The sequence below is a fragment of the Stenotrophomonas sp. NPDC077421 genome (assembly GCF_049545505.1).
GTDB lineage: Bacteria > Pseudomonadota > Gammaproteobacteria > Xanthomonadales > Xanthomonadaceae > Stenotrophomonas > Stenotrophomonas nematodicola.
This window is the reverse complement of the sequence record NZ_JBMWDP010000012.1, coordinates 1-55,591: the sequence shown is the minus strand read 5'-3', so window position 1 is coordinate 55,591 and position 55,591 is coordinate 1. Positions and strand designations below refer to the sequence as shown.

56 protein-coding genes (1 of these 56 cut by a window edge) are annotated in these 55,591 nt (G+C 68.6%); 28 read left to right on the top strand and 28 right to left on the bottom strand.

All coding sequences use genetic code 11. The features are described 5' to 3' along the window. Positions 1–1,197, bottom strand: the 5' portion of a protein-coding gene (locus tag ACPEH1_RS08675) for an MFS transporter (RefSeq protein ID WP_423715639.1). It extends 9 nt beyond the left edge of the window; only the first 1,197 of its 1,206 coding nucleotides appear in the window; its start codon is at positions 1,195–1,197; its stop codon lies beyond the left edge, outside the window. Between the two features lie 133 nt (positions 1,198–1,330). Here ACPEH1_RS08675 and ACPEH1_RS08670 point away from each other — a divergent pair, with 133 nt between their 5' ends. Further along, positions 1,331–1,942 carry a TetR/AcrR family transcriptional regulator gene (locus ACPEH1_RS08670; protein WP_136004809.1) on the top strand — a complete coding sequence of 204 codons (612 nt, stop codon included), beginning with the start codon at positions 1,331–1,333 and terminating at the stop codon, positions 1,940–1,942. Positions 1,943–2,196: 254 nt separating this feature from the next. Then, the gene (pip, locus tag ACPEH1_RS08665; protein WP_313273643.1) at positions 2,197–3,168 is read left to right on the top strand and encodes a prolyl aminopeptidase; all 972 of its coding nucleotides are present in this window, start codon (positions 2,197–2,199) and stop codon (positions 3,166–3,168) included. Here the strand turns inward: pip and ACPEH1_RS08660 are convergent. The 10 genes from ACPEH1_RS08660 to ACPEH1_RS08615 all read right to left on the bottom strand — a co-directional run bounded on the left by ACPEH1_RS08660 (position 3,152) and on the right by ACPEH1_RS08615 (position 14,167). After that, positions 3,152–3,688 carry a hypothetical protein gene (locus tag ACPEH1_RS08660; protein WP_423715638.1) on the bottom strand — a complete coding sequence of 179 codons (537 nt, stop codon included), beginning with the start codon at positions 3,686–3,688 and terminating at the stop codon, positions 3,152–3,154. The two genes, pip and ACPEH1_RS08660, sit on opposite strands and share 17 nt — an antisense overlap. Before the next feature lie 68 nt (positions 3,689–3,756). Next, a complete protein-coding gene (locus ACPEH1_RS08655) occupies positions 3,757–5,121 on the bottom strand; it encodes an XAC2610-related protein (protein WP_423715637.1) in 1,365 nt (454 codons plus the stop codon). A gap of 63 nt (positions 5,122–5,184) precedes the next feature. After that, positions 5,185–7,494 carry a CocE/NonD family hydrolase gene (locus tag ACPEH1_RS08650; RefSeq protein WP_423715636.1) on the bottom strand — a complete coding sequence of 770 codons (2,310 nt, stop codon included), beginning with the start codon at positions 7,492–7,494 and terminating at the stop codon, positions 5,185–5,187. 69 nt (positions 7,495–7,563) lie between these two features. Beyond that, positions 7,564–9,918, bottom strand: a complete 2,355-nt coding sequence (locus tag ACPEH1_RS08645; RefSeq protein ID WP_423715635.1) for a GH92 family glycosyl hydrolase — start codon at positions 9,916–9,918, stop codon at positions 7,564–7,566. A gap of 219 nt (positions 9,919–10,137) precedes the next feature. Further along, entirely contained in the window at positions 10,138–10,767 is a 630-nt protein-coding gene (locus ACPEH1_RS08640; RefSeq protein ID WP_017357369.1) for a hypothetical protein, read from the bottom strand. 3 nt (positions 10,768–10,770) lie between these two features. Beyond that, complete coding sequence (locus tag ACPEH1_RS08635) at positions 10,771–11,112, bottom strand: type II toxin-antitoxin system prevent-host-death family antitoxin (protein ID WP_017357370.1); 342 nt, start codon at positions 11,110–11,112, stop codon at positions 10,771–10,773. Between the two features lie 69 nt (positions 11,113–11,181). Then, positions 11,182–11,502 carry a thioredoxin family protein gene (locus ACPEH1_RS08630; RefSeq protein ID WP_423715634.1) on the bottom strand — a complete coding sequence of 107 codons (321 nt, stop codon included), beginning with the start codon at positions 11,500–11,502 and terminating at the stop codon, positions 11,182–11,184. Between the two features lie 6 nt (positions 11,503–11,508). Beyond that, on the bottom strand, positions 11,509–11,922 hold the full coding sequence (locus ACPEH1_RS08625; protein ID WP_017357372.1) for a host attachment family protein: 414 nt from the start codon (positions 11,920–11,922) through the stop codon (positions 11,509–11,511). A 123-nt stretch (positions 11,923–12,045) separates the two neighbouring features. After that, positions 12,046–13,158 (bottom strand): alpha/beta hydrolase fold domain-containing protein, encoded by a 1,113-nt coding sequence (locus tag ACPEH1_RS08620; protein WP_017357373.1) that lies wholly within the window; start codon positions 13,156–13,158, stop codon positions 12,046–12,048. A 46-nt stretch (positions 13,159–13,204) separates the two neighbouring features. Further along, on the bottom strand, positions 13,205–14,167 hold the full coding sequence (locus ACPEH1_RS08615) for a hypothetical protein (protein WP_423715633.1): 963 nt from the start codon (positions 14,165–14,167) through the stop codon (positions 13,205–13,207). A 332-nt stretch (positions 14,168–14,499) separates the two neighbouring features. Between ACPEH1_RS08615 and ACPEH1_RS08610 the strand changes: the two genes are divergently transcribed. The 10 genes from ACPEH1_RS08610 (at position 14,500) to ACPEH1_RS08565 (ending at position 20,283) form a co-directional block, all read left to right on the top strand. Further along, complete coding sequence (locus ACPEH1_RS08610; RefSeq protein WP_026070992.1) at positions 14,500–14,787, top strand: RebB family R body protein; 288 nt, start codon at positions 14,500–14,502, stop codon at positions 14,785–14,787. A gap of 38 nt (positions 14,788–14,825) precedes the next feature. Continuing rightward, a complete protein-coding gene (locus tag ACPEH1_RS08605) occupies positions 14,826–15,095 on the top strand; it encodes a RebB family R body protein (protein ID WP_017357376.1) in 270 nt (89 codons plus the stop codon). 28 nt (positions 15,096–15,123) lie between these two features. After that, positions 15,124–15,390: a RebB family R body protein gene (locus tag ACPEH1_RS08600; protein ID WP_017357377.1), complete on the top strand. Its 267-nt coding sequence runs from the start codon at positions 15,124–15,126 to the stop codon at positions 15,388–15,390. 56 nt (positions 15,391–15,446) lie between these two features. Then, on the top strand, positions 15,447–15,719 hold the full coding sequence (locus tag ACPEH1_RS08595; protein WP_017357378.1) for a RebB family R body protein: 273 nt from the start codon (positions 15,447–15,449) through the stop codon (positions 15,717–15,719). Positions 15,720–15,784: 65 nt separating this feature from the next. Then, positions 15,785–16,021, top strand: coding sequence for a RebB family R body protein (locus ACPEH1_RS08590; protein WP_017357379.1), 237 nt, complete (start codon positions 15,785–15,787; stop codon positions 16,019–16,021). Further along, positions 16,018–16,554: a RebB family R body protein gene (locus tag ACPEH1_RS08585; protein WP_423715632.1), complete on the top strand. Its 537-nt coding sequence runs from the start codon at positions 16,018–16,020 to the stop codon at positions 16,552–16,554. The genes ACPEH1_RS08590 and ACPEH1_RS08585 overlap by 4 nt, the downstream gene beginning before the upstream one ends. An 18-nt stretch (positions 16,555–16,572) precedes the next feature. After that, positions 16,573–16,920: a hypothetical protein gene (locus ACPEH1_RS08580; RefSeq protein ID WP_166473041.1), complete on the top strand. Its 348-nt coding sequence runs from the start codon at positions 16,573–16,575 to the stop codon at positions 16,918–16,920. Positions 16,921–16,937: 17 nt separating this feature from the next. After that, complete coding sequence (locus ACPEH1_RS08575) at positions 16,938–17,990, top strand: hypothetical protein (protein ID WP_423715631.1); 1,053 nt, start codon at positions 16,938–16,940, stop codon at positions 17,988–17,990. After that, complete coding sequence (locus ACPEH1_RS08570) at positions 17,987–18,529, top strand: hypothetical protein (RefSeq protein ID WP_262071463.1); 543 nt, start codon at positions 17,987–17,989, stop codon at positions 18,527–18,529. Before ACPEH1_RS08575 ends, ACPEH1_RS08570 begins: the two co-directional genes overlap by 4 nt. Continuing rightward, on the top strand, positions 18,526–20,283 hold the full coding sequence (locus ACPEH1_RS08565; protein ID WP_017356495.1) for a hypothetical protein: 1,758 nt from the start codon (positions 18,526–18,528) through the stop codon (positions 20,281–20,283). Before ACPEH1_RS08570 ends, ACPEH1_RS08565 begins: the two co-directional genes overlap by 4 nt. Positions 20,284–20,290: 7 nt before the next feature. Here the strand turns inward: ACPEH1_RS08565 and ACPEH1_RS08560 are convergent, their stop codons facing one another. Continuing rightward, complete coding sequence (locus ACPEH1_RS08560) at positions 20,291–21,757, bottom strand: helix-turn-helix domain-containing protein (protein WP_313242882.1); 1,467 nt, start codon at positions 21,755–21,757, stop codon at positions 20,291–20,293. A 281-nt stretch (positions 21,758–22,038) separates the two neighbouring features. On the opposite strand from ACPEH1_RS08560, the gene ACPEH1_RS08555 reads away from it, so the two are divergent. Together ACPEH1_RS08555 and ACPEH1_RS08550 are read left to right on the top strand one after the other, a co-directional pair. Beyond that, positions 22,039–22,467, top strand: a complete 429-nt coding sequence (locus tag ACPEH1_RS08555; protein WP_136004830.1) for a PAS domain-containing protein — start codon at positions 22,039–22,041, stop codon at positions 22,465–22,467. A gap of 5 nt (positions 22,468–22,472) precedes the next feature. After that, on the top strand, positions 22,473–24,002 hold the full coding sequence (locus ACPEH1_RS08550; protein ID WP_423715630.1) for a flavodoxin domain-containing protein: 1,530 nt from the start codon (positions 22,473–22,475) through the stop codon (positions 24,000–24,002). A 19-nt stretch (positions 24,003–24,021) separates the two neighbouring features. On the opposite strand, the gene ACPEH1_RS08545 is transcribed toward ACPEH1_RS08550, so the two are convergent. Next, entirely contained in the window at positions 24,022–24,768 is a 747-nt protein-coding gene (locus tag ACPEH1_RS08545) for a helix-turn-helix domain-containing protein (RefSeq protein WP_136004834.1), read from the bottom strand. A gap of 164 nt (positions 24,769–24,932) precedes the next feature. On the opposite strand from ACPEH1_RS08545, the gene ACPEH1_RS08540 reads away from it, so the two are divergent. Genes ACPEH1_RS08540 through ACPEH1_RS08525 form a run of 4 tightly spaced genes read left to right on the top strand, consistent with a single transcriptional unit; the run spans position 24,933 to position 29,352 of the window. After that, positions 24,933–25,625, top strand: a complete 693-nt coding sequence (locus ACPEH1_RS08540) for a DUF3348 domain-containing protein (protein WP_423715629.1) — start codon at positions 24,933–24,935, stop codon at positions 25,623–25,625. Between the two features lie 10 nt (positions 25,626–25,635). After that, a complete protein-coding gene (locus ACPEH1_RS08535) occupies positions 25,636–28,071 on the top strand; it encodes a DUF802 domain-containing protein (RefSeq protein ID WP_423715628.1) in 2,436 nt (811 codons plus the stop codon). Next, the gene (locus ACPEH1_RS08530; protein ID WP_136004838.1) at positions 28,068–28,709 is read left to right on the top strand and encodes an OmpA family protein; all 642 of its coding nucleotides are present in this window, start codon (positions 28,068–28,070) and stop codon (positions 28,707–28,709) included. The genes ACPEH1_RS08535 and ACPEH1_RS08530 overlap by 4 nt, the downstream gene beginning before the upstream one ends. Further along, positions 28,699–29,352: a DUF2894 domain-containing protein gene (locus ACPEH1_RS08525; RefSeq protein WP_423715627.1), complete on the top strand. Its 654-nt coding sequence runs from the start codon at positions 28,699–28,701 to the stop codon at positions 29,350–29,352. Before ACPEH1_RS08530 ends, ACPEH1_RS08525 begins: the two co-directional genes overlap by 11 nt. Before the next feature lie 747 nt (positions 29,353–30,099). Here ACPEH1_RS08525 and ACPEH1_RS08520 read toward each other — a convergent pair. Genes ACPEH1_RS08520 through ACPEH1_RS08490 form a run of 7 tightly spaced genes read right to left on the bottom strand, consistent with a single transcriptional unit; the run spans position 30,100 to position 39,696 of the window. After that, complete coding sequence (locus ACPEH1_RS08520; RefSeq protein ID WP_423715626.1) at positions 30,100–30,864, bottom strand: 2,3-dihydro-2,3-dihydroxybenzoate dehydrogenase; 765 nt, start codon at positions 30,862–30,864, stop codon at positions 30,100–30,102. Beyond that, positions 30,861–34,772: an amino acid adenylation domain-containing protein gene (locus ACPEH1_RS08515; RefSeq protein WP_423715625.1), complete on the bottom strand. Its 3,912-nt coding sequence runs from the start codon at positions 34,770–34,772 to the stop codon at positions 30,861–30,863. The genes ACPEH1_RS08520 and ACPEH1_RS08515 overlap by 4 nt, the downstream gene beginning before the upstream one ends. Then, positions 34,769–35,023: a phosphopantetheine-binding protein gene (locus ACPEH1_RS08510; protein ID WP_017357301.1), complete on the bottom strand. Its 255-nt coding sequence runs from the start codon at positions 35,021–35,023 to the stop codon at positions 34,769–34,771. Before ACPEH1_RS08510 ends, ACPEH1_RS08515 begins: the two co-directional genes overlap by 4 nt. After that, on the bottom strand, positions 35,020–35,655 hold the full coding sequence (locus ACPEH1_RS08505; protein ID WP_423715624.1) for an isochorismatase family protein: 636 nt from the start codon (positions 35,653–35,655) through the stop codon (positions 35,020–35,022). The genes ACPEH1_RS08510 and ACPEH1_RS08505 overlap by 4 nt, the downstream gene beginning before the upstream one ends. Beyond that, positions 35,655–37,307 carry a (2,3-dihydroxybenzoyl)adenylate synthase gene (locus tag ACPEH1_RS08500; RefSeq protein ID WP_136004845.1) on the bottom strand — a complete coding sequence of 551 codons (1,653 nt, stop codon included), beginning with the start codon at positions 37,305–37,307 and terminating at the stop codon, positions 35,655–35,657. The genes ACPEH1_RS08505 and ACPEH1_RS08500 overlap by 1 nt, the downstream gene beginning before the upstream one ends. A gap of 17 nt (positions 37,308–37,324) precedes the next feature. Continuing rightward, positions 37,325–38,500, bottom strand: coding sequence for an isochorismate synthase (locus ACPEH1_RS08495; protein WP_423715623.1), 1,176 nt, complete (start codon positions 38,498–38,500; stop codon positions 37,325–37,327). After that, on the bottom strand, positions 38,497–39,696 hold the full coding sequence (locus tag ACPEH1_RS08490; RefSeq protein ID WP_423715622.1) for an MFS transporter: 1,200 nt from the start codon (positions 39,694–39,696) through the stop codon (positions 38,497–38,499). Before ACPEH1_RS08490 ends, ACPEH1_RS08495 begins: the two co-directional genes overlap by 4 nt. A 214-nt stretch (positions 39,697–39,910) precedes the next feature. On the opposite strand from ACPEH1_RS08490, the gene atpC reads away from it, so the two are divergent. From atpC to ACPEH1_RS08465, 5 genes are all read left to right on the top strand, one after another. Continuing rightward, the gene (atpC, locus tag ACPEH1_RS08485) at positions 39,911–40,372 is read left to right on the top strand and encodes an ATP synthase F1 subunit epsilon (RefSeq protein ID WP_017356464.1); all 462 of its coding nucleotides are present in this window, start codon (positions 39,911–39,913) and stop codon (positions 40,370–40,372) included. Positions 40,373–40,689: 317 nt separating this feature from the next. After that, the gene (locus tag ACPEH1_RS08480; protein ID WP_051008630.1) at positions 40,690–43,068 is read left to right on the top strand and encodes a ribonucleoside-diphosphate reductase subunit alpha; all 2,379 of its coding nucleotides are present in this window, start codon (positions 40,690–40,692) and stop codon (positions 43,066–43,068) included. 91 nt (positions 43,069–43,159) lie between these two features. Continuing rightward, a complete protein-coding gene (locus ACPEH1_RS08475) occupies positions 43,160–44,200 on the top strand; it encodes a ribonucleotide-diphosphate reductase subunit beta (RefSeq protein WP_017356462.1) in 1,041 nt (346 codons plus the stop codon). A gap of 9 nt (positions 44,201–44,209) precedes the next feature. Continuing rightward, entirely contained in the window at positions 44,210–44,692 is a 483-nt protein-coding gene (locus ACPEH1_RS08470; RefSeq protein ID WP_017356461.1) for a flavodoxin, read from the top strand. Continuing rightward, a complete protein-coding gene (locus tag ACPEH1_RS08465) occupies positions 44,661–44,996 on the top strand; it encodes a thioredoxin family protein (RefSeq protein WP_017356460.1) in 336 nt (111 codons plus the stop codon). Before ACPEH1_RS08470 ends, ACPEH1_RS08465 begins: the two co-directional genes overlap by 32 nt. A 38-nt stretch (positions 44,997–45,034) precedes the next feature. Here the strand turns inward: ACPEH1_RS08465 and ACPEH1_RS08460 are convergent, their stop codons facing one another. After that, positions 45,035–45,346: a DUF3817 domain-containing protein gene (locus tag ACPEH1_RS08460; RefSeq protein WP_026070831.1), complete on the bottom strand. Its 312-nt coding sequence runs from the start codon at positions 45,344–45,346 to the stop codon at positions 45,035–45,037. A gap of 121 nt (positions 45,347–45,467) precedes the next feature. After that, positions 45,468–46,229 (bottom strand): SDR family NAD(P)-dependent oxidoreductase, encoded by a 762-nt coding sequence (locus ACPEH1_RS08455; RefSeq protein WP_017356458.1) that lies wholly within the window; start codon positions 46,227–46,229, stop codon positions 45,468–45,470. Positions 46,230–46,328: 99 nt separating this feature from the next. Between ACPEH1_RS08455 and ACPEH1_RS08450 the strand changes: the two genes are divergently transcribed. Then, entirely contained in the window at positions 46,329–47,255 is a 927-nt protein-coding gene (locus ACPEH1_RS08450; RefSeq protein WP_423715621.1) for a LysR family transcriptional regulator, read from the top strand. A 136-nt stretch (positions 47,256–47,391) separates the two neighbouring features. After that, entirely contained in the window at positions 47,392–48,216 is an 825-nt protein-coding gene (locus ACPEH1_RS08445) for an isocitrate lyase/PEP mutase family protein (protein WP_153164044.1), read from the top strand. 6 nt (positions 48,217–48,222) lie between these two features. Here ACPEH1_RS08445 and ACPEH1_RS08440 read toward each other — a convergent pair whose 3' ends face one another. Together ACPEH1_RS08440 and ACPEH1_RS08435 are read right to left on the bottom strand one after the other, a co-directional pair. Continuing rightward, the gene (locus ACPEH1_RS08440; protein ID WP_423715620.1) at positions 48,223–48,543 is read right to left on the bottom strand and encodes a DMT family transporter; all 321 of its coding nucleotides are present in this window, start codon (positions 48,541–48,543) and stop codon (positions 48,223–48,225) included. Next, positions 48,540–48,911, bottom strand: coding sequence for a DMT family transporter (locus ACPEH1_RS08435; RefSeq protein WP_017356454.1), 372 nt, complete (start codon positions 48,909–48,911; stop codon positions 48,540–48,542). The genes ACPEH1_RS08440 and ACPEH1_RS08435 overlap by 4 nt, the downstream gene beginning before the upstream one ends. A gap of 171 nt (positions 48,912–49,082) precedes the next feature. Between ACPEH1_RS08435 and ACPEH1_RS08430 the strand changes: the two genes are divergently transcribed. After that, positions 49,083–49,949, top strand: coding sequence for a LysR family transcriptional regulator (locus tag ACPEH1_RS08430; RefSeq protein ID WP_423715668.1), 867 nt, complete (start codon positions 49,083–49,085; stop codon positions 49,947–49,949). Between the two features lie 50 nt (positions 49,950–49,999). Here ACPEH1_RS08430 and ACPEH1_RS08425 read toward each other — a convergent pair whose 3' ends face one another. The 3 genes from ACPEH1_RS08425 to ACPEH1_RS08415 all read right to left on the bottom strand — a co-directional run bounded on the left by ACPEH1_RS08425 (position 50,000) and on the right by ACPEH1_RS08415 (position 52,920). Further along, positions 50,000–50,917 (bottom strand): M14 family metallopeptidase, encoded by a 918-nt coding sequence (locus ACPEH1_RS08425; protein ID WP_017356452.1) that lies wholly within the window; start codon positions 50,915–50,917, stop codon positions 50,000–50,002. A gap of 143 nt (positions 50,918–51,060) precedes the next feature. Further along, positions 51,061–52,038, bottom strand: a complete 978-nt coding sequence (locus tag ACPEH1_RS08420) for a zinc-binding dehydrogenase (protein ID WP_423715619.1) — start codon at positions 52,036–52,038, stop codon at positions 51,061–51,063. 108 nt (positions 52,039–52,146) lie between these two features. After that, positions 52,147–52,920: a hypothetical protein gene (locus ACPEH1_RS08415; RefSeq protein ID WP_026070828.1), complete on the bottom strand. Its 774-nt coding sequence runs from the start codon at positions 52,918–52,920 to the stop codon at positions 52,147–52,149. A gap of 162 nt (positions 52,921–53,082) precedes the next feature. On the opposite strand from ACPEH1_RS08415, the gene ACPEH1_RS08410 reads away from it, so the two are divergent. Continuing rightward, positions 53,083–54,432: an Nramp family divalent metal transporter gene (locus ACPEH1_RS08410; RefSeq protein ID WP_017356449.1), complete on the top strand. Its 1,350-nt coding sequence runs from the start codon at positions 53,083–53,085 to the stop codon at positions 54,430–54,432. Between the two features lie 82 nt (positions 54,433–54,514). Here the strand turns inward: ACPEH1_RS08410 and ACPEH1_RS08405 are convergent, their stop codons facing one another. After that, the gene (locus tag ACPEH1_RS08405) at positions 54,515–54,910 is read right to left on the bottom strand and encodes a MerR family transcriptional regulator (protein ID WP_017356448.1); all 396 of its coding nucleotides are present in this window, start codon (positions 54,908–54,910) and stop codon (positions 54,515–54,517) included. Positions 54,911–54,986: 76 nt separating this feature from the next. Between ACPEH1_RS08405 and ACPEH1_RS08400 the strand changes: the two genes are divergently transcribed. After that, complete coding sequence (locus tag ACPEH1_RS08400; protein WP_423715618.1) at positions 54,987–55,550, top strand: class I SAM-dependent methyltransferase; 564 nt, start codon at positions 54,987–54,989, stop codon at positions 55,548–55,550. Positions 55,551–55,591: the final 41 nt, after the last annotated feature.

The window sequence follows — 55,591 nt, the reverse complement described above, 5'->3', positions numbered from 1 at the left end:
CGCGTCGGTGTTGACTGAACTGGCGCGCAGGCGGTGATGCGCGATACCGGCCAGCAGCAACACGGCCGCACCGCCGGCGAGCGCCACCGCGAATCCCGCCCGCGCGCCCTGCCCGTCCACCACCTGCCCGGCGATCGCCGCGCCCATCGCCACACCGATGTTCAGCCCTGCCAGCAGCCAGGTCATGCCTTCGGTCAGGCGCGCCGCCGGGACGAGGCGCTCGACCAGCGACATCGCCACGATCATGGTCGGCGCGAAGAACGCACCAGCCAGCAGGAGAGCGGCAGACAACGCCGGGATGCTCCCCGCCAGCAGCAGCGGCGAGGTGGTGGCCGCAGTTGCGATGCCGCCGAACAGCAGCAGACGGTGCAGCGGGATGCGCCACGCAACCGCCCCGAACAGCAGGCCGGCCGCACACGAACCGGCCGCGTAGGCCGACAGCGCCAGGCTGGCCGCTGCCGGCCTGCCCAGGTGCGCAGCGAGGGCCACGCTGGCGATGTCCACCGTGCCGACGATGACGCCCATCGCCACCATCAGGCCGGTAAGCAGCCGCACGCGGGAGGAACGCAGCACACTGCCGTTGCCGTGGGAACCTGCATCCGATGACGCCGGAGGCTCGGTAGACCGCTGCACCACCAGGGCGAACACGCCCAGTATCAGCAGCAGCGCCGCCAGCAGCAGCCCTGCCTGGGGAAACGCCACCACCGACAGCCCTACCGACACGGGCGGACCGCCAATGAAGGTCACTTCATCCAGTACGGTTTCCAGCGAGTACGCGGTCTGCAGGTGCGGCTGCCCACGGAACATCGCCGTCCAGCGCGCCCGCACCATCGCCGACATGCTCGGCATGGTGCCCGCCAGCGCGGCCCAGACGAACAGACTCCAGTCCGGCGCGTGCCAGTGGGTGCTCGCAACCAGCGCCAGCATGCCGAGTGCACTCAACGCGGTCGCCGCAGGCAGCACCCGTGCCTGGCCATACCGATCCACCCGCGCGGAGATAGGCGGGGACAGCAGCGCGTAGGCCAGCACGAAGGTGGCGGAGACGGCGCCGGCGAGCGCATAACTGCCGTGCGTCCGGGACAGCAGCGTGATGATGCCGATGCCGGTCATGGGGAGCGGCAGCCGCGCCAGCAGCCCCGCCAGGGCGAATGCGCGGGTGCCGCGGGCGCTGAACAGCGCCCGGTAAGAGGTGGACATGTCCGTCTCCGAGATCAGGCCGCTTGCCTCCCAGGAGACCGCGGCAGACAATACATACATTGCGTATGTATAAAAGCATAGATACATACGCGACGTATGTAAATGCCCTGCCGCTGCCACCCGAGGAACCGTGATGGCCCGTCGTACCCGCATCGAGATGGAACAGACCCGTGCCGCCCTGCTGGCTTCCGCCCGCGCGGCCTTCAGCGAGCGCGGCTACGCCGAGACCTCGATGGATGACCTGACTGCCCACGCGGGACTGACCCGCGGCGCGCTTTACCACCACTTCGGCGACAAGACAGGCCTGCTCGCCGCTGTGGTGGCGCAATTGGACGCGGAGATGGACGCACGTCTCCAGGCGATCAGTGATTCCGCAGCCGATCCGTGGGACGGGTTCCGGTCACGCTGCCGCGCCTACCTGGAGATGGCACTGGAACCCGAGATCCAACGCATCGTCCTGCGTGATGCCCGCGCGGTGCTCGGGGGCGCGTCACCGGATGCACAGCACCACTGCATCGCCTCGATGGAAGGGCTCCTGGACAGGCTGATGCGCGACGGCGTGGTTGCACACGCTGACCCGCAGGCGCTGGCCGCACTGATCTACGGCAGTCTGGAAGAGGCCGCGTTCTGGATCGCGGACGGCGAAGCGCCGGCGGCGCGGCTGCTGCAGGCCGGCACTGCGCTCGACCTGCTGCTGCGTGGGCTGCGCGCCGATACACACGCGGGTACTGCACAGCCCGCATAGAACAGCGCACGGGTTCAACCCCTGAGCCTGCATTTGAACGTAGCTGGATTGCGGCATCGAAAGAAGGGAAACCATCCTATCGGTGCGACAGATTTTCGCTCCAGTCTGTATTGCACGCATACCAACCGCACTCGTTGCAGGTCGATTTCAAGATGCGGGCGAGACCTGGCGAAATTGTGTTGGCGTCGCCTGCTTCGCTGTATGGATGAAGGGCCAAGGCGTATGCTCGCAGTCTGCTTAGACGAGACACGCCCATGCGCACGCTCTACCCGGAGATCACCCCGTACCGCACGCACCAGGTTGCAGTGGACGACCTGCATACCCTGTTCGTTGAAGAGTGCGGCGATCCCGAGGGCATTCCCGTGGTGTTCCTGCATGGCGGCCCGGGCGCGGGCGCGTCGCCGACGCATCGGCGTTTCTTCGATCCTGCGCGCTATCGCATCGTGCTGCTGGACCAGCGCGGCAGCGGACGCTCCACGCCGTTCGGTGCGCTGCAGGACAACACCACACCGCACCTGGTCGCCGACATCGAGCGTATCCGCACCCTGCTGGGGATCGACCGCTGGCTGGTGTTCGGCGGTTCGTGGGGGTCAACGCTGGCGCTCGCCTACGCGCAGGCGCATCCAGAGCGGGTCACCGGCCTCATCGTGCGCGGTGTTTACCTCGGGCGCAGAGAGGAGAACCGCTGGTTCAATGAAGCCGACGGCGGCGCACGCTGGCTGTTCCCGGAACGCTGGGCGCGCTACGAAGCGCATATTCCGCAAGCCGAGCGCGGCCATCTGATCGAGGCCTACTGGCAACGCCTGGATGCCGATGACATGGCTACCCGCATCGCCGCCGCACAGGCGTGGCTGGGCTGGGAAGACAACGCGGCCACGCTGGTGCACGACGTCGATGCCGTATCCACCGACGACCCGCTGCACACGCTGGCCAAGGCGCGCATCGAGGCGCACTACTTCCGCAACAACGCCTTCCTCGCGCACGGCCAGCTGCTGCGCGACATCGACCGCATCCGGCACCTGCCGGGCGTGATCGTACAGGGACGTTACGATGTGATCTGCCCGCCACGCAGCGCCTGGGACCTGGCCTGTGCGTGGCCCGAGGCGCGCCTGGAGATGGTGCTGTCCGGCCACAGCGCTACCGAGCCGGCCACCGCCGATGCGCTGGTGCGGGCGACCGATGCGTTTGCCGATCGCCTCGACGGCCGGGTCAGCGCTGGCGTTTGATGAGGGTGTCGAGGCAGTCGGGCTCGTCCCTGCTGCCCTCGATGAACACCGTGTAGTCGCCGACGTCCTTCTGCAGCGAGGTTGCCGGTTTCCAGCCCTTGGGCGGCCGCTTGCCACCCGCCGGCATGAAGGTCAGTGACGTGAGGGGGCCATGCGCAGCCTCCAGGCGCTGCACCGGATAGCAGCTCCCGGGCGCCATCTGCAGCACGATCAGCCGTGTGGCACCGGCCGTACTCGGGTGCATCTGGTACTCGACGAATGCAACCCGGTAGCCGTCGGCCGAGCCGAAGGCCGCACTGCGGAAGGTGCGTTGCCACGCCGGATCGGTGGCGGCGAAGGCGCCGTAGGCCGCTTCCAGTGTCGGGATGTCGGGCAACGCGTTGTCGCGCAGCAGCCCGTCGGCGATGGTTTCGACCGACGCCGGGGGTGCGGCCCCGGCGCCGAAGCTCATCGCGGCGGCAACGGCCCCGGTCAGCCATCCCCGGCGGAGATGAATCGGAAACAGATGACGACTGTCCATGACCTGCCCTGCACCTTCCTATGGTGGGCCGATGCTACCGCACAGGCCCGGCATGCGCCTGCGATTGCCTATCGCGCGCGCGCGCGATGGGTCCGGTAGACCATCTTCCCGTTTATCAACCGGCCGGTCGACGTTTCTTCATGGCGTCCATCGGCCGACAGGCTGGTGGTGGTCTGTTCGGCGAGCACCAGGTGGCCGTCGATGTAGCGGTAGGTCTCCGCCGAATGCGCGCAGCAGCCGCCGCGCTGAAATGACAGGATGGATCTGCTGGCCGGGTCGATCTCCAGCTGCGGCAGCGCGGACAATTCCGGGTCCAGTACGAATCGCTGCTGCGCCCGGTCGAACAGGATGATGTTGCTGGTGGCATTCGGGCCGGCGCCGCCGGACAGCCCAGGCAGTTGCAGGTCGGGGGCGCCATCGAAGTTCGCATCCACCACCTGCAGCAGGTCCGGCGACGCCCGGGTTGCGTCTGCGTCGAGGTCACGCAGCACCTGGCGGCGCGCGCCCGTGGTGGCGTCCAGCACCTCCAGGGCTATCGGCAGCACCGCGCCCTCCTCGTCCTCACCGGGAAGCACACCCACCCGGAAGCGCATGCCCGGCAGCGTCACCGATTGTTCGATCCACTGCAGCGGCTCGAGCACGTCGCGATCCAGCCAGCCGCCCGCGCGCGTGCCGTCCGCTGCGATGCGTTCGATGGCATACCCCTCGCCATCGCGGTCGATCACCGCGACGAAGCTGCCCGCGTCGATCTCAGCGATCGCGGTGACCGATCGCGCAGACGCGAGCATCGGCACCGGGCGCGGCACGAACAGAAGGTCACGGTAGGCGTGCGGCGCGAGGAGCACGAACCGATCATGATAGTGGGTCACCTCGTACTGGTTGATCGTGCTGCCATAGGCCTCGCGCGCGCAGACATCGGCGATGGCGCAAATGCCCGCCTCTTCCGCCGTCGGTGCGCGCACCGCGGGCACCCGGGTGGCGCCGACATGGCGCTTGACGTTCTCGTAGCTGATCGTGAACCCGTCGTCCGTCGATGCGACGCGGGCGTCGTCCGCGCCGATGGCGATGCGGCAGAATGGCCGCGCGGTGGTGTAGTCGTTCCAGTCCGGGAACGCGTAGGCCTGGCAGGTACGGCGGCCCGGCGTATCGCCGTAAGCGCCTGCCGCATCGGAGAGGAACACCAGCGTGTTCAGGCCCGCGGCATCGTCGCGCGCGACCAGCGCGTAGCGTACCCGGGCGACGTCAGGGACGGCGTGCTCGAAGCGGTCCTGATGGGACTCGCCCTGCACCGGCGGCAGCGGTTCCGCCTCGCGATGAGCGCCCTCGACGAGCCGGTACAGGCCCGGCGGGAGCAGGTCGGCGGCAGCGACGTGGTTGACCCCCAACAGTGCAATGACGGCGGCTGCAATGGCTGCTCCCTTGCCTGACTTCATCGAATGATCCGTTCCGCATCGCCTGTCCAGGCGCGGATTGTACCCGCCTGCGATGCAGCCCCGTCACGGCATTGCCGGGCCTTCACCGGTGCTGCGCACCGGTATGCGGATCAGGCTGTCCGACCGCCAGTCGATCCGCAGCGGCTCGCCGGCATCGGCCACCGACTCGTCGCTGACGTCGCGGCCGGTACCGTGGTTGACCTGGTGCATCGGGTCCTTGAGCACGTCCACGACCACGACAAGGCGGCTGCCGGGTGCGGTGCGCCGCGCGGTCATGCGGGTCCGTTCGAACGGGACCTCGGTCCAGTCGCCCGGCACCAGCAGCGTGCGGGTGGTCATGTCGCGGGCATGGCTGGCTCGGCCCACGAAGTAGGACAACTGCATCAGGCGGCCATCCGCCAACTGCTCATGCAGCACCACGCTCAGATCGACGTCGCGCTTGTTGATGCGCAGGTTCAGCACGCCGGAGAACGTGCCGACGATATCGACCGGCTGCGCGAAGGGCGCGCTGGCGAACACCAGGCCGGGCCCAGGTTCAAGCGCATCGCGCACGATCAGGCTGGGGTAGTACGCACCCTGGCGTGTGCTGCGGTCGGCAAGATCCACCTGCTGGCTGAGGAAGGTGCCGGCGGCGGGGAGCGTCTGGCTGAGCCGGTGCCGGGTGCCGTCACCGTCGGTTGATGTGGACAGGTACAGCGTCATCGGCGCGTCGGCGGCAGCGTCCAGCGACGGCGCATGCCCCCACTGGTTGGCACCCATCAACTGGTAGTTGATGCGGTCGGCCAGCAGCGCGGGCCGCGGCGCCCCGCGCAGCACGTGGTCCAGCCATTGGAAGGTGATCGCCGGGGTATCGAACTGCGCCACAGGGTCCACCGTGTACCCGCGCAGCTCCAGTGCCTTGGTCGCGGACTGCGCACCGACATGGTCGTACGGGCCGATCAACAGCGTGTGGTCCGCGTTCGGCCGGTGGCGGTAGTGCTCCTTGAGGTACTGCAGCGCGGAGATCTGCCCATCGTCGTAATAGCCGGTGATGCTCAGCACGGGGATGGCGATCTCGGCGAACTGTGCGCCGTACGGGACCATGTCCTGCCAGTAAGCGTCGTAGTCGGGGTGGCGCAGCCAGCGCTGCAGCCACGGGTTGGGCGTGCCGTCGATCTGGTCGATGTCCCGGTAGGGCCGGCCGGAGGTATACCAGGCATCGGCCAGGTGCGACCAGCGCTCGTGCTGGTCGTAAGTGGCGTCATCCAGCAGGCGTGTGTTGGCGACATAGAACGGCCAGGCGTAGTTGGCGCTGAGAAACACGTTGTTCTCCATCGGCAGGCCAAGGCCGGGGATGGCCGCCACATACGGCACGATGGTCTTCAGTGCCGGGTGCCGATGGCCTGCTGCGGCCCAGGCCGCGAAGCCGGAGTAGCTGCCGCCGTACATGCCGACCCGGCCATCGCTCCAGGGCTGCCGGCTGATCCAGTCGATCACGGCATGCGCGTCGCGGCCTTCGGTTTCGTACGGCGCCGCAGTGCCGGTACCGAGGCGCTTGCCACGGGCATCCACCACGATCCCGGCATAACCGCGCGCCGCCGCCTGCAATGCCTGGCTGCGGTTGCGCGCGGGCTGGGTGTAGATGGTGAACAGCATCGCGGTCGGCAGGCGCGGTTCGGCCCCACGGCGCCGGGCCAGATGCGCCGACAGCGTTACGCCCTCCCCGACCGGAATCAACACGGCATCGTCGATCACGAAACGCCGCCTCTCGTCCGCACGGACCAGCGCTGGGGCGTAGGCATCCGCAGCGCGGTAGGCCTGCACGAACGCGGCTTGGCGGACCAGTTCCAGCGCGTCGTCGCGGCCGATCGTGGCGGCACCCGCGTGCATCGCCCGCGCCTCGCGCAGGCGCGTATTGGCGGCCGCCAGATCGGCGCTGAGCCAGGGATGGGTCTGCACCGCAGCCAGGTCGTCCAACGTCGCCACCCGCGCCTGGAACGCCGCCGCGTACGCGGCCCCAGCCACGGCGTCGCCGCCGGCCGGCGCCTGCGCACGGGCGTGGGCATACAGCAGGAACGGCGCCCAGCGCGGGGCGCGTGCCGCACGCTCGGGGGCGTCGAGCGTGGCCAGCAACGCGTCGATTTCCGTGACCGCCTGCGCCGGCCGGCCGGCGACGATCAGCAGGTGGATCCGCTGCGCGGGCGTGAGGGTCGCTGCCGCCGCAGATGGATCGAGCAGTGCCTGCGCGAGTGGCGCCAGACCGTCCTCGGGGTTGGCCGGGGCGTCGGCCGCGGCCGGCCATGCCAGCGGATCTGCGTGAGCGGCGGCGGACAGGGCGGGCAACGCGAGCAGCAGCGCGCACAGCCAGGCGGAACTACGACGGGCGATGGCCACGGGGCGTCCTTGCTGATCGGGAGGATGGCGCTGCGCTGCCGCCATCCTCCGATCATACGGCCGCGCGGTTCACTGCGCCCGGGTGGTGGACATCGAGTACGGCTGCTCGCTGCCCTGTGCCGGCCACGCGGTGTTCGGCGCGGCCTGCAGGGTGAAGCGCAGTTCCCCGCCCGCCATGATCTCGTCGTGGCGCAGGAAGGTGCGCTGCAGCGGTGCACCGTTCAGGGTCACCGCGCCCACGTAGCCGTGCGCCGGGTCCAATCCATCGGCAATGACGGTGAAGGTACGGCCGTTGGGCAGGTGAAGTGCCGCCTTCGGCAGGAACGGGCGGCCGATGATGTACTCGCCACTGCCGGGTGCCACCGGGTAGAAGCCCAGCGCAGTGAACACGTACCACGCCGACATCTGGCCGAGATCGTCGTTGCCGGCCAGCCCATCCGGGCGGTCGGCGTACTGGGTGTCCATGATCTGCTTCAGGCGGGCCTGGGTACGCCACGGCTGGCCGGCATACGCGTAGAGATAGGCGACGTGATGGCTGGGTTCGTTGCCGTGCGCGTACCAGCCGATCAACCCGGTGATGTCTTCCATGTGCTCGAAGATGGACGGGTCCACCTTGGCGTCGAACACCTGGTCCAGCCGGGCAAGCAGCTTTTCGCTGCCGCCATGCGCAGTGGCCAGTCCGGCGACGTCCTGCGGTACGTACCAGGAATACTGCCAGGCGTTGCCTTCGGTGTAGTCGGTGCCATAGCCGCTGGCGCTGGGATCGAACGGGGTGCGGAAACTGCCGTCGCGCTTGCGGGCGCGCATGAAGCCGGTGTCCGGATCGAAGGCGTGCCGCCAGTTGCCGGCGCGTGCATCGAAGGTGGTCTGCACATCCTTGCGGCCCATTGCCTGCGCCATGCGTGCGATGGTCCAGTCGTCGAAGGCGTACTCGAGGGTCTTGCTGGCGGCCTCGCCCTCCTCGTCGATCGGCACCCAGCCCAGCTCGCGGTACTGCGCGATGCCGTCGTAGGGGCCGTAGTTGGCGGTGGCCACCATCGCGGCGAGCGCCTTGTCGGCGTCAAAGCCGCGGATGCCCTTGATGTAGGCGTCGGCGATCACCGGTACAGCGTGGTAGCCGATCATGCACCACGTTTCCTGGCCGTGGAACGCCCACACCGGCAACATGCCATACGGGCTGTGCTGCTGGTGCGCCAGCAGCGAGTTGACGACGTCGCTGTTGCGCTTCTCCGGCTGCACCAGCGTGAGCAGCGGGTGCAGCGCCCGGTAGGTATCCCACAGCGAGAAGGTCGAGTAGTTCGTATACCCTTCGGCGCGGTGCACCGCATTGTCGGCACCGCGGTACTGGCCATCCACGTCCATGAACAGGGTCGGGCCGAGCAGGCTGTGATACAGCGCGGTGTAGGCGCTGCGCCGGTCATGTTCCGGGGCGTCTATCTCGATGGCCGACAGTGCCTGGGTCCACTGCTGTTTCGCCTCGGCACGGACACGGTCGAAATTCTGGTCGCCTGCTTCGCTATCGAGATTGGCGATGGCGCCGTCCTCGCTCACCGACGAGATCGCCACGCTGACCACCAGCGGCGCATCGAGTCTGCCGAAATCGAAAGTGCCGACCAGCTGGCGGCCTTCGATCTGCGGGCGCTGGGTGGGATCGGTGTGACCCGGCGGCGGGAAGCCCTTGTAGGCGATGTCGGTCTCGGTGTTGTGCAGCGCATGGCCGGTCAGCGGCCGCGAGAAGCGCATCGCGAAGTACAGCTGCCGCCCGGGCGCCCAGCCGCGGGTTTCACGGAAGCCGGTCAGGGTGCCATCGGCGCGCAGACGCAGGCGCGACCACAGGATCTTGCCCGGGTAGTCGTAGAGGCTGGTACGCAGGTCGAGCAGCACGCGCGCCTGCGCACCGCGCGGGTAGGTGTAACGGTGCACGCCGGTGCGCGCACTGGCGGTCAGCTCGGCTCGCACCCCGTAGTCGTCCAGGGTGACCGCGTAGTAGCCGGGCTCGGCCTTTTCGTTGTCGTGATGGAAGCGCGAGGCGTAGCCGCTGCGGGGTTTGTCCGGGTCGCCGCGCTCGAGACCGGGGTCACCGGTGAACGGCATCACCAGGACATCGCCCAGGTCGGAGTGGCCGCTGCCGGAAAAGTGCGTGTGCGAGAAGCCGACGATGCTGGTGTCGTCGTAGCGGTACCCTGCGGCCCAGCCATAGGCTTTCTCACGCGGCTGGATGCGCGTATCCGGGCTGAGCTGGACCATGCCGAACGGCACCGTGGCGCCGGGATACGTGTGCCCTTCTCCGCCCGTGCCGATGAAGGGATCGACCGCCGCGTAAGCGCGTTCGCCCACTGTCGACGGTGCTGCCCCTGCCGCTCCGGCCACCAGCATCGCTCCGACCGCGAGCCCCCACCACCGCACCGTCCCCGTCTTTGTCATGGTGTTGAATTTAGATCGATTCAAGTTGATCCGATCCTAGCACCGGCTGGCGACGCCCGCATGCTGCAGTGCATGGGCGCCGCCTGTGCGGCACTCACGCCGGCCGTGTGTGCGGCCGGGAAGCATCCGAGGTCACGGCAGGAAGGGTGACCGAGTGACGGGCATGCATTACAGGAAACCGCTGGATTTTCAGCGGTTTCTCACGATTCTCTCAGCGCATCAATCGCGTGCGGCGTGCAGTTCCATTGCGCGCATCACGATCGGCTTGGCCCAGTCCGGTGTCTGCAGCAGTTCGATCACCGAGACCGGGTAGTGCAGCCCGCTGCGGTCCATCTGCAGCAACGGAAGTGGCTCCACCCTGCCCTGCGCATCGGGGGGTGCACTGTTGTCGTACACGTGCAGCGTGGCCAGGTGGGGCAGCAGGTCCAGCAGGTTCTCGCGCGCGGAATCGAACCGCGCACGGATCTTGTCGTGCGGGATATCGTGCCCCCCTGCGCTGACCCGTGCCGCCACCCGCTCGATGTGCAGCGCCACGCTGTCCAGCCCGCAGAACCAGATTTCCACCTCGTGGGTGGTGCAGGCGTCGCGCAGCAGGCGCGGAATGGTATTGCCGCCGAGGGTGGTCTCGAAGGCGAAGTCGCTGCCGTCCGCCATCGCCTCGCGCAGGCGGCGCGCGCCTTCGTTCCAGGCCGCCGCATTGGCCGCGTCGAGCGCCCAGCCCTGGTCGACCAGGCAGCGGGTAAAGGTGTCCGGGTTGAACCAGGACAACCCGTCTTCCTCAAGCCACGTGCCCAGCAGCGAGCTCTTGCCGGCGCCATTGACGCCGGCCAGCACCAGGATCCGCCCCACGGGTCAGAGAGACGGGCCGAGCGTGACCTTGCGGCCGCGGCGGATCGGCTGGCCCATCACCTTGCCCAGGCCCCCGTCGCGGCCCAGGCTGGCCAGGCGGGTGTCAAATTCGGCCCGCAACCGTTCCAGCTCTCCCGGACGTTCATCACCATCGGCACCGGCCGCCTTCGCCAGCAGCTCCTGGTATGCCTTGATGTCCACGATCACCGCTTCGGGGTGGTTGTGGTTGGTGATCACCAGCGCCTGCTTCTCGCGGACGGTGCGCATCAGGCTCGGCCAGCCACGGGTTTTGACCGACGAGGCGGTGGCCTTTTCCAGGCCAGGGACATCCAGGGGAAGGGTCATGGCAGGCTCCAGCAGGCAGGTCTTGGGGTCACTATACCCCTTTTGGCCAAATTGGGGATAAATGCCAATTCACCCCCGTGCCAGTGCCGCCAGCAGCGGGCCCAGATCGTCGCTGTCGCGGGGCCGCACGACCCGCTCCTGCCCATCGTGGAGCAGAACCACCGTGGGCCAGAGCGTTACCCGGAAGGCGCGCCCCAGCGGACGCCCCTTGCCGTCTTCGACCTTCACGTGGGCGAGCGCCTGGCCATCCACCAACACCTGCAGCGCCGGTTGCGCCGCAATGCAGTGCCCACACCACGGCGCCCCGAACTCCAGCAGCAGCCAGCCTTCGCTGGCCGCAATGGCGGCCGCCTCGGGCTCGACGGCGACGGCGTCGCGCGCGAAAGCCATCAGTGATTACCCGAGTGCGCGCTGGATGTCTTCCAGCGGCGCATTGGTGAGGTCCTTGGCGATGTCCTGAAGCAGCCGCGCCTGGGTCTCCTTGTGCAGCTGCGGGCGGATCCGGCCCAGCGTCTGCGGATCGGCGATCAGAATCAGGTGCGCGTAGCGGTTCTTCAGCGCATCCTCGTTCAACTGCGCGGCCAGCTGCTTGGCGAACGTGGCCTCGTTGAGCTGGGCAATGCTCATGTCCTGCGGCATCGAGCCGGACGGGCCCTGCCCCGATACCCCGTGTTCACTGATGTCCTGCACCTTCAGTTCGTCCTGCTGCTTGAGTACCGGCGCGTGGCGGGTGCCCACGTTGGTGAACACGCGGGCAGAGCCGCCGTCAGCGACGATGATCAGGGTGCCTTCGGGGATGTTGGGGTTCATGGTTGACTCCTTCTGCGGGAAACGGGCTGCCGTAGCGCCCGTGTCCCACCGTAGGCAATGCCATGTAAGCGCCGTGCATACGACTGTGTGCACTCCGTATGCACGGCGGTCGGTAGCGGGCGGCTACGGCTCCGGCTCCGGCAGCGTCATATCCAGGTGGCGCGCAAAAAAGCGCGCCATCACCCGATAGGCCTGCTGGCTCTCGGGCAGCCGGGCGTCCAGGTGGAAGGCGTGCCCCAGCCCGTCCCAGACATGCAGATCCGAGGTGCGCCCCAGATCGACCAGGCGCGAATGGGTGTACGCCACGTTGCTGAGCTCGGCCGCGCGCGTGGCGGTGATGAACAACGTTGGCGGGAACTGTGCGAGCACCGCATCGGAGAACACCGGCGACACCAGCGGGTCATGGAAATCCACCTCGCCGTAGTACAGGTCTTCCGCAATCGGCAAGGTGCCGTCGGCGTGCGGCAGCAGCGCATCGTTGAGCGCAGCCGCCACATAGCGGGTATCACCGCCGTAGCGCGCGTCGCCGCCGGCGCAGAACAGCCCCGCCGCCCCCGGCATCGGCAGCGTCTCCCTGGCAAACCAGGCCAGCGATTCGCCGGTCAGCACACCGCCCGCCGAGCAGCCGAACAGGCCGATATGGCGTGCCGGGAACCGTTCCAGCGCGGCGCGGTACACCGCCGCCACGTCTTCGCTGGCGGCGGGGAACCGATGTTCCGGCCCCATCCGATACTCCACCGCCACCACCGTGGCACCGGTCATCGCGGCCAGTGGGATCGCCTCCATCAGGCCCAGGCCGTTGGCGCTGCCGAACACGAATGCGCCGCCGTGCAGCTCGATCAGCAGGCGTTGCCGCGCCGGCGAGGTCGGCGCGCTGCGCGGTTGCACGCGCACCACGCGCACGCCGTTCCAGGTTTCCGGGTGCAGGGTGACCGGATACCGTTCCTGCAATGCGGCTACTTCGGCTGCCGCCCACGCTTCCGTGCCCCGCCGAAGCTCCGGCAGCGCCTTGAGCAGGGTTGGGTTGTCCATCTTCGCGGTGGGATCGCCGCGACTGATGGCGTTGATGACGCTGGCCGTGGCCTCGGCACTCAGATACGGCGACACCGGCAGATCGAACGCCTGCACGTGGCGGATGCCAGTGGTGGTGGACGTCGGCTCGGCGGCGGCCGCAAGGCCCGCGCACAGCATGCAGGCCACCAGCACGAAACCGCGCGTCAGCAGCGTGCGATGCATTTCAATCCCCTTGTCAGTATGGGGCATGGTGGCCAGACCCACTCCATCATGCTCTGCGGTTGTATCCGCGGCGCACCGCAGCGGTCGGTCGTGATGTCTTCTGCCTCGCGGCAATTTCCTCAAGAATCTCGCTCTCAACCTCTTTGCGAGCGCGCATCCTGACCTCTTCCAGCTCCTCGTCGGCAAGCTCGCGGCCAGACATGGCACTCTCTTCGTCGACCAGCTCCTCCGCTCGCACCTCGACCCGTTGATCCAGGTCGTCCATCCGCGCTTCGTGCCGGACCCTATGGTCTTCGATCGCCTGGCGCACCTCATCGACTTTGCGCTGGTGCTCGTCGTCCAGCGCAACCTCACCCGTTTGTTCCTTGCCCAGGACGTTTCGAAGTGCTGCACGAACTGCGGCTGCAGGCAACGCGGTCAATCCGCCGGCGGCCGTCTGGACGATCAGGATCGATGCCTTCAGCGCCGAAGCGCTTGATCCCAGAAGCCCCAACAGCATCAAGACTGACGCGGACGATGCAACGGAGACGTTGAGCAGCCAGTCCAGCAGATTACCGTGCGTTTCAATTGCGGGTCGCTTCGCGATGAAGTTGGCCAGCGAATCCATCAGCTCGCCTGGCGGCGAGACACGGGTTCGATTCAGCGTCGCATAAGGCCATTCGCGCCGACGCGGGAAGAGGAAGTACGGCATCTCGTCGCGGGCGGCGTAGGCATACAGGATCGGGACGCCTGACTGCTCCAGCCAGTAGTACTGAAGGAATTGTCCAAGGTTGAACTGGTGAAGCACCGGGGCGATGGGCATGAGGTAATCCAGCTCTTTGACCTCCAGCAGCAGGATCCGCGCACCGTCGAGCAGGCCAATGATGTCCCCCGGATACTTGCCGCCCGTGTAGCCCTGCTGATTGGCGTAGGGCGCAAAGACATCGGTATGCACGGCATTGCGGTCGCCGTAGACCTCCAGCGACGCAATGATGGCCGCCTGCACCAGACTCTCCTGCTTCACAGCCATCTCCGTTCCCTGGGTAGTGGCCCCAATCCTTCCATATCCGCTCCTGCCGCACCACTGTGGCGGCACGCAATCGCGTGAATACAGCGCAATCGCGCATCAGTGTCGGGATTCTCCCGACAGCACCGCCCTGCTTTGCCGTCATCGGCGCCGCATTTTCCGTCATTGGCGCGTATCGGCGTTTCGGTCGTCGGCCTACTGTGACCCCACGGTGCAACGACCTTCCGCCACGTGACGCTCCCCGGCACAGCGACAGACCGGTGGCCAATGATCGGCAGGACCCGGACGCCGTGAAGTTCCGCCGTCTTGCCTACCCACAACCGCAGGAGATTCACATGGCATTCCCGACCGCCGTCAACGACCAGATCACCGATTCCGTCACCCAGGCCAACACGAAGGTCCTCGGCGATGCGCCGGCGATCGCGATGGGCAACCTGTACCAGGCCACCGCGCAGGCGCTGGCCAACGCTGCCCACAACGCCACCAACGCCCAGCAGCAGAGCTACGTGACCGCGCAGTCGGCCACCACGATGGGGGTGGCCACGCTGTACTCCATCGATACCGCCTCCACCGCCGTGGCCACCAAGGAAATCCTCAGCACCGGCGTTCGTGGCCTGGGCTGATCGCGCATCACTGACCGCTGCATAACAAGGAGCATTACATGGCATTTCCGACCGCCGTCAACAACCAGATCACCGACTCGGTGACCCAGGTCAACACCAAGGTGCTGGGCGACGCCCCGGCCATCGCGATGGGCAATCTGTACCAGGCAACCGCCCAGGCGCTGGCCAATGCCGCGCACAACGCCACCAACGCGCAGCAGCAGAGCTATGTGACCGCCCAGGCCGCCACCACGATGGGTGTTGCCACCCTGTATGCCGTGGACACCGCCAGCACCGGCGTGGCCACCAAGCAGATCCTGGGCGCGTAATCCCGCCTGACGCCAAGGAGTCGCGCACATGGCATTCCCGACCGCCGTCAACGACCAGATCACCGATTCGGTCTCCCAGGCCAACCTGCAGGTGCTGGGCACTGCCCCGGCCACTGCGATGGGCAACCTGTACCAGGCCACCGCGCAGGCGCTGGCCAACGCCGCGCACAACGCCACGCTGGCGCAGCAGCAGATGTACGTCACCGCGCAGGCGGCGACCACGATGGGCGTGTCGCTGCTCTACTCGCTCGATACCGGCGCTACCGGCGCCGCCACCCGGAAGATCCTCGGCTGATGTGACCCGCCGCTGGACCCTTCCATTCCGCAGTCGTCCCACAAGGAGCAACCAACATGGCATTTCCCACTGCCGTCAACAACCAGATCACCGATTCGGTTTCGCAGGTGAACACCAAGGTCCTCGGCGATTCGCCGGCGATCGCGATGGGCAACCTGTTCGTCGCCACCAGCCAGGCGTTGTCCAACGCCGCGCACAACGCGACCAACAACCAGCAGCAGTCCTACGTGACCATGCAGGCGTCGACCACGCAGGGGGTGTCCACCCTGTATGCGATCGACACCGCGTCCAACGGCGTGGCCACGCGGGAAATCCTGGGCCTGGGCTGATCCGGCCCGCAGGCGCGGGGGATCGCGCCTGACGTGCCGGACCACCCCGGTCTGGAACGTACGGCATGGCCGACGTCCCCGCCATCGCCGCCCTGGTCGATATCACCGACGCAGGGTCGGCGATGGCCCTTGGCCAGGCGCCCGCCTTCGCGATGGTGGCGACCTACCTGACGATGGCCGATTCGCTCGGCCTGGCCATGCAGAACGCCATCGCCAACCAGCAACGCGGACAGGTCATGGCCGGTGCCGCACTCGCACAGACCCTTGCCATGATCATCCAGAAAGGAGCGACGTCGACATGAGCGACCCAGGAACCATGAACAGCCAGATCGTCGATACGGTCAATGGCATCGTGACGCTCGCGGCCGGCCAGGCGCCCGGCCAGGCGCATGCGATGCTCGACATCGTACTGCTGGAAACACTTGGCAGTGCGATGCACAACGCGGTCAACCGCCAGCAGAGCGCGAGCATGATCAGCGCGGCGGCGATCACCGCCGCCTGCGCCAAGATGATCTCCGCGCCGTTCCCGGTGCCGCCGCCACCGCCGCCGCCCGTACCGCCGCCGCCGCCGAATGTGGCCGCGCTGCCGGGCCCGCCGCCGATCCCGCCACCGCCGGCCGCCGTGATCGCCGCCGCCACCGCGGAAGGCAAGGCCGCCATCGGCGCACTCAAGGCGCAGGCCACCGGGAGCAGCGCCAACGCGAGCGCCGCGCAGGCAGACCTGCAGACCCTGCACGACCTCTCGGCCGCAGCCACTCCGCCTTCGCCGCCGCCGTCGCCTCCGCCGGCACCTGCCGCGCCGGCGTCCGATCCGAACGACACCCCGTCCTCCTGACGCCAGCAAGGAACTCTCATGGACCCGAACAAGGTCAATGCCCAGGTCATCGATGTCATCAACCAGGTGCAGCTCGCCACCATGAGTCCACAGGTGGTGCTCACCAGTGGCGCTGGCAAGGCGTACCAGTCGGTGGCGCAGTCGGCGGCCATCGCCGTGCAGGATGCAGCCGATGCGCTGCGCAATGTCTCCACCATCGCCACCACGGCGGCCGGCGTCGCAATGGCGCAGTACCTGGCCACCGGGGAAGACAAGTACGCCAAGGCGCTGACCCAGGCCCAGTCGCTGATGCAGGGCGCCACCGACGACTTCGCGCGCGTCGGCACCGCCGCCGCGACCGTGCTCAAAGATTTCCCGGCCGGCTGAGTCCCAGGAGAACCGCCATGACCGTGACACTGGCAGGCCGCACCATTACCGACCCCGCACAGCTCTCGCCACGCTGCCAGCAGGTGCTGCGCTTCATCGACGGCGGTCCCGAATGGCTGGCGTGGGCGCTTGCATCGACCAGCCGCCGCTATGCGTTCGCCGATGAAACGCTGTTGCTGGAGACCGTCCAGAGCGGCCTGCACGCCTCGCCGCTCACCCTGTTGCCGCGGCTGATGACCCGGATCAGCCCGGTCAAGCTGATGACCCTGGGGCCAAACGATCTGGACCTGTTGGCGCGCTATGAGGCCGGGGAGCACGACGACGTGCTGGACGCGCAGATCCACCGTATCCGCACCGATCACTACCTGGCCGACATGGCCTATCTGATGACCGGCACGCTGGGGCTGCGCGAGTTCCAGCTGGAGACATCGCCGCTGTTCCAGTGCATGGACTTCGGTGAATCGCTGGCGCTGGCGGAGACCGTCATCGCCTGCCCGACGCTGGGGATCCCGCTGGATGTGATCAAGGAGGCCGGCGCCTTTGCGGCGGCACAGGCACGCACGCCGGTGGAATTCGGCGATTACCTGCGCCTGTATGCGCGCTGCGCATCGTCGGCCTCCACGCCGGAGGGGCGCGAACAGGCCGCCACGGCGACGATGCAGGCGCTGCTGCCGGCGCTGCTCGGCGCGCTGGACTGCCCGCAGGTGGATGGCCTGCCGTCTCCGGCCGAGGTGGCGGCCAGCCTGGCCACCTGGCTGCAGGATCGCCCCGTGGGCTTCGACCGCATTTCCCTGGCCGCACAGCAGGTGGCGGCGAACACGTCCGGCGACCTTGCCGATCCCCCGGTGGCTGCGGCTGCAGCCACCGCGTACCTGGACCGCGCGCGGGCCTTCCTCACCGCGCATCGCCCCACCCAGGGCCGCCTCGCGCAGGACGGACGCCGCGGCACGTTCCAGATCGATGCCGATGGCGTGCGCGCCGTGCTGCAGGTGGACCACGGTGTGGTTTCGCTGCAGTTCTTCGGCCCCGCGCCCACCGCAGGTGTCGCGCCCGAGGCACCCACCGCATGAGCGCCGTCGCGCGCGACGCACAGGCCGAGCGGCTGGCCACCGCAACGGCCGCCGCCCAGGAGGCCGTGCAACAGGGGCGGCGCGCTGCAGTGGATGGCGCCAGCCGTGCGCTGGCCGATGCCGAACAGGCGCTGCGCGACGCGTTGGCCACCCTGCAGGCCGCCACGCCGGCATCACCTGCCCGTTCCTTTCGCTCCGCATCCCGCCGCCAAGGAGAACCGAACATGGTCGACGACACCCCTACCCCGGCGCCAGGTGCGCCAACCACGCCTGCGCCCCCCAGCGGCCCTGCGCTGATGCAGGACACCCTGCTGATGGCCCAGACCCTGGTGGACAAGGCGATGGCCGAGAGCGATGCCGCTGTGCAGAGGGCGATGCAGGGCCTGCCTGGCGCGACGGATGCAATGGCGCAGGCGATGGACGCCGCCACCCGCGCGATGCAGCAGGCCGACAGCGCCGCCGACGCCGCGATGGAGGCCGCCATCCGCGAGGCCGACCAGGCGATGGGGGCGGCGTCGGGCAAGGAGGATCCCCAATGAAAGAGACAAGCGCCCAGCGCGAGGTGCGTCGCGAGTTCAGTCGTCGCCTCACCGCACTGATCAACAACGCGGCCAACCATCCCGGCATCCGCAAAGCACTGGTGGAATCGCTCGCCGAAATCGCCGACAGGATCGATCAGCTCGACGCATCCGTGCGCGAAAAGTTCCCCCTGCGGAAAGCGCCCCGCGCCGTACGGTTCTACATCAAGGGCGGCAATGCGTTCGATGCGATCATGGCGATATCGCGCGGTGACCATGATCTTTTCGGCGTGGGAAAGTCGGACTGGGACACCCAGGCCATCATCGATCCGTGGTTGCCTGCGACAATCCAGAACAGCCTGTACGGTGACATCGAAGACATCCTGATCGATGCACTGCGGACTGCAGGGCTCAAGGTTGCAACCGCGATCAATGCGCGGCCACAGGATGTATCGCCACTGCGTCCCGTCACTGAAGCCCTGCCCGCCGACGCGACCGTCAACTACACGCTTGCCTGTGATTCACCGCAAACGTTGAGACGGGTCTTCGATCGCGATCGTCTCGGGCTGTGGACCGATGACCGGCGCCAGCTCAGCGACGAAACGATCCCTTCGCCCACGCTCCTGCCCGGCATCCTTCTCAACGACGGAATCAAACCGTTTGCGCTTCACCGCCTGGGATACACCTGGCACGGCGAGCGTCAGAACGGCGCAGGCGCAGGGCCGGACCCGAACCTGAGCTCGCGTCCCATCCTGATGGAGCTGATCGACGTCACCCTGCCCCGCCGGGACACCATCGAAGCGGTGGCCACCTGGTCCGATCTGGAGCGCAATCGACTCAGGATCGTCCCGGGCACCGATATGGGCGTCACGTTGCCCCTGCCGGACCTGGACTACCACCTGCGCGAGAACCTGACCATGATCTGTGAGGTGGCAGACAAATCCTCACACCATGCGGACAAGCTGCCAAAACGCCTCCAGCGCATCGGGCAGATATACCAGAGCTATACAACGCCTGAGCGCCAGGCTGGCTTCCGCGACACGGTGAACGCGATGGCAGGTGATACCGTTGCCGCCGAAGGCGACAGCGCTGAAGACATGTGCAAGGCGCTGATGGATTCCATCGCCCAGCGTACCGCCGCGAGCGACGGGAATTTCTGGAAGGGACATGTCAGCACGGCGTCGGCCGAGCGCATCACCCAGGGCCGGCAACGCCTGCGGAGGACGCTGGAAACGATGAGGCGCACATTTGGTGACACTGTATTGCTCTCCGTTGCATACAGTGACGACCTGGCGATGTTCAGGGCATTGGCTGAGAATCCGTATCTGGCCATCGATCGAATCGGTTTTTGCGGAATCGATGCTGCCGCCGTGATTCGGGCCAGTTACGAGGACATCATTGGATTCGATACCGCGGAGTTCGCACGGGCGTTGGGCGCATCCAAGCGCAAGTCGAGCCAGGATGACGTGCCGGGAAAGGGAATCAAGGTTGAGTGGCAATCCCACAACACGCCGCGACCGGGTGGACCCAGCTATGAGTGCACCTTCGTGGTGTTCGACGGGCACAAAGCGACCACGTTCCTTACGCTGACCAGTGCCTCCGCGTTGCAGGCGCCGTTCCAGCGGGATCCTGATCACGCTGGCATTGAATATGCCTCGTTGCTTGACATGGACGCGCAGCGCAAAGCCGCTGCAGCGCTGATCGAAGACTATCTGGTGCGAACCGCGTTGAGCCGTCAGCACGACGCGATCCGCAGTCTTCTCGTCGTCGACTGATTCACCGTCACGCCTGCCCACCGCGCCGGTACGCGCGGGGGCAGGCGCCGACCTGGCGGCGGAAGCTGCGCTCGAAGTGGCTGAGATCGCCAAAGCCCACACGCTGTGCGATCTCGGTGATGCGCAGACGCGGCTGCTCGCACAGCAGTCGCTTGGCCTGCTCGATGCGCAGGCATTGCAGCAGCGGTTTGAACGACGTGCCCAGCTCGGTGCGCAGCAGGTAGCCCAGGTGCGACGGACTGACGTGCACCTCGCGGGCGAGCAGCCCCAACGACAGCGGCTCGGCATGGTGTTCGCCGAGAAACAGCACGGCACGCCGCACGGCATCGTGCAGCGGGTACAACGCCGCCGCATCGCCCTGCAGTGCGATGCCGGCCCAATGGGCGGCCGGGCGCCCCAGGCGCGGCGTCACGAAACCGGCGACGGCATCAGCAGGGGGTGCGGGCGGCCCACTGCCGCGCAGCGGCTCCCCCTCGCCCAGCGCGGCCCGGCGAACCACCACCCGTTCCAGCTCGAAGAGGTTTTCCGGCCAGGTGTGCCCGCGCAGCGTGGCGAGCAGTGCGTCGGTGACCAGCGCCGCAGGATCGAAGCCATGCCGGGCGAGCAGCATGTGCACCAGGCCATCCAGTTCGCCCAGTCGCTCGCGCAGGGGCGGCACGTCAGCCACCAGAAAGTTCAGTTCGGCCAACAGGGTCTGCGAGAACCTTCCCTCCCGCACGCGCTGCGACAGGTCGCTGCTGCACGAGGCGATAACCCGGCACCGCCTGCCGGCAGGTCCCTGCAGGCGCTGGCTCTGCAGGCAATGGATGCGGTGCGGCAACTGCACCTGCACGGCCAGCGGCAGCGCGTCGACACCGTTGAGGAACAGGCTGCCGTCCTGTGCCTGTTCGAACCACTGCGCCGGCACGCCGGACGGATCGGCGCACTGGATCTCCACGAAAGGCGCATCGTGGCAGGGCCCGGCTGCATGGATCGCCGCGGCCAGTTCGGCAGTGTCAGTGCCGAATTCACCGTGCAGGATCACCGGCAGGCGGCTGCAGGCGGCCTTCTCCACGAAGGCATCAAGACGGGTGCGCGCCGCGCAGACGCCGACCAGCAGCAACGGTCGCGACAACCGCGACACGGCCCACGCCTGCAGCTCATGGCGTTTGACCAGCAGCGCGCAGCGATGGGCGAACAGCACGCAGAAGCGCAGGACGTCGGGGCCAGGCGCCGCGCCCGTCCAGCCCAGCCGAAACTCGCCCAGCGGGACACCCGCATAGGCGAGCGGGAAGCAGCGCTGCACGGTCGCGCCCGCCCGCAGGCGAGGCGACGCGGCACGCAGATGCACCGGGTGCGCGGCCGGAACAATCACGGTTGCCTCCACCGCCCGCACGTGCAGCGCCAGCTCGCCGACCAATGCCCGCATCTGCTCCTCGAGCGGCAGTCCGGCGCGATACGCGCGATGCACGGCCGCGGTGACCTCGTCCTCCATGTCGTCTCCTCCAGGCCGCAGGCGGCGGTGCAGACGAAGATGTACGCGAGCGGCAGACAGTGCGTACGACCGTGTGTTGCAACCTGCGGTGCAGCCATCCAGCGCGGCTGGACACTGCCGTTCCGCTGCCCTGCGACGCCATGTCGCACACCCATGCGGCAGTCGCTTGACCAATGTCAACGCGGGCGTCCTGGCGCTGCCGTATTTCTATGCAGGACACGACGTCGCCGCACCGATCGCCGGCCGCGCGGCCCCAACGACACCCGCAACAGGAACCCGTCATGCACTACCGTCCCGACTCCACCCAGCTGCTGCAGGCCCTCGACAATGTCATGGTGATCTCCACCACCGACCTGCAGGGCACCATCACCTACGCCAACGACCTGTTCTGCACGCTCACCGGCTTCCGGCGCGAAGAACTGATCGGGCAGCCGCACAGCATCGTGCGCCACCCCGACGTGCCCAAGGCCGTCTACAAGGACATGTGGGACACCATCAAGGCCGGCGGCATCTGGACCGGCATCGTGCCGAATCTGGGCAAGGGCGGCGTCCTCTATGTCGTTGATACGACCGTGCAGCCGCTGTTCGACCCGGAAGGGAACATCACCGCCTACATCAGCATCCGGCGCGTGGTGAACGATCTCATGGCTGATTTCGACGCCGTCGAGTTCAGCAAGGAGAAGTTCGACGACGCCTACGCCGCTGCATGAACGCGATGGCGCCGATCCAGCGCGTTCTGCTCGGCTACGGCTCCGAGTCGGGGACGGCGCGTGCTTTGGCCCGGCGCCTGGCGGACCACCCTGCACTGCACGGCCACTCGCCCGAGGTGCTGGCGCTGAACGATATCGACGTGGCGCAGCTTGGCCCCGGCGATGTGCTGGTGGCTGTAGCCAGTTCATTCGGCGATGGAGAGCCGCCGGCCAACGGCGAGCGCTTCGTCGCGGCACTGCGCCAGGCGCACAGCCTGCAGGGTCTGCGCTATGCCGTGTTCGGGCTGGGCGACACCGGCTACCCGCGCTTCTGCGGTTTCAGCAAGGCGCTCGATGCGTTGCTGGGCGAGCGCAACGCCCTTCCGCTGCTGCAGCGGGTGGACGCCGATGCATGCTATCCGGCGTTTTTTGACCGCTGGGCCCCGGCACTGGGAGAGGTGCTGGCCGGCAACGGCACGGCGGCGCAGGATCTCTGCCTGCAGGTGACGGCGTACGGACAGGACCATGCGTTCAACGCCCCGATCGTGGCGCGCGAACGCCTGAGCCGGTCCGATCCCGCCGCGTGGCACATCACCTTGGACCTCACCGGCAGCGGCATCGTCCATCAGGCAGGCGACACGCTGCATGTGATCCCCGACAACGACCCGGCGCTGTTGCAGGCGCTGGCGGCGTGGTACCGCGACTCCCGGGCGGCTCTCGTCCTGGCCGACCGTGAACTGCGGTTGCCCGGACGCGCCGTGCTGCGCGAGATCGCCCGGCTGGGCGGCAGCGAGCCGCTCAGGCAGCTGCTCAAGAGCAGCCAGCGTGCCGCGCTGGAGGCCTACCTGCACGGACATGACCTGCTGGATATCCTGCAGGACCACGCCCATCCGGACACCGTTCCGCTGCAGCGGCTTGCGGCCCTGCTGTCGCCCTGTCTGCCCCGCGCGTACTCCATCGCTTCGGCCGGTGGGCAGGCACAGGTCGCGCTGTGTGTACGCGAGGTCCGCTACACCCGGCGTGGCCGCGAACGGCGCGGGGCCGGCACCGGAACGCTGCTGCAGGGCACCGGGTCGGTTCGGGTCTACTGCCGCGCCAATCCCGGTTTCCGCCTGCCCGATGACCCGGAGTGCCCGCTGCTGCTGATCGGTACCGGTACGGGCATCGCGCCGTTGATGGGCCTGGTCCAGGAGATGGCGGCCGGCGACGGGCGGCGCGAGATCTGCCTGGTGTTCGGCGAGAAGCGCCGCGCGGATGATTTCCTGTACCGCGCGCAGTTGCTGGCCTGGCAGCAGGTCGGACACCTGACGGCGCTGTTGACCGCGTTCTCCCGTGACGGGCAGGCCAAGTACTACGTGCAGGATGCGATCGGCGACCACGCTGCGCCCATCGCTGCATGGCTCGACCGGGGCGCCCACCTGTATCTGTGCGGCAACCGCCGGCACCTTGAGGCAGCAGTACGCGGCGCCATCGACGGCGTCGTGGCGGCTACCGGGTCGCCGCACGGCTGGGAGGCGCTGGCCGCGCAGGGGCGGCTGCACTGCGAGCTGTACTGACCCCGGCGGTAACCCAGGCTCATCCGGCGTCGGCCGACGCCACCAGCGCGGCAAGTCGATCCGGCCGCCGCAGCAGCACGTCGCGCTGCCGGATTTCGATCAGACCATCGTCCTGCAGGCGCCGCAGCACACGTGTGGTGGTCTCCGGCGCCATGCGCAGGTAGTTGGCGATGTCGGTACGAGCCATCATCAGCGTGAAGCGGGTGGCCGAGAAACCCCGACGCGCATAGCGGCCGGACAGGTCCAGCAGGAACGCCGCCACCCGCGCGTCGGTGCGGTGATTGGCCGCCAGCATCGCCACCTTGCCGATTTCGGCGCTGAGCAGGCTGAACAGCCGCGCCTGCAGGCCGGGCATGCGGGTCGCCAGCAGGCTCATGCGCGGAAACGAGAACCGGCACAGGTAGACGGTGTCCAGTGCTACCGCATCGCAGGGATAGCGCCCGTCATGAATGGCATTGAGGCCGATCACCTCGCCCGGCAGGCTGAACCCCAGCACCTGCTCGTGGCCCTGGCTGTCAATGACGGTGGTCTTGACCATGCCGGCACGGACCGCGGCGATGGCGTCGAACGGTTCCCCTGCGCGGAACACCGGCTCGCCGGCATGGAACGGGCCCACATGGTCCACCAGCACATGCAGCTCGGAGAGCGCGCTCTTGTCGTAGCCCTGCGACGCACAGGCGTCGGAGAAGGCGCAGGTGCTGCAGAACCGCAGCGCATCGCCATCATCGGCGGCGGCCGGGTTCGGGGTGGACGGTGAAGACGACATGGCCAGGAGCGGCGACCGGAGGCACAGGAAAAACGAGGGCCGATGATACGCGATGCGCCGCCGGCCCCTGCGGCGCAAGGCCGCACCCGGCGCTGCCGGCTGAACGCCCGAAACCGGCGCCCCCTGCCGATCACGTGTAAAATTCGCCGTTTTTACGCGGGATCATGCCCATTACGCCGCACCGGACGCCTGTAGCGGGCCCGGCCTTCATCCGCCTGCTGTCCGGGCTCATGGACGGCGGGATCGCGCTGTCCAGCCCCGACCTGTCCGACCGCCTGAGCCAATGGGTGGACTGGACCCGGGCGGTGGCGTTGTCGCGCGCGCTCGACGGCCGCCTGCCCCCTGCCCCCGCGCCTGCCTCGGTGTTCGACGCCGCCGAGGACGCGGCGTGCGTCCGTGTCCGCACGACGTTGATGGCCTCGCTGCAGCAGGACGCCGAGACGGAGCGCACGGTGGCCGAAGGCGCGGACGCGGCCGTGTTCAGCCGGCGCTACCAGGCCCAGCAGCGGGCGATGATGGCCGCGACCGGGCGGCTGCGTGGCCGCCTGCGCGACATGCTTGCGGCACGGTCGCCGGCGCTGGCGCGGCTGGCGGAGATCGACGCGGTCATGGAACAGACCCTGAGCCCGCGCGAGAACGCCCTGCTGGCCGGCATCCCCGACCTGCTCGCTGCGCACTTCCAGCGTCTGCAGGACGCGGCCGAGCCTGCGCCGACGGCGGAACCGGCCACTGCCCCACCCCTCGTTTCCACCTGGCGCACCGCGTTCCGCATCGATATGCAGAACGTCGCGATGGCCGAGCTGGACGTTCGTTTCCAACCGATCGAAGGCCTGCTTGCAGCGCTTCGGCCCCGATAACTGGGACCCCATGTTCAAGAACAGCCTCTACCTTGTTGTCTTCCTCCTCGGCCTGACTGCGGTCTGCTGGATCGGCGCCGGCTATGTCGGTTCCAACCCGGTCGGTGCGGCGGTCGCCCTGTTGATCGGCGCGTGTTATCTCGCCGGCGGTGTGGAACTGTACCGCTACCGGCAGGGCACGCGGGCGCTGGAGGGGGCCGTGCGTGACGTGTCGGCGGCCAACGAGGGCCTGGCCGGCTGGCTGCAGCGCGTGCCGCCGGCCCTGCGCCATGCGGTCCGTCTGCGGGTGGAAGGCGAGCGCATCGCGCTGCCGGCACCCACGCTCACCCCGTACCTGGTCGGCCTGCTGGTGCTGCTCGGCATGCTCGGCACGCTGCTGGGCATGATGGCCACCCTGCGTGGCACCGGCCTGGCGCTGGCCCACGCCACCGACCTGCAGGCCATCCGCGGGTCGCTTGGCGCACCGGTGGAGGGGCTGGCCGTTGCATTCGGCACGTCGATCGCCGGCGTGGCCACCTCGGCCATGCTCGGCCTGCTGTCCGCGCTGTGCCGACGCGAGCGTTTGCTCGCCGTGCAGGGGCTGGATGGCCAGATCGCGACTACGCTGCACGTGCATTCGCAGGCGCACCAGCGCAGCGAAACCCTGCGCCTGCTGGAGCAGCAGGCCGGCGTGCTGCCCACCCTGGTCGAGCGCCTGCAGGCGATGACGCAGGCCATTGAACAGAGCAGTACGGCGGCGAGCGAGCGGCTGCTCGCCAGCCAGGAGGCCTTCCATGCCCGCATGGACGCCGACCACGCCCGCTTCGCCGACGCGGTACAGGCCACGCTGCAGACCGGCGTCGCCGACAGCGCCCGGGCCATCGGCGATGTGCTGCAGCCGCTGCTGGAAGGCACGCTCACCGGCATCGTCCGCGAGAACACGGCGCTGCAGACAGCGGTGCGCGACGCCGTGCAACGTCAACTGGATGGCCTCAGCGCGGGTTTCGAGGCCAGCCGCACAGAGGCGGCGGACCAGTGGCGCACTGCCCTCGGCGCGCAACGTGACGCCCAGTCGGCGTTGGCCAGCGATCTGCGTGACGCCTTGGGCGCCTTCGCCGAGCACCATGATCGCCGGATCGGCACGCTGGTGGAGTCGGTGTCCGCCCGCCTGCAGGACACGGTGCAGCAGTGGGAGCGCGGCGTAGCCGCCCAGCAGGCAGCGCAGCACGCGCTTGCCAGCGAACAGCAGGACGCCGGCGCGGCACTGGCCAGCGCCCTGCGCGCCGACCTCGCCGCAGCGGCAACGCGTGACGACGCCCGCACCGTCGCGCTGCTCGATGCGGTGTCCACGCGCCTGCAGGCCTCGGCCGACACCTGGCAGGCCGGTCTGGACGCACAGTCGCAGACCCAGGCCGCGTTGCTCTCCCAGCTCGCCACGGCACTGGCCCGGTTCGGCGAGCGCCACGATCAACGTGCGACCGACCTGCTGGATGCGCTTGCACTGCGACTGGACGCGGGTGCTGCCGGCGCCGCCACTGCCTGGCAGGACGCACTGGCGCGCCAGGACAGCGTCAACGCGGCACTGGTGGAGCGCAATCAGCAGGCGCTGGCCGCCGCTGCGGACACGCTGGCGGCGCGCAGCCTGTCGTTGATCGAGACGATGCAGCAGTCCCACGCCGGCCTGCAGGCAGCGCTGGAGTCGCGCGACGCGCTGCGCCTGACCACCTGGACTGCCGCCTTCGACACGCTGTCGGCCCGCCTGGGCGACCGCTGGGAGCGTACCGGGGATCAGATCGCGCAGCGCCAGCAGGCGATCTGCGACACCCTGGCCGTCACCGCCGAGCGCATCACCGCGCAGGCCCAGGCGCACGCCAGCGACACCATCAGCGAAATCTCGCGCCTCGTGCAGGCCGCGTCGGAAGCGCCGAAGGCGGCGGCCGACGTGGTGGCCGAACTGCGCCAGAAGCTCTCCGACAGCATGGTCCACGACACCGCGATGCTGGAGGAACGCAGCCATCTGCTGGCCACGCTGGGAACGCTGCTCGATGCCGTCAACCACGCATCCACAGAGCAGCGTGGCGCGGTCGATGCGCTGGTCAGCACCTCCGCCGAGCTGATGGAACGCGTGGGCAGCCGTTTCACCGACCACATCGCCGCCGAAACCGGCAAGCTCGACGCGGTGGCGGCACAGGTCGCCGGCAGTGCCGTGGACGTGGCCAGCCTGGCCGATGCGTTCGGTGCGGCGATGCACACCTTCGGCAGTTCCAGTCAGGGCCTGGGCGAACGCCTGGAGCAGATCGCCGGCGCGCTGGAGACCACGCTGGCGCGCAGCGACGACCAGTTGGCCTACTACGTGGCGCAGGCGCGTGAAGTGATCGATCTCAGCGTGCTTTCCCAGAAGCAGATCATCGAGGAGCTGCAGGCCCTCGCCGGTCGCGGCACCGCCGCGGAAACGGAAACCGCATGAGCGGAGAGATCGAGTCCGATGGCGAGTCCGGTGCGCCGATCTGGGCCGCCTTCGGCGACCTGATGTCGGTGCTGCTGGGCGCATTCGTGCTGATTCTGGTCGGCGTGGTGGTGCTGCAGGTGGAGCTGTCCGACCGGCTGGACCAGGAGGTCAAACAACGCCAGGCCGAGGCCCGGCGTCGCCAGAGCCTGGAACAGGCACTGGCGGTGCCGTTGGCGGCTGGCCGCGTCACGCTGGTGGATGGTCGCATCGGCATCCGCGGCAGCGTGCTGTTCGCGTTGAACTCCGACCAGTTGCAGCCTGAAGGCCGCGAACTGCTGCACAGCCTGGCGGCGCCGCTGGCCGGCTACCTCGCCTCGCGCGAGGAGATCCTGATGGTGAGCGGCTTCACCGACGACCGCCAGGTGCGCGAAGGCAACCGCCAGTTCGCCGACAACTGGGCGCTGTCGGCCGAACGTGCGTTGACCGTGACACGCGCGTTGATTGCCGAGGGCGTGCCGGCCAATGCGGTCTTCGCGGCGGCATTCGGCGCGGAGCAGCCGGTGGGCTCCAACGCCGACGAGGAAGGCCGCGCGCGCAATCGCCGGGTGGAGATCGCCCCGATGCCCCGCCCGTCGGCACCGCGCGATGCGCACTGATCGGACCGATCCACGCGCGCAACTGGCCGAGTGGCTGGCGCAGCCTGCCGCCGGCCACACGCCGTGGCGGCTGCAGGCGATGCAGTCGCTGGCAGAGCGTGCGCAGGACCATGACGGCGCGGCGCGCGCGCAGCTGGAGCAGACGCTGGCCACCCGCGTTGCCGCGTATGCGCAGGCGCTGACCATCCCAGTACCCGCCGCCCCTGCTACGCCCCCCGGCACACGGCCTGGCCAGGCAGCGCTGCACGCCCTGCGCGGGGCGCTGCGGGCGCAGACCGCCGACGCCCCGGGCGCCGATCGGCTGTCCGCAGCTCCATCATCAACACCCACGGCCTTTCCGGCGATGCCGGCCGTTGCCGAGTTCCAGGCCCTGTGGACGGCGGTGCGCACGCGCAGCCAGGTCCGGCAGTCGCTGGCGCAGGGACCGGGCGACGGCGGACCGCTGAACTCGGCCGTGCTCATTCACCGCGCCATGACCCGCATGGGCGAATTGGCCCCCGGCTATCTGCGCCACTTCATGGCCTACGTCGACGCGCTGGCCTGGATGGAACACCTGCAGCAGGGCGGCCTGCTGGGCGGAAAGGAGGGCCCCAGGCCCTCACCTGGCAAGCCGCGCCGGCCGCGTGCACGCAAGCCCGGGTGATGTTTTCCTAAGCGCGCGCCCCCACCGGCGCGCTCTACCGGCACGCCACCGTTCGACCTAGCAGTACGGCGCACTGGATCGACGTACCCGGACGTCCGGGAAGCGCATTGTTTCCAGCATGACCGAAATCTGCTCAGGCGAGGCAGGGTTCTTTGGGCCGAGAATGACGTCTCTTATCGGGTGCCCACGCTCGTCATTGCCGGGTAGCGGAAAATCAAGGAATGGCGCAGGCACCCCGTTCCGGAGCCGGAACTGAATTCTTGGCTCGGTCATCTTCTTGTTGGCAGACTCCAGGCGGAACGCCGCTCCCGATTCAACGCGATGTACGATGTGGGTAAGTCGGATTTCGCCCTCCTGCTCGAAAGCCGGATGTTTGAAGGATTCCAATGCTCGGGTCAGGCTTACGCATAGAAACATCGTGTCTCTATCGTGCCACGGCGTTGCGTAAGCTGGTGCGGTGAGTGAGGATGGAAAGGAAGGTTTCAGCACTGCAATAGTGATGAATCACGTCACCGGCCTTCGGTGAAAACTCCAACTGTTCGGTAATCCAATCCATTCCTCAGCTCGAGTCCTTCGCAATTGCGTCTGGACGCCAATTCTACGGTGTCATCCGACGTGCTTCACGACCTCTGTTACGCACTGGGAGGAGATGAAAGCTGCAGGCGGCAAGTGTCACCCGTGCAAACAGCCACGGTGTGGCACCGCGGTAGCGCGTCCGCTTCCCGATCCCTGCTCATTGTCAAACCCTCAGCCGCGCAGGGTAGCGCCGCCGTCCACGTACAGATCGCTCATGGCAATGTGGCCGGCCTGGTCGGACAACAGGAACATCACGGCCTGCGCGATGTCGTCCGGCGTGGCCAGCTTGCGCAGCGGGATGCCGGCCTTGTACGCACCGGGATTGCCATCGATCACGGCCTGGGCGCCACTTTCGTCGGCCCACATGCCGGTCTGCATCGGCGTCAGGGTCGAGCCGGGCGCGACGATGTTGCAGCGGATGCTGAGCGGCGCCAGCTCCAGACCCAGGCAGCGGGTGAACATGGTAGCGGCAGCCTTCGATGCGGCGTAGGCCGCCATACCGTGACGCGGTACGCCGGCCGCATTGGAACTGACCGTGACAATGGCGCCGCGACGACGCGGCGTCATCACCCGCGCCAACGCCCGGCCCAGATGGAATACGCCGTCGGTGTTGACCGCGAATACGTGCCGCCACTGTGCATCGTCGGTGTCGGCAACGGTTCCCACCTGGAGCACACCGGCCACGTTGACGCCGAACCCGATCGGCCCGAGCGTGGTCTCGGTCCACGCGACCAGCGCGTCGACAGCGCGGGCATCGGCCACGTCCAGCGTCCGCGTGTGCAGCGTGCGCGTCGACGCTGGCAGCATCGTCGCGTCGCGGTCGGTGGCCACCACGATGCAGCCGCTGTCCAGCAGCAGCCTCACCAGTGCTGCGCCGATGCCGCCTGCGGCGCCGGTAACCACGGCCACAGTCCCTTCAAATCCCGTCAGTTTCACCTGGATGTCTCCTGTGTGGCGTCCCACTGCTGCAGACGTGCCGACAGCGCGGGGGCCAACTGCGCCACCGCATCGCGACCGGTCAGCTCGGCATGCAGGAACGGCAGCTCGATCGTTTCGACGACGGCCGCATGCGGCGCCCACAGGCTGGACTGCAGATGCGGCCGATGGGCGTGGTCCAGCCCTGCGCGCACGTGCAGCAGCGGGCCATCATAGCGGGCATGGTGATGGGCGCGGATCAGCTGGTTGGTGCCGGTCACCGCACGCACCACGCCATCGAGCACCACGCCCGGCAGGTTGCCGAGCGCGCTGTCGCTGCGGCGCAGGAAGGCGAGAATGCGCTCGCGACTGTCCAGCTCGGGATGCGCGTCCGGGTCATGACCGGCGATGGCCAGCAGCGCACGCAGCGCTGCCACCGGGTCGGGTTCGGGCTCCGCGCGCCAGCAGTCGCTGGGATAGGCATCCAGCAGGGCCAGCATGCCCACCGCCCTGCCCTGCGCCTGCAGTGCGACGGCCATCGCCTGGGCGACGATGCCGCCCACCGACCAGCCCAGCAGGTGCACCGGGCCTTCCGGAGCCTGCGCCTGCACCCGGGCCACGTACGCGTCCGCCAGCGCCTCGATGCTGTCCGGAAGGTCCCGCGCCGGGTCCAGCGCCGGCGATTGCAGGCCGAATACATCGCGGGTCGGGTCCAGGCTGCGCGCCAGGTCGCGGTAGTTCCAGGCAATGCCGCCTGCAGGATGGACCACGAACAGCGGTGCGCGCGCGTCGGTGCCCGTGGCCAGGCGGATCAACGGTGCAAGGCCGTGATCGGCCGTCTGTGGCGGCGCGTCGATCCGGGCCGCCAGCCCGGCCACGGTCGGTGTGGCGAACACTGCGCCCAGGCCCAGGTCGCAGCGCCAACGCGCCTGGATCGCCAGCAGCAGTTGGACCGCGCTGAGCGAATCCCCCCCCAGCGCGAAGAAGTCGGCGTCGATCCCGATCGGCGCGTCGTGGCGCAGCACCTGCGCGAACAGCGCCACCAGCGCGTGCTCCGTCGGGGTGCGCGACGGACAACCGTGGCTGTCGGGGCCGGCCGGCGCCGGCAGCGCCGCGCGATCGAGCTTGCCGTTGGCGGTCACCGGCCATTGGGCCATGTGTACGAACGCGGCGGGCAGCATGTAGTCCGGTACCAGACCGGCCACGTGGGCGCGCAGCGCCGTGACGTCCAGCGGCGCACCGCCCACGTAGGCAATCAGTCGCCGTTCGCCCGGACGGTCTTCGCGCAGCAGGACTTCGGCCCGCTCGACGCCCGGCGCGCTGCACAACGCGGACTGGATCTCGCCCAGTTCGATGCGCAGCCCGCGCAGTTTGATCTGGTTGTCGGTGCGGCCGAGATAGTCCACCGCGCCATCCTCGCGCCGGCGCGCGAGATCGCCGGTGCGGTAGATGCGCTCGCCCGGCAGGAACGGGTCGGCAAGAAAGCGTTCGTTGGTGAGGTCGTCACGGCCGAGGTAGCCGCGGGCGAGTTGCACGCCGCCCAGGTACAGCTCGCCGGTCACGCCCGGTGGCAGCGGACGCAGGCGCGCGTCCAACACGTACAGGCGGGTGTTCCAGACCGGGAAACCGATCGGCACGGGGCGCGCGGCATCGGTTGGCCCGGCGGGCCACCAGCTCACATCCACCGCGGCCTCCGTGGGCCCGTAAAGGTTGTGCAGCTCGGCGTTGAGCGTGGCGTGGAAGCGGTCGCGCAGCTCGGCATCGAGCGCTTCGCCACTGGTGAACACGCGGCGAAGCGCCAGCCCATGTACGGCCGGGGTAGCCAGCCATGCCGCCAGCATCGACGGCACGAAATGCAGCGTAGTGATGGCGTGGGTGCGCACGAGGTCGGCGAGCAGTATCGGATCGCGGTGCGCGTCGGGCGGCGCCACGACCAGCACCGCACCGCAAAGCACCGGCAGGAAGAACTCCCAGACCGACACGTCAAAGGTGGCAGGGGTCTTCTGCAGAATGCGGTCGTCGGCGCTGATGCCGTAGTGGTCACGCATCCACAGCAGGCGATTGACGATGGCGCGGTGTTCGATCACCACGCCCTTGGGCTCGCCGGTGGAACCGGAGGTATAGATCACGTAGGCCGCATCTGCCGGTCCGGCCAGCGGCGCAAGAGCGGCGCCTGGCTCCCGTGCCCATTGCGCGGGCGAAACCACGGCCGCGCCGTCGAGGCGAATGGCCGCCTCGGCCTCGGCGAGCACACAGATCGGCGCGGCCGAGCGCAGGATGCGCGCGAGACGCTCAGGCGGGTGGTCCAGGTCCAACGGCAGGTACGCAGCGCCGGCCCGCACGACGGCCATCAGCGCCACCACCAGATCCAGCGAGCGCGGCAAGGCGATCGCCACGTGGGTACCAGGGCCGGCCCCGAGGGCACGCAACTGCAGCGCCAGTGCGCGGCTGCGCTGCTCAAGCACGGCATGGCTGAGCCTGGTTGCGCCGAAGACAACGGCGGGGGCGTCGGGCTGGAGCGCCATGCCAGCGTCCAGCAGCGCCGCCAAGGGGGTGTCGGGCAGCGGATGGGCGGTGGCGTTGGTCTCCACCACGCCCCAGTGTGCTTCCGCCGGCGTGGCCAGGGCGATATCGTCCATTGCACCGTGGGCGTCCAGGGCATCCAGAGCGCGGGTCACGAAATGCAGCAGGCGCGTGGCATGCGCCTGCGCCTGGAGCGGGCTGTACAACGCGGGATTTGCCTCGACTTCCAGCGTCAGCCGGCTACCACCATCGCCGCGGAACCCGAAGGTGAGATCGTCCACCGGCCCGGTCCCCAGCACCTGCAGCCGGGTAGCCACGCCCGCGAGTGGCAGCGGGCGATAGAACGGCTGCAGGTTCACCAGCGGTCCATGCAGGCGGCGCTGTGCACCCACACGCCCGAGATCTCGGCGCAGCTGCTCACCGCGATAGCGGCCATGCCGCCGTGCGCGGGTCAGGTCGCGGGCAACGCCGGCGATGAAGGTCGCCACCGGCTCGGCGCCCCCGGCAACGCGCAGGGGCAGCACGTTCATCACCATCGCCGGAACGCGCGCCGAGGCGCTGCCCAGCCGTCCCATATAGGGCACGCCCACGACGGTTTCATCCGCACCGGCCATGCGCTGGCAATACGCCGCCACAAGCGCGGTCAGCAGGTCCGGCCACGGCACGCCGGTCCGGGTGGACGCGGCCTGCACCCGTACCAACCATGCCGGCTCGACCTCGCGCTCGATCCGCAGCGCGTCCGCGCACGCTGCGGCAGTCCGACCGCCGGGGCCATCCACCGGCGGAGCCGCCTGCAGGTAGGCATGCCAGTACGCCGCGTCGTCGCCCCGTCGCTGGCTGTCGCGGTAGTCGATATCCTCGTCCAGCACCGGCCGCAGCGGTGCGAGCGGCACCGTCGCCGGCGCTGCCGTCCTGCTGGCGGCATACAGCGCGCTGACCCGTTCGCAGAACAGCGCCATGCCATAGCCATCGGTCGCCAGGTGGTGAACCCGCAGGTACCAGGCGAAGCGTGCCAGCCCGAGTCGATACAGGCGTTGCACGGCCAGGCGGTCGCGCCGCGGGTCCACCGCGCGCAGACGGTCGTCGTCCATGCCCTGGCGCGCGGCCTGCTCGGGTTCTTCGTGCGCCGACACATCCACGTATTCCAGGCGCGGACGCTGGGCGGGATCCACCCATTGCACCGGCACGCCATCGTCGGTCTCGGCGAATCTCAGCGCCAGCGCATCGGTCTCGGCGACGGCCACGCCTACAGCGGCGGCGAAGGCCGGCTCGTCCAGCGCACCGTCAATCCACACTACGTGGGCGGTGTTGAACGCCGCCGGTGCGGCTGCTACTGCCTGGGCATACCACAGCCCGGTCTGCGCCTCGGTCAGCGCGTGGCGCTCCGGTGCGTGCGGAGCGTTCATGCCGTGGCGGCGCCCTGCAGGCGCTGCACCACGGCCCACCATGCGCGCAGCGTGGTGTGTTCGGCGAGGTGGCTGAACTCCAGCGCGATGCCGGTGTTGCTCCAGGCCAGCACCAGGCCAAGCACGCGCATCGAATCCAGCCCGAGGTCGATCAGGTGGTCGTCGTCGCCCACGGCGTCGGGGGCTTCATGCAGCATGCCCGCGATATCCGCACGCATCCGTTCCAGCGTCAACGGCGACGGCACACTCATGCCAATGCCTCCAGCAGCTGCACGGTGGTCATCGGCACGCCGCAGGTGCGCGCGATCCAGCGCATCGCCATGTCGTGGTCATCGCGCGAGAAGTCAGCGACCGCGTCGGCGGCAATGAAGGCCTCGATGTCGTGCTGGAACGCCTCCAGCACGGTAGCGGTACAGCCGATGTGCGCATACACCCCGGTGACCAGCAGCTGGTCGCGGCCGCGTGCACGCATCAGCGTCTGCAGATTGCTGCGCTGGAAGGCGCTGTAGCGGTGCTTGACCAGCACGTGGTCCCCGGCGGCGGGCGCGACCGCGTCGAGAATGGTCTCGTGCGCGGCGGTGGCGGACATGCCCGGCCCCCAGAGATCGGCCTGCAGGCCCCGGTCGCGTCGATCCTGCTGCCCGCGCTGTGCCGTGTAGAAGACCGGGATGCCGCGTGCACGGCACTGCACCAGCAGTCGCTCGATATTGGCCACCGCCGGTGCCAACGGCGATGCGTCCGGCGCGAACGCGGCCAGGAAATACTGCTGCATGTCGTGCACCAGCAGTGCCACGCGCGCGGCGTCTGGCCGCCAGGGGCCTCGAGCTGCCGGCAGCTCGTCGGCCTGCGGCAAGGGATACGCGTGAATTGTCGGCAGTGCCATCAGGGCGAAACTCCATCAGGTTGCAGGAAACGCGCGCGCAGGTGAGCGCGCAGTTCGCGGCGGCTGACCTTGCCCACCGCTGTGGTATCGAATGCGTCGACGAACACGATCTGGTCCGGCACCTTGAACGCCGCCAGTCCGCGCCCCCGCACCCACGCTTTCAGCGCCGGCCCGGTCAACGGCGCGCCACGCGCGATCACGAATGCGCAGCTGCGCTCGCCAAGGTGAGGGTCCGGCAGGGACACCACCGCCGCATCGAAGACGCCCGCATGGGCGAGAAGGTGGTCCTCGATCTCTTCGGCAGACACCTTCTCGCCGGCCCGGTTGATATGGTCGCTGGCCCTGCCCTGTACCACCAGGTACCCGCCGTCGACGCGCTGCACACGGTCGCCGGTGCGGTAGAAGCCGTCCTCGGTGAAGCTGCGCGCATTGGCGACCGGATCGTTGTGGTACGCACGGATCGTGTAGGGGCCGCGGGTCAGCAGATCGCCGGTCTCGCCGTCGGCAACCGGGCGGCCCTCCCCGTCCACCACCAGCACCTCGTCGTCAGGGCTGATCGGCCGACCCTGGGTGGTGAGCACACGGTCCTCGGGATCGTGCAGGCGCGTGTAGTTGACCAGTCCTTCGGCCATGCCGAACACCTGCTGCAGCTGGCAGCCGAGGCCGGCAACCACGCGCCGCGCCGCCTCCGGCACCAGCTTGGCACCGCCCACCTGCACCACCTGCAGGCTGGACAGGTCATGCACGGTGGTCTGCGCCGCCTGCGCCCACAGCAGTGCCAGCGGCGGCACCAGCCCAACGCAGGTGACTCCCTCGCGGGCGATCAGCGGAAACGCCACGTCCGGCCCGGCACCGGCGCTGAGCACCACCCGCGCACCGGCATACAGCGCGCCGAAGAAGCCGGGCGAACTCATCGGGAAGTTGTGCGCGGCCGGCAGTGCCACCAGGTACACGCTGTCCTGGTTGATGCCGCAGATGCCGTTGCTGGCCCGGAACGAATAGATGTAGTCGTCGTGGGTACGCGGGATCAGCTTGGGCAGGCCGGTACTGCCGCCGGAGATCTGCAGGAACGCCACGGACTGCGGGTCCGGATCGCCGGGCAATTGTGCCGGGTCACCGGCCAGGTCATCCAGCGCAGAATAGTCTTCGGCCTCTCCGGCGATAACCACATGGCGGACCGACGGCACCTGTGCCTGCACGTCGCGCGCGAGGCTGCGGTGGTCAAAACCATCGCGCACGGCCGAGGTGATGAATGCACCTGCGTCGGCCTTGGCGGCCAGGTGCGCCACTTCGCCGATGCGGTGTGCCGGCAGGGCATACACCGGCACCAGGCCGGCGCGGAACAGGGCGCACACGACGCTGATGAATGCCGGCTCGTTGCCGAGCTGCACCAGCACGCGGTCACCCGGCTGCAGGCCCAGCGCGAGGAGGCCGGCACCGATGCGCCCTGCCTCCTGCCACAGCTGCGCATAGGTAAGACGGAGGTCACCGCCCACTACCGCAATGCGGTCGGGATGCTGCTGCGCCCGCTCGCGCAGGAAACCTGGAAAGGTCTCGCCGCGCCAGTAGCCGGCAGCGCGGTAGCGGGCCACCAAGGCCGGCGGCCAGGTCTGCCGCAGCGGGGGTCTGCCAGAAGGGGGGGCGGCGGTCATCGCAGGCTCCGGGTGCTTCATGTCGTTGGGGCATCGCTGACACCGAGCGCGGTCAGCAGTGCGGTGAACTTGGCGCCGGTCTCGGCCAGCTCGTCAACGGGGTCCGAACCGGCCACCACGCCGGCGCCGGCATACAGCCGCACCTGGCGGCCCTGCACCCGCGCGCAGCGGATGGCGACATACCAGTCGCCATCGCCCTGCGCATCGGTCCAGCCAACCGCGCCCGCGTAGAACCCGCGGGGCACCGGCTCCAGCGAACGGATCGTGTCCAGTGCCAGGCGCTGCGGCGTGCCACAGACCGCCGGCGTGGGGTGCAGGCGCGCGACCAGCGAGGCAACTGTCGTGGACGGGTCCTTCAACCGGGCCTGGATGCGTGTGCCGAGGTGCCACATGCTGGCCGTGGCATGCAACGATGGCTGCGCGGTTGCCTCGACGTGTTCGCACACCGGCGCCAGCGCGGCCACGATCGCCTCGACCACATGGCGGTGCTCGTCATGGTCCTTGGTCGATGCCAGCAGCGCCTCGGCCGCGCGCGCGTCCTCGTCGGGATCGGCGCAGCGGCGCGCGGAGCCGGCCAGCGGATGCGAGTACACCAGCGGCCCGCGGCGGGACACCAGCAGCTCGGGCGTGGCGCCGACCAGCCAGGCCGGCGCGTCCCCGGGATCGGGCAGCGGCACCACGTACGTCGCCACGCTCGGGTCACGGCCCAGTCGCGCGGCCAGCGCGGTCGGCACGACCGGCTGGATGCTGGCCACGCGCAGGCTGCGCGCCAGCACCACCTTCTGCAGCATGGCACCGGGGCTGCGCAGTACCGTGACGGCGTCTGCTACCGCCTGCGCATACGCGGCCCCGCCGGGCTCGGCCCGCAGGTCGGCAACCGTGGCCGGCGCAGCGGGCGGCGCGGGCGGCAGCGTGTCCGTCATGCTGTCGGGCTGGAACAGTGCGTCGTCCCCGTCCGGGTCGAACGGCAGCGCACCCACCAGCAGCGCAGGGCCAGGCCTGGCGCTGGCGAAGAACCGGGCGACGCGTTCTGCCAGCGTCGCAGTGGTGCCGGCCGGCAGCCGGGCACGGCAGCCGTGCGCGGCGAGGCTGCGCCGGGGAGCGCGCAGCAGGAACAGTGGTGCGTCCTGCGCCGGGCCGACCGCCTCGGCCACGTCATCCCGGAGTGCCCCGGCGGCGAGCGTCCCGCTCATGCGGCACCGCCGCGGCCGTGCAGGGCTGCCGCCGTCGCCAGCAGCAGGAGCAGGACGCCGACCAGCAGATACGGCGCGCTGGGCGACCACTGATACATCAGGGTACCCACCATCGGTCCGATCACCATGCCCAGGCCCTGCACGGCAGCCACTGTGCCGGCCGCTGCGCCCTGCTCGCCGGCCTCGACCGAGTCGGCGGCAAGCGCCTGGAAATTGGGGAACACGAAGCCCATGCCGAACGCGGCGACAGCGTAGGCCAGCAGCAGCTGCCACGACGTTGCCACCGCCGCGACCGATGCGAAACCGATCGCGGCGATCAATGCGCCCACCGCAATCCAGCGTCGCGGCGGAATATGCGACAGCTTCATCACCAGCACCTGCGCGAGGATCAGGCCCACGCCCACGGCTGTCAGCGCCAACCCCGCCACACGGGCGCCATCGGCCGGCGACAGCTGCAGCCGGTCGATCGCAAGGAAGCCCACTGTGACCTGCGCGATGGTGACCGAGATCATTGCAGCGAAGACCGCCAGCACGGGCAGTCGCAGGCGCGCATCGCCCCAGGCCAGGCGTGGTCGCGGCCCGTCCTGGCGGGGTGCTGCGGGCCCGTGGGCAGGCAACCGCCACGCGATCACCGCAAACGCGAGCACCGGCAGCAGTGCGGCGATGTACAGCGTCAGCGACAGATGCTGGAATGCGATCCAGCCTGCGACGGCAGGGCCGACCACCATGCCCAGTGCATTGGCCGACCCCAGTTTGGCCATCGCCCCCGCCCGCTGGCCGGGCGCGGCCTCGTCAGCAACCAGCGCGGCCGCGGTCGGCGGCACAGCGGCGTAGAACAGGCCCACCAGTGCCCGTGTGCCGACCAGCGCAAACACCGACACCCACAACGCGGGCGGGGACTGCAACGCGTTGTCGACAAAGACCGCCATCAACACGTAGATCGCCGCGTAGGCGGCCAGCGCGATCAACAGCACCCGCTTCCGGCCGATCCGGTCGCTGAGCATGCCCCAGCGTCGTGCCGACAGCATCCACAGCACTCCCGCAGCCGTCACGGAAAGACCGGCGTGCCATTCGGCGAGGCCAAGCAGGCGCACCACCGGACCGATCACCGCGACGAAGGACATCATCGCCATCGTGCCGACGAGCGCGGCGAATACCAGCGCGGGAAGTCCAGAAACCGTGGAGCGTGCGTGCATGAGGACCACTGCCAATCAGAATGGATGGCGCGCGCGGATCCGCCCACGCGCGTTGATTGATCGGCTTCACTGATCGGTGATCAATGTGGCTATCGGATCAAATGATAACAGTTCGCATTCGCGAAATGGCGATGACGATGGCGGACGTTCAGTCATCAATTCGCGCACACAGGCACGCGGCTAAGCTCGGTGCACCTCGACCTGGTGCACCATCATGGCTACCCCCCGCCCGACCACGGCGCTGCCGGCGTTCATCGCGACGACGACGCACCCTGTCGCGCTGCAGGTGATCAGCCTGACCGGCGAACTGTGGTCCGGCGACGTGCGCGAGGTGCGACTGCCCGGCAGCCAGGGCGAGTTCGGTGTCATGGCACAGCACACGCCCCTGCTCAGCACGCTGCGCGAAGGCATGCTCACGATCCATCCGGTCGCCGAGGCGCATCCGATGCACATCTACGTATCGGGCGGCTATGTGGAGGTGCAGCCGGGCCGGGTGATCGTGCTGGCCGACCTCGCACTGCGCAGCGACAATCTGGATGCCGCACGGGCGCAGACCGCACGCGATGCGGCGGCCTCGCCGATGGCCGCCGCGTTCACCGACATGGCCTACGCACGGCTGCACGCCCAACTGGTTCACGACCGCACCGTGATCCTGGAAAGGCGCCGCTGGCGGTAGGCGCCGCCGCAGCGTTGGACTGCGGCATTTGGTCACCTCTTGTTGGGCGACAGCCCAACATATGATGTTGACGATGAGGCAGACCCACACTATGTTGTGTTCATCGGCTCCCCGCTTCCGCCAGGCCCGGTGTTCCGTCACGTCCCTGCACCCCGCACGGCGTGACCCCGCGAACGACGTCTGGAAGCACACCCGAGGTCGCCGGTCCGCACCGGTTCCGACCACCTGCCCCCGCAGGACACCGCCTCCATGACGCCCGACCGGCCGCCGCGATGCGCGCATCGCGCCACGACAACCGCGTCCTGCATGGAATTCCGATGAGCAACGAAGACACCTCCGCCGCCGCCGACAGCTGCACGCTGCCGGACCCGGCCCTGCCTGCGGCCGATACGGCCCTGTGGATTACCAAGGAAGGCGGCAACCGCCGCATGCCGTTCGACCGGCAGCGCCTGGAGCGGACGCTGCAGACCGTACACGCCGAGTTCCCGCAGCTGGACCTGGCCGGCTATCGGGACGGCGTGTTGGCCCTGCTCGCGCGCCGGCAGCAGCTGAGCGCCGATGAGATGGTGGACCTGCTGATCCGCGAAGCGGAATCGCGCGTGGATCTCACCGCGCCGGAATGGGAGCACTTCGCCGCACGCCTGTACCTGCGCCGACTGTACAAGCGCGCCAGCAAGAACCGGTTCTACGATGCGGCTCTCAGATACGGCTCCTACGTGGGTCTCCAGGAGAGCCTGGCCGACCGCAATGTGTATTCCATCGACATCCTCAAGGCATATTCCAAGGAAGAACTGGAGGAAGCCGGCCGGATGATCGAGCCGGACCGCGACCTGCTGTTCGCCTACAACGGGCTGTATCTGCTGGCCACCCGCTACCTGGCCACCGATCACTCGCGCGCCGTGTACGAGCTGCCGCAGGAGCGTTGGCTGACCATCGCGCTGTACCTGATGCAGCACGAGCACCGCAGTGGCGACCGCAGCCGGCGCCGGCGCATGCTGCTGGTGCGCGAAGCGTACTGGGCGCTGTCGCACCTGTACATGACAGTGGCCACCCCGACCCTGGCCAATGCCGGCAAGGTGGCTGGCCAGTTGTCGTCGTGCTTCATCGATACTGTCGACGACAGCCTGCAGGGCATCTACGACTCCAATACCGACGTGGCGCGGGTCTCCAAGCACGGCGGCGGCGTAGGCGCGTACCTGGGCTATGTGCGCTCGGCCGGCGCATCGATCCGCGGCGTCGCCAATTCCTCCGGCGGCGTGGTGCCGTGGATCAAACAGCTCAACAACACGGCCGTCAGCGTGGATCAGCTTGGCCAGCGCAAGGGCGCCATCGCGGTGTACCTGGATGTGTGGCACCGCGATATCGAGAACTTCCTCGACCTGCGCCTGAACAACGGCGATCAGCGCCTGCGCGCGCACGATGTGTTCACCTCGGTATGCCTGCCGGATCTGTTCATGGAGGCCGTCGAGCGGCGCGGCGACTGGTATCTGTTCGATCCGCACGAGGTCAAGCGGATCAAGGGCTGGTACCTGCAGGACTTCCACGACGAACAGCGCGGCCAGGGCAGTTTCCGCGACCGCTACGCCGAGGTGGTGGCCGACGAGCGCATCGGGCGGCGCACGATCAAGGCGATCGATCTGTTCAAGCGGATCATGGTCAGCCAGCTGGAGACCGGCAACCCCTTCATGTTCTACCGGGACGAAGTGAACCGGATGAACCCCAACAAGCATGCCGGCAAGGTGTACTCCAGCAACCTGTGCACCGAGATTCTGCAGAATATGAGCCCGACGCGGCTGATCCAGGAAATGATCAGCGGCGACCAGATCGTCACCACGCGCCAGGCCGGCGATTTCGTGGTGTGCAACCTGTCTTCGATCAACCTCGGCCGCGCGGTGACTGCGGCGCCGGACCTTTTGTCCAGCGATGTCCTGGAGCGGCTGGTACCGATCCAGGTGCGCATGCTCGACAACGTCATCGACCTCAACCAGTTGCCGGTGCCGCAGGCCACCATCACCAACCGCAAGTACCGTGCGATCGGGCTGGGGACCTTCGGCTGGCACCATCTGCTGGCCCAGCAGCACATCGCGTGGGACGCGCGCCAGGCCGAGGACTACGCCGACACGCTGTACGAGCGCATCAATTACCTGGCCATCCAGGCCAGCATGCGCCTGGCCGAGGAAAAGGGACGCTACAGCGCCTTCCTCGGCAGCGACTGGCACAACGGCGAGTACTTCCGCGCCCGTGGTTACGACAGCCCGGCGTGGCAGGAGCTGGCCGCGCAGGTCGGCGTGCACGGGCTGCGCAACGGCTGGCTGATGGCTGTGGCCCCCAATATGAGTACCGCGCAGATCGCCGGCTCCAGCGCCTCGATCGACCCGGTGTACGGGGCGTTCTACTACGAGGAAAAGAAGGACTTCCGGCGCCCGGTGGCCGCGCCGGGCCTGTCGCTGGACACCTACCCTTACTACGAAAAAGGGGCCTACCGGCTGGACCAGTTCGCCAGCATCCGGCAGAACGCGCGCCGCCAGCGCCACGTGGACCAGTCGATCAGCTTCAACCTGTATGTGCCCAGCACCATCCGCGCCAGCACCCTGCTCGCGCTGCACATGAGCGCGTGGCGCGAAGGCCTCAAGACGACGTACTACGTGCGCTCGAACGATATCGATATCGACGAATGCGAATGGTGCGGGAGCTAGCACGGCGCCTCCGCACCGCCTCCCCACCGGTACCCACACCCCGCCGCTTCGCGGCCCCCCCTGCCGCAGGGGGATCAACTCCGGACACCTCATGGCAACGCCGCTCGAACGCATCAGGATCCTCGAACCGCGCCATCCCAACCGCTCCACCGGGATCATCAACGGCCGCACCAGTGGCATCCTCAACTGGAACGACATCCCCTACCCGTCCTTCTACCGGGCGTACAAGGAGCTGTCGACCAACTTCTGGATTCCCGACGAAGTGGACATGAAGGGCGACGCCCGCCAGTACGGCGAGCTGTCGGCCCGCGAAAAGAATGCGTACGACTCGATCATCGGTCTGCTGGCCACGCTGGATTCGCCGCAGACCCGCTTCATCTACAACGTGGCCGAGTACATCACCGACCCGGCCGCCCACGCCAATGCGGCGATCATCGGCCAGCAGGAGGTGATCCACAACGAGAGCTACAGCTATGTACTGGCCTCCATTGCCGGGTTGGCCGATCAGAACCGGGTGTTCGAGCTGGCGCGGACCCATCCGACGATCCTGGCGCGCAACGCGCCGATCATGCAGTCCTACGACGACTTCATGCGCGGGAAGACCGCCGAGACGCTGATCCGCGCGCTGATCCAGTCGTCGATTCTGGAGGGCATCAACTTCTATTCCGGGTTCGCGTTCTTCTACAACCTGGTGCGGCAGAACCGCATGACCGGTACCGGCAAGATCATCAGCTTCATCAACCGCGACGAACTGGCGCACACCAAGTTCATCAGCGAGCTGATCCGCGCCATCGTCGGCGAGAACCAGCAACTGCAGGGCGAACAGCTCACCGCCTACGTACACGACGCGTTCGAGCACGCCATCGCGCTGGAAACACGCTGGACCGGCGAAGTGCTGGACGGTATCGACGGCATCGACGTGGACGAGATGATCCGCTACGTGAAGTACCGCGCCAACAAAATGGCCGGCATGCTCGGCATCGAGAAGCTGTACAGCGATACCACTGTCAACGTGATGCCGTGGATCAAGGCCTACGCCGACAATTTCACCGAGACCAAGACGGACTTCTTCGAGATGCGCAATGCCAGCTACAAGAAGACCAGTTCGGACAACGGTTTCGACGATCTGTAGGCTACGCCGATGCATGTACTGCTCGCCTATGCCTCCCTGAGTGGCAACACCCGCGAGGTCGCGCGCATCGTGACGGCACGGCTGCGCATGCACGGGCATGTGGTGCGGTGCGTGGAGGTGGACGGCGCGCACGCAGCGGACATTGGACAGCCACGCGATGCGCTGCTGCTGGGCTGCTGGACCGACAATGCCGGCCGCACGCCGGCCGAGATGAAGCAGTTCGTCGCCACGCTGCGCGACGGCCCCGGAATGCCGCCGGCAGCGCGCGTGGCGGTGTTTGGTACCGGCGAGACCCAATGGGGCCAGGAGTATTACTGCGGTGCGGCGCATCGGCTGGCGCGGTTCTTCGGTTCCCCGCACCCGGTTCTGGAGATCGAGCAGATGCCGCACGGCGATGCCGACACCCGCACCATCCACCACTGGGCCGATCACGTATCGGCCGCCATCGAGGCCCTGCGCCATGCTGACCCTGCACGCCACCACGCCGGATGATTACCACGCCGCGCTGCGCGCGCACCCGACCGTGCTGGTCGATTTCCACAAGGACAACTGCCCCGGCTGCCGGATGCTGGCGCTGTCGCTGGCCGCGTTCGCCGCCACCCCACAGGCCGAGGGCGTGGTACTGCTCAACGTGAAGCTGGAAACGCTCGGCGAGGCATTCTTCCGCAGCCTTGGGCTGCGTCAGACCCCGACGCTGCAACTGGTGCGTGACGGGCACGAAGTGTCCCGGCTGCCTGGCTTCCAGACACCGCAGCAGATCCGCGCTGCGGTGGCGGCGGGCGGCACCGGGATGTAGCGGCGGTTTCCAGCCGCTCCCCCGGCACGCCGACCTGGTTACCGGGCGCGGGCGGCCAGCAGGCCGCGGCGCTTGAACCACCCCTCCAGCGGCAGGGTGACCAGCGGCGGGATGGCGGCGGCCAACGCCACCAACGCGGCCCACCACGGCCAGCGCAGTTTCACCGCAGCCAGCACGGTGACCACGACATACGCCAGGAAGGCGATCCCGTGCAGCGGCCCGAACAGGCGCACGCCGACCGGGCTCGGATCGGCGGCCTGGTACTTGAAGTACATGCCGATCAGCAGGCCGGCCCAGGTCAGGGCTTCGATGAAGGCGACGGTGGCGAACACACGGCCCATCGGGTGCATCGGAGGTTTTGCGTTCACGTCACACTCGGCGTCGCAGTCATCGGAACCCACCATGATAGCGGCTTGCTGAGAATACGACCCGTTTGCGGACGTGCGACCGGCGGCCGCACGTCCGCCGCGCTCACACGAACATGCCGCCGGACGCTTCCACCCGCTGTGCATTGATCCAGCCGGTACCGGGCGACAACAGCATTGCCGCGACAGGCCCGATGTCATCGGGCTGCCCGGCGCGGCCAAGTGCGGTGATCGAGGCGACCATCGCATTGGTCTGCGCGTTGTCACGCACGCGGCCGCCACCGAAATCGGTCTCGATCGCGCCCGGTGCCAGCGTGTTGGCGCTGATGCCACGTTCGCCCAGCTCCTTGGCCAGGTAACGGGTGAACACCTCCACCCCGCCCTTCATCATGGCGTAGGCTGAGCTGCCTGGCAGCGAGAAGCGGGCCAGGCCACTGGAGACATTGAGGATGCGACCGCCATCGGCAATCAACGGCAACAGCGCCTGGGTCAGGAAGTACGGCCCTTTCAGATGCACGGCCACCAGATGATCGAACTGGTCCGGCGTGGTCTCGGCGATGGGCGCGTAGAGCCCTTCGCCTGCGTTGTTGAGCAGGCCCTGCAGGTGGGACGCGCCCCAGCCCTGCAGCGTGTCACGCACGCGTCCGGCGAAGTCGCCGAAGCTGGCGCTGCTGGCCATGTCCAGCGGCAGGGCCGCCGCGCGGCGACCCAGCGCCTGGACATCCGCCACCACCTGGTGGGCGGCATCGGCCTGGCTGCGGTAGGTCAGGATCACATCGGCGCCGTCGGCGGCCAGGGCCAATGCGGCATTGCGCCCGAGGCCACGGCTCCCGCCAGTCACCAGCACGATACGGTTCTGAACGCTCATCTCACTCTCCTGCGTGGGTAGAGGTGCAGCGTATTGGTGTTGCCGGGCTGGATAAATCGCGCGATCCTGATTTTACTGTCCAACCAGAGCGAACAATCCGTGGATCGCCTCGACCAGCTCCGCAGCTTCCTGCGTGTCGCCGAACTGGGCTCGTTCACCGGCGCCGCCGATACGCTCGGCCTGCCCAAGGCCTCGGTGTCGCTGGCGGTCCAGCGGCTGGAGGCCGAGGTCGGTGTGCAGTTGCTGCACCGGACCACGCGCCGGGTCCAACTCACCGCCGACGGCGCCCGGTTCCAGCAGCGCGCCCGCGACCTGCTCGATGACATCGAAGAGCTGCAGGGCATGTTCCGCCGCGATACCGGCCAACTGACGGGCCGGCTGCGGGTGGACATGTCCAGCGGCCTGGCCCGGCACCTGGTGATCCCGCACCTGCCTGACTTCCTGGCCCGGCACCCGGGGATCGAGATCGAACTGAGCGGCACCGACCGCCGCGTCGATCTGATCCGCGAAGGCTTCGACTGCGTGGTCCGGGTCGGACCGCTCGACGACAACACCCTGGTCGCACGGCCGCTGGGCTGGATGCACATCGTCAACTGCGCCAGCCCGGCCTACCTCGCGGCGAGAGGCGTGCCGCATGCGCTGGCCGATCTGTCCGCTCACGCGCTGGTCCACTATGTGGGCACGCTGGGCCAGCGCCCGCCCGGCTTCGAGTGCCACGACGGGCAGCGCTACCGGACCCTGCCGATGCACGGCGCGGTAACGGTCAACAGTGGCGAGAGCTATACCGCCGCGGCGCTGGCCGGGCTCGGCATCATCCAGGTACCCCGTCTGGGTGCCCGACAGGCGCTGGCCAGTGGCGCGCTGGTGGAGATCCTTCCGCAGTGCGTGGCCGAACCCATGCCGGTGAGCCTGCTCTACGCCCAGCGGCGCCACCTGCCGCGTCGGGCGGCGGCGTTCATGGACTGGATGGCAGCGCTGCTGCAGCCCGAGCTGGCTGCGACGTCGGGCCCGGACGGCACGACCTGATGCTGGGGATCGGCGTCGAGAATCTGCTCGACCGCGGCGGCTGCACGCGCTCTTCCGACAACAACGGTGGCACGCTCGCGTTCTGAACGGCCCGCGCTGGCGCTACCATCGGCCCCCTGCTTACCGGATGCGCACGATGACGGCACTTTCCTTCGATCCGCGCCCGCGCCGCGCGGCCTTCCGCACGTTGCACGACCACGGCTGCTTCGTGCTGCCCAACCCGTGGGACGTGGGAAGCGCGCGCTACCTGCACAGCCTCGGCTTCCCGGCGCTGGCCAGCACCAGTTCGGGGGTCGCGTGGAGCCAGGGCAACGCCGACGGCGAGCTGTCACTGGAGGCTACGTTGGAGCACCTGCACGCGCTGGCAGCGGCCACGCCGCTGCCGGTGAACGCGGACTTCGGCGACGGCTTCGGCAGTCTCGAGGCGGTGGGCCACAACGTGGCGCGCGCCATCGCCACCGGCGTGGCCGGCATTTCCATCGAGGATGCCGGACCGGACCCGGCACACCCGCTGCGCACGCTGGATGAGGCGGTGGCACGGGTACGCGCAGCGCGCGATGCGATCGACGCGTCCGGTGAAGACGTGATTCTGGTCGGCCGCGCGGAGAACTTCTTCGTAGGCCGCCCCGACCTGGACGATGCCATCACCCGCCTGCGCGCCTACGCGGCCGCCGGTGCGGACTGCCTGTATGCCCCCGGCATCACCACCGCCGGGCAGATCCAGGCCGTGGTCGCCGCGGTGGCACCGCGACCGGTCAACCTGCTGGTGGGCAGCGCGGTACCCTACACCCTGCAGGACATCGCCGACATGGGCGTACGCCGGGTCAGCGTGGGCGGTGCGATGGCACGGACCGCGTGGGGCGGGATGATGCGGGCCTCGCAGCTGCTGAGGGACGAAGGCCGCTTCGACGGGTTCGCCGATGCGGCCTCCGGCGCTGTATTGAACCAGCTGTTCCGCTGACCCCGATCAGTGGCTGGACAGCACCACGACGGCACCGGTGACCAGAGCGATGCCCACCCAGCCGATCGGGCGCAGGCGATTGCCGAACAGCACCCGGCCGCACACGGCGGTGCCGATCACGCCGATGGCGCCCCACATCGCATAGGCCGTGGCCAGGTCGAGCGTTCTGACCGCCTGGCCGAGCAGCGCAAACGCGACCCAGACCAGCACGATGGCGCCGATGCCCCATCCCGGCCTGCGGAAGCCATCGGACTTGGCGACCATCATGTAGGCGGCGATATCGATCAGTGCCGAGCACAGCACGAACAGGAATGCGGTGAGGTTCACGGCCCGTGCTCCTCGCCCAGCGTGACGCAGACGATGCCGACGGCCGCCATTGCCAGGCCGAGCGCCTGCTGCAGCGACAGACTGTCCTTGAACACCAGGATGCCCACCAGGGTCAGCAGGGTCAGGCCAAGGCCCTCCCACACTGCATAGGCCACACCGACCGCGATGCCGCGCACCGACAGCGCCAGAAAGTAGTACGACACGGCCAGTGCCGCCGCCATCACGGCATAGCCGAGGTAGCCGCCATGACGGGCGGCATGGGCCATGAACGAGGTACCGACCACTTCGGCGATGATCGCCACGACCAGACAGGACCAGGCGGTCAGGCCGCCACGGGCACGGGACGGGGAATGCACCTGTGTGTGCATGGAGAGCTCCTTGATGTCAGCCGGCGCGCGCCCTGCTGACGCGGGGGTACCGGGGCATCGGCCGGAACGGCGGATGCGCGGAACGGGCGATGGCGCCCGGGTGAGGCGCCTATTATCATCGTCAATTCCATCACATCAAAGATGGATTCCATCGTAAAAGGCGATACGTCAATGCGCTACAGCCCGGAATCCCTGCATGCGTTCGTCGAAGCCGCCGCGCTGGGCTCGTTCTCCGCCGCAGCACGCCGCCTGAAGAAGACCCAGTCCACCATCAGCACCGCGATCGCCACGCTGGAAGCCGACCTCGGGCTGACCCTGTTCGATCGCAGTGGCCGCTACCCCGTACTGACCAACGACGGTTGCAAGGTACTCGGCCATGTGCAGGACGTGCTGGCCGCGGCCGACCGCCTGGAGCAGCTCAGCATCCGCCTCGCCGATGTGGTGGAGCCGCGCTTGAGCCTGGTGTTCTCCGACATTTACCAGCTCGACCCCGCCCATCACCTGTTGCGGCGCTTCGAGCAGCGCTTTCCGGACATCGAGCTGGAGTGGCTGGATGCCGAGGGCGAGGATGTGCTGGACGCGGTGCAGCGCGGCCGCGCCCATCTGGGGTTGCTGCCGCAGCAGGCCGCCTATCCCGCCGGTCTGGCGGTACGGGCGGTGCCGCTGCGCGCCGAGATGGCCGTGTTCGTTGCCCACGGCCATGCTCTGGCGCAGCGCCCGGCCATCGATGAGGCAGAGCTGGCCGGCCACCGGCAGATCTGCCTGAGCGGCAATGAACGACGCAACGGCCAGCCACGCGGCCGGACATGGGCCGCCTCGGACTATCTGATGGTGCTGGAGATGGCCGAAGACGGCTTCGGCTGGGCCGAACTGCCGCGTGCGCTGGTGGCCCGCTACGGGCGCGGCCAGCTTCGCGAACTCGCCCTGCCCGGCTGGCCGCGGCTGGTCGCCTGCGATGCCGTGTGGTCCAGGGATGCGCCGCTGGGGCCGGCAGCCCTGTGGCTGCTGGACCAGTTCCGGGCCACGCGCGAGGCGTGACCGGGTCGCAAAGGCGACTGGATCGCACCCACGGCGACGCAGCGGTGCCTTCAGTGCGTCAGCGCGTAGTCGATCGCCGCGCAGATCGCCGCCACCTGCGCATCGTTGCACTGCTGCGGGGTGGCACGCGGGCTGTCCGGGTACACCTCGGTCGTGGTGGTGTAGCGGGCGCCGCTCACGCTGGCGCACAGGCCCAGCTTCTTCAGGGGGTACTCGATCACCCCCGGCGCCACCACCGGCGAGCCGATGATCTCGCCCTTGTCGTCGGCCGGTGCGATATGGGTCACCTGCTCCACCGCTGCATTCACCGCAGTCTGGAAGGCCGGCTGCGGGTTTTCGGTGTCATCGACCAGATAGAAGCCGTCCGGGATCAGGCCCGGCTCGAACGGCTTGCCGTCGCGCGCGGCCAGCGCCGGGCGGAACTCGGTTTCATCGGTGTCGGTGGTCTCGTGCAGATCGATGTGCATCACGATACTGCCGCGCAACGGCGCGACCAGAGCGGTCAACGCCGCCGATTCGGCGGCCGGGCTGTTGGGCACGAAGGAGCGGTTCGGATCGATCGCATCGGCGTTCCAGCGCTGGATGCGCTCATAGCCCCACGGGCTCACACACGGCACCACCAGCAGATTGGCACGGCCTGCGTACCCGGCAGCACGCGTCTGCAGGAACTGCAGCGCGCCCTGCACGCCGCTGGTTTCGTACCCATGAATGCCCCCGGTGACCAGCATGGTGGGCAACGACGGGTTCCAGTCGCGGCTGCGCACGGCGAACAGCGGGTACTGGTCCGGCGCGTACTCGAGCGTGCCGTACTGGCTGACATCGAACGTATCGCGCAGGGCCTCCACCGCCGGCAGCACGTCATCGGCATAGCGCCGCTGCGGCACCTGGCGCGCACGCCACTGCGCCTTCTCCGCGGCCCCCCACGGCTGGCCGGGGGTGCCGATCGGGTAGAAGGTGGCGTCGTTCATGGCGTGCTCGCGTCGGGTGGCGGGGAAACGCGGATTTTATCATCGTCACCGCAGCGGCCGGCACAGGCGCGGGCGAGCCAGCCACGGAACCCCAACGCGCGCGCGGTCACGAACACTTTCCTCACCCCCGTCCGCGGCCCGACTCAGGGCCGCAGCAGCACCTTGCCGCTGCGACCCGCTTCGAGGCTGGCACCCGCCGCGGCGGCCACGTCCTCCAGACCGTACACCCCTTCAACGGGCAGGCTCAGGCCGCCGTTGGCCGCCAGCTGCAGCAGCTCGCCGACCAGACGCCGTTTGTCGTCCGGTGCCATCGCCTGGCTGACTTTGCTGCCCCAGAAGCCCTTGACCGTGGCCTGCTTGAAGATCACGTCGCCCGAATTGAGCTGCATGGGCTCGCCGCTCATCGACCCGAACGACACCAGCGTGCCGCCGTCGCCGAGCAGGGTCATCAGCTCGCTGCTGGCCCGGCCGCCGACCGAGTCGACCGCCGCGGCGATGGACTGCTCGCCCACCAGTGTCTGCAGCTGGGCCATCCAGTCCGAGCGTGCGGTGGAGACGGTGTGCTCGATGCCCAGCGCCGCCATGTCGGCCACGCCGTCATCGCGACGCACCAGATTCACGCAGTGCACCCCGCGCGCCTTGGCCAGCATCGCCAGCGCCTTGCCCACCGCGCCGTTGGCCGCGTTCTGCAGGATCCATTGACCCGGCCGCACCTGCAGGAACTCCAGCAGCATCAGCGCGCTCAGCGGCATGGCGATCAATTGCGCGGCCACCTCGTCCCCGATCGCGTCGGGCATCGGAATGACCATGCGTGCCGGAGCGATGAAGGCCTCGGCCCAGGTGCCGTGCACCGAGGCCGCGCTGACCCGCTGCCCAACCTGCAGTCCTTCCACACCGGCGCCGAGGGCATCAATGACGCCGGTTGCCTCGCTGCCGCCAATGGCGGGCAGCGGCGGCTTGTAGCCGTAGCGCCCGCGCACGGTCCACAGGTCGTGGTTGTGGATGGGGGCCAGGACGGTGCGGATGCGTACCTCGCCCGTGTCCGGCTCGGGCAGGCGGGCCTGGTCGCAGCGCAGCACATCGGCCGGCTCGCCGAAACGGTCATGCAGGGCCGCCCGCATCAGCGGCTCCCGACGCGGCAGGCGGCGTCGCGCGGGGTGGGGAACGGTGCAACACGGAGCGGGATCGTCATGGGGGATCTCCTGAAAGGATGGAAGACGGCGCTGCGCTCAGCGCCGGTGACGGTGCGCTGCGACGACCGCCGGCACCGGATGGCGCCAGGCGCGTGCCCGCAGCAGCAGGGTCTGCAGGACCAGCAGCGCACCGGCTGCCAACGCAAGCACGGCGATGCTGTCCGCACCCGGCAGGGTCCAGCCGGACTGCTTGATGTGTACGCCCACCAGCGCCCAGACCACGGCGGCCGGATAGGCGAAATGACCGCGCAGGCGATGGTTGGCCCACCACGCCAGCAGCGTGGCCATCACCAGCAGCACCACGCTCCAGCCGAACATGTTCTGGGTGGGCAACCACTGGTAGGCCACGATGACCTGCGCGGTGTTGAGGAAGGCGGCCATGCTCAACCAACCCGCATGCAGCGCCAGGGGGTAGGCGGCCCAGGCGCGCTGGGCGCCGCTGGCGTTGAGCGGCGACGCGCGGAACGCAGCCACCAGCAGGCAGATCAAGGCAGCCCAGATGATGGCCAGCGCCGGCAGGAACCACTGGTTGGAGAACACCGGCATCCACGCGGCGGTCAGCGCGAAACCGGCGGCCGCCCAGCCGCGCACGCCATCGAGATCGGGCTTGCGCCGACGCAGCTGCCACAGCCCGAACACCACATCCCACAGGAAGATCAGGCCCCAGATCGCAAAGGCGTAACCGGCCGCCACCAGCAGGGTGGGATACCGGTCGGAGATGGCGCCATTGGTCGGACCGAACATGCCGGACTGCGAAAACCACGAGACGACCGGCATGGCCATTGCGGCCAACAACACAATCCAGCGCATGCATCACCTGCTCAACGAAAGAGCGATGACGATACGCGGTCTGCGGTTAAGACGGTGGCATTGCCCGCCAGAGCCCACCCCCTCTCCGGCGTGGCCGGTTCACGAGGCGATACGGCCTGATATTGCAATTACTTACTAATATAGCCTTTGCTATATTGAGGCATGGACCGCCCTCGCCTCCCCGCTCCTGCAGACCCCGCCTGGCCGGCGACGCCCGGACACAGCCCGAGCCTGGGTGAGATGAACGCCAGCGTGGCCGTGCCGAGTGGGGGCCATTGGTGGTTCCGCCTGCTGGCCTTCCTCGGCCCGGGCTACATGGTGTCGGTGGGCTACATGGATCCGGGCAACTGGGCGACCGACATCGCCGGTGGCGCGCAGTTCGGCTACCTGCTGCTGTCGGTGATCCTGCTGTCCAACCTGATGGCGATCGTGTTGCAGGGCCTGTCAGCGCGGCTGGGCATCGCCACCGGCCGCGACCTCGCCCAAGCCTGCCGCGACCATTTCAGTCGGCCGGTGAACCTGGGCCTGTGGCTGCTGTGCGAGATGGCGATCATCGCCTGTGACCTGGCCGAAGTCATCGGTACCGCCATTGCACTGAAGCTGCTGTTCGGCATTCCGCTCCTTGCCGGCGCGGTCATCACGGCCGTGGACGTCGTGCTGGTGCTGCTGCTGATGCATCGCGGTTTCCGCGCACTGGAAGCGTTCGTCATCGCGCTGCTGCTGGTGATTTTCGGCTGCTTCGCGGTCCAGATCGTGCTGGCCGCGCCGCCGCTGCAGGCCGTGCTGGCCGGCTTCATCCCGCATGCCGAGGTGGTGACCAACCCGCAGGCGCTGTACCTGGCCATCGGCATCATCGGCGCCACGGTGATGCCGCACAACCTGTATCTGCATTCCTCGATCGTGCAGACCCGCGCGTATCCACGCACCGACCCCGGCCGCCGCAGTGCGCTGCGCTGGGCGGTGGCCGACAGCACCCTGGCGCTGATGCTGGCCTTGTTCATCAATGCCTCGATCCTGATCCTGGCGGCGGCCGTGTTCCATGCACACGGCCGCACCGACGTGCAGGACATCGAGCAGGCCCATGAGCTGCTGGCACCCATGCTGGGCGTGGGACTGGCTTCCACGCTGTTCGCCGTTGCCCTGCTCGCCTCGGGCATCAACTCCACGGTGACCGCGACGCTGGCGGGCCAGATCGTGATGGAGGGCTTTCTGCGGCTGCGCATCGCGCCGTGGGCGCGCCGGCTGATCACCCGCGGCATCGCCATCGTCCCGGTGGTGGTCGTGACCGCCCTCTACGGCGACCAGGGCACCGCGCGGCTGCTGGTGCTCAGCCAGGTACTGCTGTCCATGCAGCTGCCGTTTGCGGTGATTCCGCTGGTCCGCTTCGTATCCGACAGGACCCGAATGGGGGTGCTGGTCGCCCCACGCTGGCTGATCGCACTGTCCTGGGTGATCGCAGCGGTGATTGTGGTGCTCAACGTGAAGCTGCTGGTGGATACGCTGGCAGGCTGACCGGCGTGCTGGTCGTACCCGTGCCGCCAACGCACGCCGCTGTCGATCCGGGTGGTGAGTACACCGATCCGCCAGCAGAGCGTCAGCGTGGTCCCGCCGCGCGCCGCATCAAGGCGCGGAAGCGCGGACACGCCAGATGGCTGGAGGCGCGGCACGCGGCCGCGTGGCGCAGACCATCGCGCACGCGGATCATGGTCTGGATGCTGCGGTCGAGTGCATCAGCCCTGGCGCTCAGCTGCGCGCGGTCGAAGCCGCCCGCCCCTGCCGTGCCGAGCAGCGCACCGATGTCCTGCAGGGTCATGCCCGCCGCGCGCCCCAGTGCGATCAACGCCAACTGCTCCAGCACGCCGGCATCGAACACCCGGCGCAGCCCGCGCCGCCCGATCGCGCGGATCAGTCCCACGCTCTCGTAGTGGCGGAGTGCCGAGGCCGCCAGTCCCGAGCGGCGAGCGACCTCGGCGATATCCATTTCCTGCATGGCTTGACCTCATGTGCACTTGAAGTGGCACAGTGCGGGCTCCCTCCCCTGCTGGCAAGTCCGAAGCGAGTCCGCGATGACCGACACCCCCCAACACGCGCTGTGGAATGGCCCGGCCGGCCAGGCGTGGGTGCAGGCGCAGTGCCTGCTCGACGCCATGTTCGCGCCCCTGGCGCGGGTGCTCGCCGATGCGGTCCCGCCGGGCGCGGATTGGCAGGTGCTCGATGTCGGCTGCGGCACCGGCGCGGTGAGCCTGGCAATTGCCGGCCGGCTGGGCACCGATGGCCACTGTACGGGCGTCGACATCTCCGCACCGATGATCGACACCGCACGCGCAAGGGCGCGCGACGATGCCGTGGCGGCAACCTTCCTGGTCGCCGACGCACAGCGCCATGCCTTTCCAGCCGCCCGCCTCGACCGCGTGGTGTCACGCTTCGGGGTGATGTTCTTTGACGATCCGCAGCGTGCCTTTGCCGGACTGCGCGATGCCACCCGCACCGGCGGCGCCCTGCACGCCATCGTCTGGCGCGCGGCGGCCGAGAACCCGTTCATGACCACCGCCGAACGCGCGGCGGCACCGCTGCTCGAGGGTCGGCAGGGAATCGTTACGTACAGGGCCAAAAGCTGCCTAAGCAATTGAAACGAAATGATAATTGCCTTATCCCGATAGCGGATCTCCCC

Coding starts and splice junctions, on each gene's coding strand:
- ACPEH1_RS08670 (WP_136004809.1), top strand. CDS start 1,331: ATGGCCCGTCGTACCCGCATCGAGATGGAACAGACCCGTGCCGCCCTG.
- pip (WP_313273643.1), top strand. CDS start 2,197: ATGCGCACGCTCTACCCGGAGATCACCCCGTACCGCACGCACCAGGTT.
- ACPEH1_RS08660 (WP_423715638.1), bottom strand. CDS start 3,688: ATGGACAGTCGTCATCTGTTTCCGATTCATCTCCGCCGGGGATGGCTG.
- ACPEH1_RS08655 (WP_423715637.1), bottom strand. CDS start 5,121: ATGAAGTCAGGCAAGGGAGCAGCCATTGCAGCCGCCGTCATTGCACTG.
- ACPEH1_RS08645 (WP_423715635.1), bottom strand. CDS start 9,918: ATGACAAAGACGGGGACGGTGCGGTGGTGGGGGCTCGCGGTCGGAGCG.
- ACPEH1_RS08635 (WP_017357370.1), bottom strand. CDS start 11,112: ATGACCCTTCCCCTGGATGTCCCTGGCCTGGAAAAGGCCACCGCCTCG.
- ACPEH1_RS08630 (WP_423715634.1), bottom strand. CDS start 11,502: ATGGCTTTCGCGCGCGACGCCGTCGCCGTCGAGCCCGAGGCGGCCGCC.
- ACPEH1_RS08625 (WP_017357372.1), bottom strand. CDS start 11,922: ATGAACCCCAACATCCCCGAAGGCACCCTGATCATCGTCGCTGACGGC.
- ACPEH1_RS08620 (WP_017357373.1), bottom strand. CDS start 13,158: ATGCATCGCACGCTGCTGACGCGCGGTTTCGTGCTGGTGGCCTGCATG.
- ACPEH1_RS08615 (WP_423715633.1), bottom strand. CDS start 14,167: ATGGCTGTGAAGCAGGAGAGTCTGGTGCAGGCGGCCATCATTGCGTCG.
- ACPEH1_RS08610 (WP_026070992.1), top strand. CDS start 14,500: ATGGCATTCCCGACCGCCGTCAACGACCAGATCACCGATTCCGTCACC.
- ACPEH1_RS08605 (WP_017357376.1), top strand. CDS start 14,826: ATGGCATTTCCGACCGCCGTCAACAACCAGATCACCGACTCGGTGACC.
- ACPEH1_RS08600 (WP_017357377.1), top strand. CDS start 15,124: ATGGCATTCCCGACCGCCGTCAACGACCAGATCACCGATTCGGTCTCC.
- ACPEH1_RS08595 (WP_017357378.1), top strand. CDS start 15,447: ATGGCATTTCCCACTGCCGTCAACAACCAGATCACCGATTCGGTTTCG.
- ACPEH1_RS08590 (WP_017357379.1), top strand. CDS start 15,785: ATGGCCGACGTCCCCGCCATCGCCGCCCTGGTCGATATCACCGACGCA.
- ACPEH1_RS08585 (WP_423715632.1), top strand. CDS start 16,018: ATGAGCGACCCAGGAACCATGAACAGCCAGATCGTCGATACGGTCAAT.
- ACPEH1_RS08580 (WP_166473041.1), top strand. CDS start 16,573: ATGGACCCGAACAAGGTCAATGCCCAGGTCATCGATGTCATCAACCAG.
- ACPEH1_RS08575 (WP_423715631.1), top strand. CDS start 16,938: ATGACCGTGACACTGGCAGGCCGCACCATTACCGACCCCGCACAGCTC.
- ACPEH1_RS08570 (WP_262071463.1), top strand. CDS start 17,987: ATGAGCGCCGTCGCGCGCGACGCACAGGCCGAGCGGCTGGCCACCGCA.
- ACPEH1_RS08565 (WP_017356495.1), top strand. CDS start 18,526: ATGAAAGAGACAAGCGCCCAGCGCGAGGTGCGTCGCGAGTTCAGTCGT.
- ACPEH1_RS08560 (WP_313242882.1), bottom strand. CDS start 21,757: ATGGAGGACGAGGTCACCGCGGCCGTGCATCGCGCGTATCGCGCCGGA.
- ACPEH1_RS08555 (WP_136004830.1), top strand. CDS start 22,039: ATGCACTACCGTCCCGACTCCACCCAGCTGCTGCAGGCCCTCGACAAT.
- ACPEH1_RS08550 (WP_423715630.1), top strand. CDS start 22,473: ATGGCGCCGATCCAGCGCGTTCTGCTCGGCTACGGCTCCGAGTCGGGG.
- ACPEH1_RS08545 (WP_136004834.1), bottom strand. CDS start 24,768: ATGTCGTCTTCACCGTCCACCCCGAACCCGGCCGCCGCCGATGATGGC.
- ACPEH1_RS08540 (WP_423715629.1), top strand. CDS start 24,933: ATGCCCATTACGCCGCACCGGACGCCTGTAGCGGGCCCGGCCTTCATC.
- ACPEH1_RS08535 (WP_423715628.1), top strand. CDS start 25,636: ATGTTCAAGAACAGCCTCTACCTTGTTGTCTTCCTCCTCGGCCTGACT.
- ACPEH1_RS08530 (WP_136004838.1), top strand. CDS start 28,068: ATGAGCGGAGAGATCGAGTCCGATGGCGAGTCCGGTGCGCCGATCTGG.
- ACPEH1_RS08525 (WP_423715627.1), top strand. CDS start 28,699: ATGCGCACTGATCGGACCGATCCACGCGCGCAACTGGCCGAGTGGCTG.
- ACPEH1_RS08515 (WP_423715625.1), bottom strand. CDS start 34,772: ATGAACGCTCCGCACGCACCGGAGCGCCACGCGCTGACCGAGGCGCAG.
- ACPEH1_RS08510 (WP_017357301.1), bottom strand. CDS start 35,023: ATGAGTGTGCCGTCGCCGTTGACGCTGGAACGGATGCGTGCGGATATC.
- ACPEH1_RS08505 (WP_423715624.1), bottom strand. CDS start 35,655: ATGGCACTGCCGACAATTCACGCGTATCCCTTGCCGCAGGCCGACGAG.
- ACPEH1_RS08500 (WP_136004845.1), bottom strand. CDS start 37,307: ATGACCGCCGCCCCCCCTTCTGGCAGACCCCCGCTGCGGCAGACCTGG.
- ACPEH1_RS08495 (WP_423715623.1), bottom strand. CDS start 38,500: ATGAGCGGGACGCTCGCCGCCGGGGCACTCCGGGATGACGTGGCCGAG.
- ACPEH1_RS08490 (WP_423715622.1), bottom strand. CDS start 39,696: ATGCACGCACGCTCCACGGTTTCTGGACTTCCCGCGCTGGTATTCGCC.
- atpC (WP_017356464.1), top strand. CDS start 39,911: ATGGCTACCCCCCGCCCGACCACGGCGCTGCCGGCGTTCATCGCGACG.
- ACPEH1_RS08480 (WP_051008630.1), top strand. CDS start 40,690: ATGAGCAACGAAGACACCTCCGCCGCCGCCGACAGCTGCACGCTGCCG.
- ACPEH1_RS08475 (WP_017356462.1), top strand. CDS start 43,160: ATGGCAACGCCGCTCGAACGCATCAGGATCCTCGAACCGCGCCATCCC.
- ACPEH1_RS08470 (WP_017356461.1), top strand. CDS start 44,210: ATGCATGTACTGCTCGCCTATGCCTCCCTGAGTGGCAACACCCGCGAG.
- ACPEH1_RS08465 (WP_017356460.1), top strand. CDS start 44,661: ATGCTGACCCTGCACGCCACCACGCCGGATGATTACCACGCCGCGCTG.
- ACPEH1_RS08460 (WP_026070831.1), bottom strand. CDS start 45,346: ATGCACCCGATGGGCCGTGTGTTCGCCACCGTCGCCTTCATCGAAGCC.
- ACPEH1_RS08455 (WP_017356458.1), bottom strand. CDS start 46,229: ATGAGCGTTCAGAACCGTATCGTGCTGGTGACTGGCGGGAGCCGTGGC.
- ACPEH1_RS08445 (WP_153164044.1), top strand. CDS start 47,392: ATGACGGCACTTTCCTTCGATCCGCGCCCGCGCCGCGCGGCCTTCCGC.
- ACPEH1_RS08435 (WP_017356454.1), bottom strand. CDS start 48,911: ATGCACACACAGGTGCATTCCCCGTCCCGTGCCCGTGGCGGCCTGACC.
- ACPEH1_RS08430 (WP_423715668.1), top strand. CDS start 49,083: ATGCGCTACAGCCCGGAATCCCTGCATGCGTTCGTCGAAGCCGCCGCG.
- ACPEH1_RS08425 (WP_017356452.1), bottom strand. CDS start 50,917: ATGAACGACGCCACCTTCTACCCGATCGGCACCCCCGGCCAGCCGTGG.
- ACPEH1_RS08420 (WP_423715619.1), bottom strand. CDS start 52,038: ATGCGGGCGGCCCTGCATGACCGTTTCGGCGAGCCGGCCGATGTGCTG.
- ACPEH1_RS08415 (WP_026070828.1), bottom strand. CDS start 52,920: ATGCGCTGGATTGTGTTGTTGGCCGCAATGGCCATGCCGGTCGTCTCG.
- ACPEH1_RS08410 (WP_017356449.1), top strand. CDS start 53,083: ATGGACCGCCCTCGCCTCCCCGCTCCTGCAGACCCCGCCTGGCCGGCG.
- ACPEH1_RS08405 (WP_017356448.1), bottom strand. CDS start 54,910: ATGCAGGAAATGGATATCGCCGAGGTCGCTCGCCGCTCGGGACTGGCG.
- ACPEH1_RS08400 (WP_423715618.1), top strand. CDS start 54,987: ATGACCGACACCCCCCAACACGCGCTGTGGAATGGCCCGGCCGGCCAG.